This is a genomic window from Variovorax jilinensis, from assembly GCF_030316885.1.
In the GTDB taxonomy this organism is placed as follows: domain Bacteria; phylum Pseudomonadota; class Gammaproteobacteria; order Burkholderiales; family Burkholderiaceae_C; genus Variovorax; species Variovorax jilinensis.
The window spans coordinates 224,253-279,128 of sequence record NZ_JASZYQ010000002.1; the positions used below are offsets into that span (position 1 = coordinate 224,253).

Sequence of the window (54,876 nt, forward strand, 5' to 3'; positions counted from 1 at the left end):
TTTCCGACCGGCAGGCCCCCTGGCTGGATGTAGCCGAATTTCCAGGCCAGCAGCACGCAGAGGAACAAAAGGACCGAAAGGCCGATCCGAACCGTGAGCGCGCGCACCATGCCGCCGCTCTTGGAGCGGCCGTCGCGCCCATCCCTCAGCATGAAGTAGAGCGCCACCGCGAGACTGCCCAGGATGCCGATGAAGGCCAGGGCCACAAGGTATTTCATGACCCGCATTATCGGCCGCCGGCGCCGCCCCGTGCCTTGAACGCACAGCCCCCCGCCGCCACGCCCGTCCACCCGCGCGCCGGCCGCTTCTGGCTGGTCACGACCGTGGCGTTGCTGACCCTGGCCGCCACCTTCTCGCTCGGCCGCTGGCAGCTCTCGCGCGCCGCCCAGAAGGAAGCCCTGCAGGCCGAGATCGACGCCCGCAAGAGCCTGCCGCCACTCGATTCGCAGGCCTTTCTCGCCCTGGCCGACGCCACCGGCGCGATGCACCAGCCGGTGCGCCTGCGCGGGCTCTGGCTGACGCCGCACACGGTCTATCTCGACAACCGCCAGATGCATGGCGTGCCGGGCTTCTACGTGCTGACCCCGTTCGCGCTCGAGGGCAGCGAGCAGACCGTGCTGATCCAGCGCGGCTGGATCCAGCGCAACTTCACCGATCGCGCGCTGCTCGGCGCGGTCGAGACGCCGAGCGGCCTGGTCGAGGTCACGGCCCGCATCGCCCCGGCGCCTGCGCACCTGCTCGAACTCGGCAAGTCGGAGACGACCGCGGCCGCGCCTGCCGCACCGGGTTCGGCATCGGCACTGACCGCAGGTGCCGCTGCCGCACCTGCGGCATCCGCCTCACCCGCCGTGCCGCCTTCCGTGGGGTCTTCGCGCATCCGGCAGAATCTCGGCCTTGAAGCGTTCCGCGCCGAAACCGGTCTGCCCCTGCGTACCGACGTCTCCCTGCAGCAGACCGGCCCGGCGTCCGAGGGACTGCAGCGCGACTGGCCGGCTCCTGCACTGGGCGTGGAAAAGCACTACGGCTATGCGTTCCAGTGGTTCGGCCTGTCGGCCCTCGTGATATTCCTCTATGTCTGGTTCCAATTCATCGCCCCCTACCGCCGCGCACGCCTTGCCCGCCGCGGCTGACGAGCCGCTCGGCCTGACCGTGCACTCGATGCCGTCGCCGCGCCAGGCGCTGGCCGGGGCCGAGGCGCGGCGCACGCTGCAGGGCCGCTGGAAGATGCTGTTCGTGCTGCTGTGCTGCGCAGCGCCTGTCATCGCCTCCTACTTCACCTACTACGTGGTGCGCCCGGAGGGCCGCAGCGTCTATGGCGAACTGATCGATCCGCAGCGCCCGCTGCCCGGCATCGAGGCCATCGAGCCCGACGGCAAGGTGCTGCGCCTGCCCGCGCTCAAGGGCCAGTGGCTGCTGGTGGCGGTTGCCGGCGCTGCGTGCGACGCGCTGTGTGAACAGCAGCTCTACCTGCAGCGCCAGCTGCGGGAGAGCCTGGGCCGCGAGAAGGACAGGCTCGACCGTGTCTGGCTGGTGAGCGACGACCAGCCGTTGCCCGAGCGGCTGGCCCAGGGCCTGCGCGGCGCCACGGTGCTGCGCGTGCCCGCGGCCGAGCTGCAGAAGTGGCTGCCGGCCAGTGCGGGCCACGACGTCTCCGAGCACCTGTTCGTGGTCGACCCGCTCGGCAATCTCATGATGCGCTTCCCGGCCCGCATGGACGCCGCCGGCGCCAGCCGCGGCAAGCGCGACCTCGACCGCCTGCTGCGCGCCTCCTCGTCCTGGGACGAAGCCGGCCGCTGACCCGCGCCATGGACACCAACTCGCTCTACGACCTCAAGCCGATCGCCTGGCTGCTGGCGTTCGGCGTGCTGCTCGCGCTCGGCCCGCTGCTGTGGGTCTGGCGCCGCAACGCGGGCGCCGGCGCGGCGCGCCGTCTGCATGCGCTGACCGTGCTCACGCTGTTCCTGACCTTCGACCTCACGCTGTTCGGCGCCTTCACGCGCCTGAGCGATTCCGGTCTCGGGTGTCCCGACTGGCCCGGCTGCTACGGCAATGCGAGCCCGGTCGGCGCGCGCCACGACATCGCGATGGCGCAGGCTGCGCAGCCGACCGGACCGGTCACGCATTCCAAGGCCTGGGTCGAGATGGTGCATCGCTACCTGGCAAGCGCGGTCGGCTTCCTGATCCTCGTGCTGGCGATCGCGACGCTGGTCGCGCGGCGCCGCCAGCGCCGGCCCGACCACCGCGGCGAGCGCGCGCTGAGCGCCTGGTGGCCCGCAGCCACGCTGGTCTGGGTCTGCCTGCAGGGCGCCTTCGGCGCGCTGACCGTGACCTGGAAACTGTTCCCCGCGATCGTCACGCTGCACCTGCTGGGCGCCGTCGTGCTGCTCGCCCTGCTGTGCATCCAGGCGGTGCGCTACCAGCAGGCCGCACTGCAGCGCCTGCCGATCGCGCTGCCGGACGCGCTGCGCACGCTGCTGGTGGTCACCACCGTGCTGCTCGGCGTGCAGATCGCGCTCGGCGGCTGGGTCAGCACCAACTATGCGGTCCTGGCCTGCACCCAGTTCCCGACCTGCCAGGACAGCTGGTGGCCACCGATGAACTTCGCGCAGGGCTTCGAGATCTGGCGCCACCTCGGCGAGACCTCGGCGGGCACGCCGATCGACTTCTCGGCCCTCACGGCGATCCACTACGTGCACCGCCTGATGGCCTACCTGGTGTTCGCGGCGATCGGCCTCCTGGCCTGGCGGCTGCATCGCTTCACAGCTCTGCGCGCCCAATCCCGCTGGCTGGCAGGGCTGGCGCTGCTGCAGCTGGCCACCGGCCTCGGCAACGTGCTGCTCGACTGGCCGTTGCTGGCTGCCCTGCTGCACACCGGCGGCGCCGCGGCCCTGGCCGTGGTGCTCACCTGGACCCTGTGCGAGAGCCGTCGCGAGAGCGCCCGCACGGCAACCGGCGCAGTGCGCGGCGCGGAGGTCTATTCATGAGCGCACCCGCCTCCGTATCGCCGACCAGCGCGGCAAGCGTGCTGCGCCAGTTCTATGCGCTGACCAAGCCGCGCGTGGTGCAGCTGATCGTCTTCTGCGCCCTGATCGGCATGGTGCTCGCGGTGCCCGGCGTGCCGACCATCGCCGACCTGCAGCGCGGCGCGCTGGCCTGCATCGGCATCTGGCTGGTCGCCGGCGCTGCCGCCGCCTTCAACTGCCTGGTCGAGAAGGGCATCGACGCCAAGATGAAGCGCACCGCCTGGCGCCCCACGGCGCGGGGCCAGCTCAGCGACCGCCAGGCCCTGATCTTCTCGGCCGTCCTGTGTGCGGCCGGCTCGGTGCTGCTGTGGTTCACGGTGAACCCGCTCACGATGTGGCTGACCTTCGCCACCTTCGTCGGCTACGCGGTGGTCTACACCGTGATCCTCAAGCCGCTGACGCCGCAGAACATCGTGATCGGCGGCGCCTCTGGCGCGATGCCGCCGGTGCTCGGATGGGCCGCCATGACCGGCGACGTCGGGCCCGAGGCATTGATCCTGTTCCTGATCATCTTCCTCTGGACCCCGCCGCATTTCTGGGCACTGGCGCTCTACCGCGTCGAGGACTACCGCAAGGCCGGCCTGCCGATGCTGCCGGTCACGCACGGCAACGAGTTCACGCGGCTGCAGGTGCTGCTCTACACCTTCATCCTGTTCGCGGCCTGCCTGATGCCCTTCATCTACGGCATGAGCGGCTGGCTGTACCTCGTGGTCGCGGTGGCGGTCAGCATCGGCTTCACGGGCTACGCCTTCGCGCTGTGGCGCAACTATTCCGACGCGCTTGCGCGCAAGACCTTCCGTTTTTCACTGATCCACCTGAGCGTGCTGTTCGCGGCGCTGCTGGTCGACCACTACCTCCGATGACCCACCCCCTCACCAAGCGGCAGGCGCTGCGCACCCTGGCCCTGGCCGGTCTCGCGGCAGCCGTCGCCGTGCCGCTCGCGGCCTGCACCGAGTCCAAGCCCAGCTTCCAGGCGGTCGACATCACGGGCGCCGACTATGCGAAGGATTTTTCGCTGAGCGATGCCGATGGCAAGGTGCGCACGATGGCCGACTTCAAGGGCAAGGCCGTGGTTCTGTTCTTCGGCTATGCCCAATGCCCCGACGTCTGCCCGACGACGATGACCGAGATGGCGCAGGTCAAGCAGCAGCTCGGCGCCGATGGCGACAAGCTGCAGGTGCTGTTCGTGACGGTCGACCCGACGCGCGACACGCCCGAGGTCATGAAGGCCTACATGGGCGCCTTCGACCCGGCCTTCGTGGCGCTGATCCCGACGCCGGAGCAGCTGAGCGCGCTCGCCAAGGACTTCAAGGTCTATTACAAGAAGGTCGACGGCAAGACCCCGTCCAGCTATTCGATGGACCATTCGGCCGCCAGCTTCGTCTACGACCCGCAGGGCCGGCTGCGCCTCTACGCGCGCTATGGCGCTGGCGTTGCGCCGATGGTGTCGGACCTCAAGACGCTCCTCAAGACGTCCTAGAAACCAAAAAAAAGCCCGGAAGCAAACCGGGCTTTTCTTATCGAAGCGGCGCGAATCAGGCGTATTCGGCCAGTGCCTTCTTCATCTTCTTCATCGCCGCGACCTCGATCTGGCGGATGCGCTCGGCGCTCACGCCATACACCGCGGCCAGGTCGTGCAGCGTCATGCCGCCCGAACCGTCGTCGTTCACCTTGAGCCAGCGTTCCTCGACGATGCGCCGGCTGCGGTCGTCGAGCGCTTCCAGCGCGGTCGAGATGCCGTCGGTCGACAGCCGGTCGCGCTGGCGCGATTCGATCTGCGCCGTCGGCTCCTGCGTGGCGTCGGCAAGATAGGCGATCGGGCCGAAGCCTTCGTCGCCATCGTCGGACGGGCTCGGGTCGAGCAGCACGTCGCCGCCCGACAGCCGGGTTTCCATCTCGAGCACCTCCTCGGGCTTGACGTTGAGGCGGGTCGCCATCTGCGACACCTCGTCGGGGCTCAGCGTCTCGCGGTGCGTGCCGGCATCGGCCGCTGCCGCGTCGGCCTTGAAGCCCTGCTTCATCGAGCGCAGGTTGAAGAACAGCTTGCGCTGCGCCTTAGTCGTGGCGACCTTGACCATGCGCCAGTTCTTCAGGATGTACTCGTGGATCTCCGCCTTGATCCAGTGCATGGCGTAGCTCACGAGCCGCACGCCCTGGTCGGGGTCGAAGCGCTTCACGGCCTTCATGAGGCCGACATTGCCTTCCTGGATCAGGTCGCCATGCGGCAGACCGTAGCCCAGGTATTGGCGGGAGATGGATACAACTAGCCGAAGATGCGACAGGATGAGCGCACCGGCAGCTTCGAGATCGTTGTTGTCACGCAGCTTGCGCGCGAAACCCTGCTCTTCCTCGAGCGTGAGCAGCGGCAGGCGGTTGGCTGCCGAGATGTAGGCGTCCAAGTTACCCAGCGGGGGCACCATCGACCAGGGGTTGGCGACGGCGAGCTGGTTGGCAGAGGCTCCAGACAAGGTTGTCATTGGGGAAACTCCTTCTTTCAAGGCCATATTAGCACTCGGTTAGAGAGAGTGCTAAGGCAAGGGTTCCCCCTGATTTCTATGGGGCCGATAGCCTGGCCCTACCCGGGCCGGACTACCACCGTACTCCCAGCCGCCGGAACAGCAGCGACCAGACGAACAGCGGGCCGACCCAGAGGTATTGGATGTCCTCGAAGAAGGAAGGTTTCCGGCCCTCGACCTTGTGGCCGATGAACTGGAAGATCCAGGCCACCACGAAGATGGTGGCGCAGATCGGCAGCACAAGGTCTCCCATCGCATGCACCAGCGCCAGCGCGAGGACGATCGAGCCGAGCATCGACAGCAGGAAGACCGGCGAGCGCAGCGTCACGTAGTAGACCGCGCTCGCGGCAACGAAGGCGTAGGCGACCCACGGGTGCAGCGCGTACAGCAGGCCGACCAGGCTCAGCATGATCGCGGGGATCGCGAACACGTGGATCGCTTCGTTGGTCGGGTGGCGATGGCTCTCGCCGTAGTGGGCGAGCAGGCGGTCGACCTTGCGGTCGGTGCCTGCCAGCGGGGCGGCTGCGGTGTTCATGTGGCGGTCTCCGATGCCTCTTGGCGGGCGCCGACGATGATGCCAGAGGGCGGTCGCGCCGACAAACCGGGACGACCCCGAGACCGGTCGCCGTGGCGTCAGATGCCGAGCAGCGCCTGGGCGAATTCGCGCGCGTCGAAGGTCTCGAGGTCCTCGAGCTTTTCGCCGACGCCGATGAAATAGACCGGCACCGGCCGTTCGCGCGCGATCGCACACAGCACGCCGCCCTTGGCGGTGCCGTCGAGCTTGGTGACGATCAGGCCGGTCAGGCCGAGCGCCTCGTCGAAGGCCTTGACCTGCATCAGCGCGTTCTGGCCGGTGTTGCCGTCGATGACCAGCAGCACCTCGTGCGGCGCGGTCGGCTCGGCGCGCTGGACCACGCGCTTGATCTTCCTGAGCTCGTCCATCAGGTGGATCTGGGTCGGCAGCCGCCCGGCGGTGTCGACCAGCACCACGTCCTTGCCACGGGCCTTGCCCGCATTGACGGCGTCGAAGCTCACGGCAGCCGGGTCGCCGCCTTCCTGGCTCACGATCTCGACGGTGTTGCGGTCGGCCCAGACCATCAGCTGCTCGCGCGCGGCGGCGCGGAAGGTGTCGGCCGCGGCCAGCAGCACCGAAGCGCCCTCGTTGGCCAGGTGCTTGGTGAGCTTGCCGATCGACGTGGTCTTGCCGGCGCCGTTGACGCCGGCCACCATGATCACGGTCGGCGTGTACTCGCCGATCACCAGCGATTTCTCAAGCGGGCGCAGCAGGTCGGCGATGGCGTCGGCCAGCAGCGACTTGACCTGCGCGGCATCGGTCGCCATCGTGCTCTTGACGCGGCGGCGCAGGTCCTCGAGCAGGTGCTCGGTGGCCTTGACGCCGGTGTCGGCCATCAGCAGGGCCTCTTCGAGTTCGTCGTAGAGCGCGTCGTCGATCTGGGCGTTGACGAAGGTGGCGGCGATGCTGTTCCCGGTCTTGCGCAGGCCTTGGCGCAGCTTGCCGAGCCAGCCGCTGCGTTCGGGCGCGGGCGGCGGCGTGACCGGAGTCGGCGCGGGAACGCGTGCGGCCGGGGCGGGGGTGAATGCGGGGGCGGAAGCGGCGGCGGGTGCGGGTGGAAGTGCGGTTGCGGGTGCGATTGGTGCGAGGGCGGGTCCGGCGGCGACTGCAGGTGCCAGTGGCGGCACTGGCCTGGGAGCCGGAGCCGCTATCGGCGTGGCAGCCGGCGCTGCGCTGGGCGTGGTTGCAGGCACAAGCGCGGGCGGCGCGGGCGCAACGACCGGCGCCGGTGCCGCCAACGGCGCCGGTGCTGCCAACGGCGCTGCCGTCGGCGCGGGAGCCGGGGCATCCTCGGCCGGTGTGGCGGCGGGCTTGCCGCCGAACCAGGACGACGGGGAGAACACGGATTTGGCTGCAGGCGCGGGCGCAGCCGGCGGCGGGCTCTGGGGCTCCGGAGCCGGCGCCGGGCTCTCGACCGCAGGTTTTTTCTTGAAGAAACTGAACATTGAGCGCTTTTTACAATCGGACCCATTCTATGAAACACCCCTTGCCACGCCGCGCTGCGTCGGGTGCGGTGCTGGCTTCGGTGCTTTTCGCATCGTGGGCCGTGCCTGCCATCGCACAGAGCGCGCCTCCGTCCCCGGTCTCTCCGGCCGCATCCGCCACAGCGCCGGCCGCCGCCCAGCAGTTCACGCTCGCCAACGGCATGACCCTGATCGTCAAGCCCGACCGGCGCGCGCCGACCGCGGTCCAGATGCTGTGGGTGCGGGTCGGATCGATGGACGAGGTCGACGGCACCTCGGGCGTGGCCCACGTGCTCGAGCACATGATGTTCAAGGGCAGCAAGGCGCTCAAGCCCGGCGAATTCTCGCGCCGCGTCGCCGCGCTGGGCGGGCAGGAAAACGCCTTCACCACGCGCGACTACACGGGCTACTACCAGCAGATCCCGGCCGACAAGCTCGAGCAGATCATGAAGCTCGAATCCGATCGTTTTGCCAACAACCAGTGGCCGGACGACGAATTCAAGCGCGAGATCGAGGTCGTCAAGGAAGAGCGCCGCATGCGAACCGAGGACCAGCCCCGCGGCCTGCTGGGCGAGCAGCAGAACGCCGCGGTGTTCACGGCTTCGCCCTACCACCGGCCCGTGGTGGGCTGGATGAGCGACCTCGAGGCCATGACGCCCGCCGACGCACGCGAGTTCTTCCAGCGCTGGTACGTGCCCGCCAACGCCGCGATCGTGGTGGCCGGCGACGTCGACGTCGCGCAGGTACGGGCCTGGGCCGAGAAGTACTACGGCTCGATCCCGGCGCGCGCCGTGCCCACCCGCAAGCCGCGCACCGAGCCGGCCCAGCGCGGCATCCGCCGCGTCGAATTCAAGGCACCGGCCGAGCAGGCCTACGTGTCGCTGGCCTATCGCGCGCCGCAGATCGAGGCGTCCGACAAGCTCGACGGCGACAACGACCCCTATGCGCTGCTGGTGCTGGCCGCGGTGCTCGACGGCTACCCGGGCGCACGCCTCGACCGCGCACTCACGCAGGGCCCGGATCGCGTCGCCGACTCGGCCGGGGCCTATGCCGGCTTCGTCGGCCGCGGGCCGCAACTGTTCGGTCTCGATGGCGTGCCGGCCGCGGGCAAGACGCCCGAAGCGGTCGAGGCCGCCTTGCGCGCCGAGGTCGCCAAGGTGGCGCGCGAAGGCGTGGGCGCGGCCGAGCTCGCGCGCGTCAAGACGCAATGGGTGGCGAGCGAGACCTACAAGCTCGACTCGGTGATGGCGCAGGCGCGCGAGCTGGGCAGCAACTGGGTGCAGGGCCTGCCGCTGGACGCCAACGCGAAGATCATCGAACGGCTGCAGGCCGTCACGGCCGAGCAGGTGCAGGCGGTGGCCGCGAAGTATTTCGGCGACGACCAGCTCACGGTTGCCACGCTGCGGCCGCTGCCGCCCGACACCACGCGCCGTCCGCGCGCACCCGCAGCGCCGGCCGGCGACCTGCGTTGAAGGAAACCATGTCCCCCAACAAAACAACGACGCTGCGCGCCGTGCTTCTCGGCGCCGCATTCTTCCTGCTGGCCGCCGGCGCGCAGGCCGCGATCCCGATCCAGCACTGGACCCTGGCCAACGGCGCCCGGATCTACCTGGCCGCCACCGATGCATTGCCGATCGTCGACGTGCAGATCGACTTCGACGCCGGTTCGCGGCGCGATCCGCCGGCCCAGTCCGGCCTGGCCGGCGTGACCGCCGAGATGGTCGAGAAGGGCATCCGCGCCAGCGGCAGCGAGCCCGCGATGGACCAGAACGCGCTCGGCGAAGCCTGGGCCGACCTCGGCGCCGAGTTCAACGTCGGCGCCGGTGCCGACCGCACCAGCATCACGCTGCGCTCGCTGGCCGATCCGGTGCTGCTGAACAAGGCGGTGCGCCTGGCCGCGCGCGAGATCGGCGAGCCGGCCTTCCCGGACGCCATCTGGCAGCGCGAACGCGAGCGGCTCAATGCGGCGATCCGCGAGGCCAACACCAAGCCCGCCACCGCGGCCGGCCGTGCCTTCGCACAGGCGGTCTACGGCGACCATCCCTACGGCCAGGACACCACCGAAGCCACGCTCGCGCGCATCGACGTCGCCGCCATGCGCCAGCGCTGGGAGCAGCTGATCGTGCCGTGCCGGGCCAAGCTCAGCATCGTCGGCGCGGTCACGCGCGCGCAGGCCGAGAGCATCGCGAACGAGCTGCTGTCGCGGCTGCCGGCATCGCCGGCCGGCTGTCCGCCGCTGCCGGTGGTGCCCGAGGTGGCGCCGCTGGCTGCCGCCAAGGAACAGCGCATTCCCTTCGCCTCGGCGCAGTCCCACGTCGTCATCGGCGAGCCCGGCTACAAGCGCACCGACCCCGATCACTTCGCGCTCACGCTCGGCAACTACATCCTGGGTGGCGGCGGCTTCGTGTCGCGCCTGACCGAGCAGGTGCGCGAGAAGCGCGGCCTGGCCTACAGCGTCTACAGCGGCTTCTCGCCGGGGTTGCACGCGGGTGCCTTCCGGGTGGCCTTCCAGACCCGGCCCGACCAGGCCGACCAGGCCGTCAAGGTGGCGCGCGAGGTGGTGGCGCAGTTCGTCGCCGACGGCCCGACCGCGGCCGAGCTCAAGGCTGCCAAGGACAACCTGATCGGTGGCTTTCCGCTGCTGCTCGACAGCAACCGCAAGCTCGTCGGCAATGTGGCGAACATCGCCTGGAACGACCTGCCGCTCGACTACCTCGACACCTGGACGGCGCGCATGAACGCGGTCACGGCGGCCGACGTCAAGGCCGCCTTCGCGCGCAAGCTCCAGCCCGAGCGCATGGTCACGGTGATCGTGGGCGGCAAGCCTTGAGCGTTTCGCTGCGGTCCGCAGCCGTTAAGCTCCGCCTGTGAAACCGAAGTCCAGAACCCCCGCGCCGGCCAAGACCGGCGCCGATGCCAAGGCCGCCACCGCGGCCAAACTCGCGAAGGCACCGCATTTCGTCCGCATCATCGGCGGCCAGTGGAAGCGCACCCGGCTCGCAGTCGCCGACAAGCCCGGCCTGCGTCCGACGCCCGACCGCGTGCGCGAGACCCTGTTCAACTGGCTGGCCAGCCTGGCCGGTGTCGGCGGCGGCGAACTGCCGGGCTGGCATTGCGTGGATGCCTTCGCGGGCACCGGCGCGATCGGCCTCGAGGCCGCATCGCGCGGCGCCGCCTCGGTGCTGCTGTGCGAGCAGGAACCGGCGCTGGTGGCGCAGCTTCAGTCCCTCAAGACCAAGCTCGACGCCGCCGCAGTGCGCATCGAGCGCGGCAACGGCGTGACCGCGCTCGAGCGCACCCCGGCCGGCAGCCTGCACGTGGTCTTCCTCGATCCGCCGTTCGAGAACCCGGCCGTCTACGAGCCGGCACTGCGGGCGGCGCTGAAGGCGCTGCGACCCGAAGGCGTGATCTACCTCGAGGCCGCGCGTCGCTGGAGCGACGACGAACTGGCGGCGCTCGGGCTGGTGCTGTTTCGCCATCTCAAGGCCGGTGCGGTGCACGCGCATCTGCTGCAGCCGGCCGCGGCGAACGCCGCTGCATAATCCGCCGCACCCGCCACGACGGCCGCACCAGGAGGAAGCCCCATGTCCAGCAACGTGATTGCCGTCTACCCCGGCACCTTCGACCCCATCACGCTGGGCCACGAGGACGTGGTGCGGCGCGCGACGCAGCTGTTCTCGCGCGTCATCGTCGCGGTTGCCGCCGGCCATCACAAGAAGGCGCTGTTCACGCTGCCCGAGCGCATCGAGATGGCGAGCGAGGCGGTCAAGCCCTACAGCGACCAGGTCACGGTCGAGAGCTTCTCCGGACTGCTGCGCGACTTCGTGGTCGCGCGTGGCGGCAAGGCGATGGTGCGCGGCCTGCGCGCGGTGACCGACTTCGACTACGAGTTCCAGCTCGCGGGCATGAACCGCTCGCTGATGCCCGAGGTCGAGACCGTGTTCCTGACCCCGAGCGACAAGTACCAGTTCATCTCGAGCACCTTCGTGCGCGAGATCGCGATGCTCGGCGGCGAGGTCGACAAGTTCGTCTCGCCCAACGTGCAGGACCGCCTGCTCGCCAAGGTCCGCAGCCTCGGCCGCGAATGACCATTCCCGCGCTTCGCCTGCATGCGCTGGGCGAGGCCGCGCTGCTGTGCGAACTGCCGCCGCCCGCCACGCTCGCGCACCAGCAGCGCATCTGGGCGCTGGCCACCGAGGCGCTGCAGTGGCGCGGCGTGCACGAGGTGCTGCCGGGCATGAACAACCTGAGCCTGCTGTTCGATCCGACGCAGGTCGATGCGGCCGAGCTCGAGATGCAGGTGCTCGCGGCCTGGCCGCAGCTGGCCGCCAGCGGCGTCCAGGGCCGGCGCATCGAGATTCCCGTGGCCTACGGCGGCGAAGCCGGGCCCGACCTGGCCGAGGTCGCGCGGCACACCGGCCTCTCGCCGGCCGAGGTGGTGCGGCGCCACAGCGGGGGTGACTACGTGGTCTACCTGCTCGGCTTCCTGCCGGGCTTCGCCTTCATGGGCGGCCTCGCGCCCGAGCTCGCGACGCCGCGCCGCGCCGAACCGCGCGTGGCCGTGCCTGCGCGCTCGGTCGGCATCGGCGGCGAGCAGACCGGCATCTATCCGCTCGTTTCGCCGGGCGGCTGGCAGCTGATCGGCCGTACCTCGCTCGAGATGTTCGACCCCGGCGCGGCCGAGCCGACCCTGCTGCGGCCCGGCGACCACGTCCGCTTCGTGGCCGAGAGCGTGGAGCTCTGATGGCCGCAGCGCACGGACTCACGGTGCTGCGCCCCGGCATGCTGGCCTCGGTGCAGGACCTGGGCCGTCCCGGCCATCGCCAGCTCGGCATCTGCCCCGGCGGCGCGCTCGACACCCTCGCGCTGACGCTCGCCAATCGACTGGTCGGCAACGACGACGGCGCGGCCGGGCTCGAACTGACGATGGGCAACTGCGAGCTGCGCTTCGAGACCGCGACCCGGATCGCGATCACCGGCGACGACTTCGGCGCCGCGCTCGACGGCGTGCCGCTGTGGGCTTGCTGGAGCGTGCCGGTGGCGGCCGGGCAGGTCTTGCGCCTGTCGGGTGCCAATCATTCGCCGTCGAAGAAGGGGCTGCGCAGCTGGCTCGCGGTGGCGGGCGGCATCGACGTGCCACCGGTCCTCGGCTCGCGCAGCACCGACCTCAAGGCCGGCTTCGGCGGCCACCAGGGCCGGGCGCTGCGCAAGGGCGACCGGCTCCTGCTGGGCCCCTCGGCTCTCGACGCACGGCAGCTCGCCGCCCGACCCTTCGGCGTGCGAGCCCCCGAAGCGGCGCCTCGCGGCCACGCGGACCCGGTCGACGACGCCACCGTGCTGCGCGTGCTTCCCGGCCCCGAGTTTGAGCAGTTCACGGCCGCCTCGCTCGAGGCGCTTTGGCGCGACCCGTGGCGCATCACGCCGCAGAGCAACCGCATGGGCAGCCGGCTCGAGGGCTTCGAGCTCAAGCGCCGCCGTGCCTTCGACATGCTGTCCTCGGCCGTGATCCCGGGCACGATCCAGGTCCCGCCCTCGGGCCAGCCGATCATCCTCATGGGCGACGCCCAGACCACCGGCGGCTATCCGCGCATCGGGGTCGTGATCCAGGCCGACCTGTGGAAGCTCGCGCAGGCGCCGCTCGGCGGCTGGCTGCGGCTCGAGCAGGTCGATGCGGCGGCCGCGCTGTCGGCCTTGCAGCAGCGCCGGCGCTACCTCGCGCAGGTGGCGCAGGGCCTGGCCTCGGCGGGCTGGCGCGTGGCGGCGCAAAATCCGGTCGAAGGAGCAAGAAGTCATGCAGATTGACCTCAACGCCGACCTCGGCGAAGGATGCGACAACGACGAAGCCCTGCTCGGCCTCGTGAGCTCGGCCAACATCGCCTGCGGCTGGCATGCAGGCGATGCCCGCACCATGCAGCAGTGCGTGCGCTGGGCGATCGCCAACGGCGTCGCGATCGGCGCCCACCCGAGCTTTCCCGACCGCGAGAACTTCGGCCGCAGCACCATGAACCTGCCGCCCGAGGAGATCGTCGCGGGCGTGCTCTACCAGGTCGGCGCGCTGGCCGCGATCGTCAAGGCCGAAGGCGGGCGGCTCGCGCACGTGAAGCCGCACGGCGCGCTCTACAACCAGGCGGTCAAGGAGCCGGCGCTGGCCGCCGCGATCTGCGAGGCGGTGCGCCGCTTCGACCCTTCGCTGCGCTATTTCGGACTCGCGGGCAGCGGCATGATCGACGCCGCTGAGCGCGCGGGCCTGACGCCGGTCGAGGAGGTCTTCGCCGACCGTGGCTACATGCCCGACGGTAGCCTGGTGCCTCGAAGCCAGCCCGGCGCCCTGATCGAGGACGAGGAGGCTTCGCTCGCGCAGACGCTGTCGCTGGTGCGCGATCACCGGGTGCGCGCCATCGACGGCAGCCTGGTGGCGGTCAATGCGCAGACCGTCTGCCTGCACGGCGATGGCGCCCACGCGCTGGCCTTCGCGCGCCGCATCCGCGAGCGCCTGGCGGCCGAAGGCATCGCGGTCGCCGCCACGTGAACGTCCTTCTGACCGGCTTCGAGCCCTTCGACCAGGACGCGATCAATCCGTCCTGGGAAGCGGTGCAGTCGCTCGATGGCTGGCGCTGCGAAGGTGCCGTGGTGCATGCGCGCCGCATCTCCTGCGTGTTCGGTGCGTCCTTGCGCGAACTCGATGCCGCGATCGACGAGGTGCAGCCGCATCTGGTGCTGTGCGTCGGACAGGCGGGCGGCCGCAGCGAGATCACGCCCGAGCGCGTGGCCATCAACGTCGACGATGGCCGCATCTGCGACAACGCCGGCTGCCAGCCGATCGATGCGCCGGTGGTGCCCGGTGCACCCGCGGCCTATTTCGCCAGCCTGCCGATCAAGGCCATGGTGCGCGACTTGCGCGCCGCGGGCATTCCGGCCGCGGTGTCGAACACGGCCGGCACCTTCGTCTGCAACCACCTGTTCTTCGGCCTCATGCACCGCATCGCGAGCCGGCCCGTGGCGCCCGGCATGCGCGGCGGCTTCGTTCACATCCCCTACCTGCCACAGCAGGTGACGCGGAGGCCGGACCTTGCGGGCCTGCCTGTCATGGCGCTCGAGACGGTGGTCGCCGGCCTTCGCATCGCCATCGCGACCGCGCTCTCGGTGCGCGAGGACCTGCGCGAAAGCGGCGGGCAGCTGCACTGATCCTGCGCTGCCGCAAGAAAGGTTCAGCGTGCCGAAAGCAGGCGCTCGAGCCAGCGCACGAGGATCGCGTTGACCGCCTCGGGCTGCTCCATCGTGAGCATGTGGCCGCACCGTGCAATCCATTCGAGCTCGGCCTGCGGCACCAGCGCGGCGATCTCGCGCGCGCAATCGGGCGGCGTGAGCCGGTCGCCGTCGCCGCACATCACGAGCACCGGGCAGCGCAATCGCGGCAGGTGCGCGCGCGCATCGGGGCGCTGCATCACGGCGCGGTTCTGGCGCACCAGCTGGACGGCGCCGGCATCGAGCACCAGCGAGACATAGCGCGCGACCAGTTCGGCGTCACCGACGTGCGACGCGTCGAAGGCGAAGCCCGCGTTGTTGACGATCACGTCGCGTGCATCGCCGCGTTCGAACAGCTCGATGGCCGCCGACCGCAGTTCGTAGAGCTCGGGCGTCTCGGGTGCCGCGTTGGTGCCGAGCAGCGCAAGGCCCGCGATGCGCCCGGGCGCCTGGCGCGCGGCTTCCATCGCGACCATGCCGCCCATCGAGGCACCGCAGAGGATCAGCGGGCCGGGATGCTCCTCGAGCACGGCCGCCGCCATCGTCTCGATGCGGCCGTGGCGCATGTGGGCGTCGCTCACGCGAACATCGAGGCCGGCGGGCAGGGCGGGGATCTGCGCGGCCCAGAGGCGTTCGTCGCAGGCAAGGCCGGGCAGGAGCACGAGTCGTGGTGTGGGCATGCGGCGATTCTCGACGCAGGGCACGGCCGGCGCACGCAGACCCGCGATGACCCGCGGCGAGCCGGCGGCGAGCGCACGAGCCGCGCACGGTCATCACGCTGGCATGGTCCCTGCGGGACAATGGGCTCAGACATGCCCATCACCACCGACCTCATCCTGATCCGCCACGGCGAGACCGACTGGAACCGCGAACTGCGCTTCCAGGGCCACATCGACGTTCCCCTCAACGACATGGGCCACGAGCAGGCGCGCCGGCTCGGGCTGCGGCTGGCCGGCGAGCCGGTGCAGCAGATCGTGAGCAGCGACCTGCTGCGTGCGCAGCAGACCGCGACGCCCGCGGCGCGCCAGCTGGGGCTGGAGTTCCTCACCTCGGTGGGTCTGCGCGAGCAGCATTTCGGCGTCGTCGAAGGCATGCGCGCCGACGAGATCCGCGAGGCGCATCCGCGCGCCTGGGAGGACTGGCTGGAATTCCGCGAAGACCACGCGATGCCCGAGGGCGAATCGGCGCGGCAGTTCCATGCCCGCATCATCGGGGCACTCGGGCGCATCGCAACCGAGTACGAAGGCCAGCACCTGCTCGTCGTCACGCACGGCGGCGTGCTCGACATGGTGTGGCGCACCGCCCGCGGCCTCGGGCTCAACGGGCCGCGCCAGAGCGAGATCCCGAACGCGGGCTTCAACCGCATCCGCATCGCCGATGCCGCGCAGCCCGACCGGATCGAGGTCGTCGAGTGGGCCGACACGCGCCACCTCGCGGACCTGCCGCCGCAGCCGACCTACGACCAGAGCCGGCACCTGAAGAACCGATAGGGCCGCGGGCCGCCTCGCAGTAACGCCGCGCAGCGCCGCGCCGCAGCCCGACTGCCCATAATGGTGCCCTCACGAGGGGCATGCATGGCACGACTGTCGACTCCCGAAATCGCGCACTACCGGTCCGAGGGCTGGGTCATCCCGCAGTTCAGGCTGCCCGAGCCGCAGGTCGCTTCGGTGCGCGACGCACTCGACGAGCTGATCCGGAACAACCCGGGCGTGCGTCCCGAGAAGCTGGTCTCTGCCCATGTCGAGGGCGACAACGGCGAAGGCGTGCGCGGCAGCCGCCGCTTCCTCGATCTCGCGATGGACCCCGCGATCGTCGAACTGGTGTCGGGCGTCATCGGCGACGACGTCGTGCTGTGGGGCTGCCATGTGTTCTGCAAGCCGCCTGCCGAAGGCTACGAGACGCCCTGGCACCAGGACGGCCACTACTGGCCGATCCGCCCGCTGGCCAATTGCACGGTGTGGGTCGCGCTCGAGCCGTCCACGATCGAGAACGGCTGCCTGCGCGTGATCCCGCGCTCGCATCTCGACCGGCAACTGCATCCTCACCTGCACGAGGACCGCAGCGACCTGACCCTGAACCAGCGCATGGCCGATGGCGTCTTCGACGAGGCCGACGCGGTCGACCTCGAGCTGCAGCCGGGCCAGATGTCGCTGCACGACGTCTACATGATCCATGGCGCCAAGGCCAACACCTCGGCCCGGCGCCGCACCGGCGTTGCGTTGCGCTACATGCCCGCGACCTCGGTCTTCGAGCGCGACCTGCGCCCCTCCGAGGGCAAGACCGGCGTGGCGGTCGACTTCGCACGGCGCCCGCTCTGGCTGCTGCGCGGCGTCGATCGCAGTGGCCGCAACGACTTCGAGATCGGCCATCGCCGCCATTGAGATTCCGAGGGCGGTAGCGCTACCCGAGTTCTAGAATCGGCGCATGAGCATCAGCAAGGGCGCCGACGGCAGCAACGACGAACCCCCGGTACGGCGCGCCCGGCGCAGCAGTGGCGCGGTCACGCTGCACGATGTAGCCAAGCTGGCCGGCGTGGCGCCGATCACGGCCTCGCGGGCACTGAGCACGCCGCGCCAGGTCTCGGCCGAGGTGCTGCAGAAGGTGACGGCGGCGGTCGAGCGCACGGGCTACGTGCGCAACGTGCTGGCGGGCGGCCTGGCCTCCACGCGCAGCCGGCTCGTGGCCGCGGTGGTGCCGACCATCGCCGGGCCGGTGTTCCTCCAGACCGTGAATGCGCTCACGCAGGCGCTGGCCGAGCGCGGCTACCAGCTCATGCTGGGCCAGAGCGGTTACGTCGATTCGCGCGAGGACGCGCTGCTCGAAGCCATCATCGGGCGCCGACCCGACGGCATTGTGCTGACCGGCATCATGCATTCGCCCGAGGGCCGCAAGCGCCTGCTGGCCGCCGGCATTCCGGTGGTCGAGACCTGGGACCTGACGCCGACGCCACTGGACATGCTGGTCGGCTTCTCGCACCCGGCCGTCGGGCGCGCGGTGGTCGAGTTCCTGCACGCCCGTGGCCGACGCCGCCTCGCGGTGGTGGCGGGCGACGACGAGCGAGCCCGGCGCCGCCTCGAAGCCTTCCAGGAAGCGGCGCACCACCTCGGCCTGCCCGAGGTCGCGGTCGTGGTCGTGCCGGCGCCGACCACGCTCAAGAGCGGCCGCGCCGCGCTCGTCCGGCTGCTGGAGGCGGCGCCGCAGATCGACGCCGTGTTCTGCAGCTCCGACCTGCTGGCGCTCGGCGTGATGACCGAGGCGCAGGCGCGCGGCCTGGCGGTGCCCGCGCAGCTGGCCGTGGTCGGCTTCGGCGACCTCGAATTCGCGGCCGACCTGCATCCGGCGCTGACCACCGTGCGCATCGACGGCACCGCCATCGGCCGGCAGGCGGCGCAGTTCATCATCGCGCGCGCCGAGGGCGGGCAGGTCGGTCCTCGCCTGGTCGACATCGGCTTCCAGATCATCGAGCGCGACAGCGCCTGATCGGTACAAACACCTAGTCGGACGGCTTGAAGACCGCGTTCGGTAGCGCTATCATTTAACCCTGTTAGGTAGCGCTACCATTCAAGGAGACAGACATGAGAAAAGCTTTGATCGCGGTTGCCCTCGGCCTCACGGCCCTCGCCGTCCAGGCCCAGGACTGGCCGCAGAAGGCCGTCACGCTGGTGGTGCCGTTCCCGCCCGGCGGCTCGACCGACATGGTGGCGCGCGCCATGGCGCCCAAGCTCGGCGAGAAGCTGGGCCAGACCTTCCTGGTCGACAACAAGGCCGGCGCCACCGGCACCATCGGTGCCACCCAGGTCAAGCGTTCCGCCCCCGATGGCGCCACCTTCCTGGTCACCTCGCTCGGTCCGCTGGTGATCGCCCCCCACCTGATCAAGGGCATGCAGTACGACGCCCTCAACGACTTCGACCTCATCACGGTGGCGGTGCAGGCGCCCAACGTGCTCGTGGTGCCCGCGAGCTCGCCCCACAAGACCGTGGCCGACGTGATCGCCTTCGAGAAGAAGAACCCCGGCAAGATGACCTTCGCCTCCTCGGGCAACGGCTCGAGCGACCACCTGACGGCCGAGCTCTTCTGGCAGCAGACCGGCACCACCGGCCTGCACGTGCCTTACAAGGGCGGCGCCCCGGCGATCACCGACCTGCTCGGCGGCCAGGTCGATGCGTCGTTCCAGAACGTCAACGCGGTGGTGTCGCACATCAATGCCGGCAAGCTGCGCGCGCTCGCGGTGACGGGCGACAAGCGCTCGCCGGTGCTGCCGAACGTGCCGACCGCGGCCGAAGCCGGTGTGAAGAACCTCGAGGTCTATTCGTGGCAGGCAGTGGTGGCGCCCAAGGGCCTGCCACCCGCCGTGCGCAGCAAGGCGCATGATGCGATGGCCGCCGCCCTCAACGACCCGGCCGTGAAGCAGCAGTTCGGTGCCATCGGCCTCGAGGTGGTCGCCAACACGCCCGAACAGTTCGCCAGGTTCCAGCAGCAGGAGTTCGCGCGCTGGAAGAAGGTGATCGAAACCGGCAAGATCACTGCAGACTAGGCTCGCCCCCAGGTTGGCTCTCCTCGTGCAGCCGCCCACGCCCGACTGGGGGCAGCACCAGCGGCCCGGCAAGGCCGGTTCCGCGGCGTTTCCCGCCTCGGCTGCAGACGGACTACCGTCGTCATCAACTATTGGACTTTCCATGTCGAATGCCACTCCCCTCGTCACCGAACTTCGCGTGATCCCGGTCGCGGGCCGCGACAGCATGCTGCTGAATCTGAGCGGCGCCCACGGCCCCTTCTTCACGCGCAACCTGCTGATCCTCAGCGACAACGCCGGACGCACCGGCGTCGGCGAGGTGCCGGGCGGCGAGAAGATCCGCCAGACCCTCGAGGACGCACGCGGCCTCGTGGTCGGCCAGTCGATCGGAAATTGCCAGCAGGTGCTGCAGCAGGTGCAGCGCCAGTTCGCCGACCGCGACAGCGGCGGCCGCGGGCTGCAGACCTTCGACCTGCGCACCACCATCCACGCCGTGACCGCGATCGAGTCGGCACTGCTCGACCTGCTGGGCCAGCACCTGGGTGTGCCGGTGGCGGCGCTGCTCGGCGAAGGCCAGCAGCGCGAGGCGGTCGAGATGCTCGGCTACCTGTTCTATGTCGGCGACCGCGACAAGTCCGATCTGCCCTATGCGCGCGAGGCCGACGCCGACAACGACTGGTTCCGCCTGCGCCACGAGAAGGCGATGACGCCCGAGGCGATCGTGCGGCTGGCCGAGGCGGCACGCGAAAAGTACGGCTTCAACGATTTCAAGCTCAAGGGCGGCGTGCTGCGCGGCGACGAGGAAGTCGATGCCATCGTGGCGCTGCACGAGCGCTTCTCCGATGCCCGCGTCACGCTCGACCCGAACGGGGGCTGGCTGCTCAAGGACGCCATCCGGCTGGGCCAGCGCATGCGCGGCGTGGTCGCCTATGCCGAGGACCCCTGCGGTGCCGAGGAGGGCTTCTCGGGCCGCGAGGTCATGGCCGAGTTCCGCCGCGCCACCGGCCTGCCGACCGCCACCAACATGATCGCCACCGACTGGCGCCAGCTGAGCCATGCGCTGTCGCTGCAGTCGGTCGACATCCCGCTGGCCGACCCGCACTTTTGGACCATGGCCGGCTCGGTGCGCGTGGCCCAGACCTGCCGCGACTGGGGCCTGACCTGGGGCTCGCATTCGAACAACCACTTCGACGTCTCGCTCGCGATGTTCACGCAGGTCGGCGCCGCCGCCCCGGGCCGCGTCACCGCGATCGACACCCACTGGATCTGGCAGGACGGCCAGCGGCTCACGAAGGAGCCGCTGCAGATCGTCGGCGGGCTGGTGCAGGTGCCGAAGAAGCCGGGCCTCGGCGTCGAGCTCGACATGGCCGAGGTCGACAAGGCCCACCAGCTCTACAAGCAGCATGGGCTCGGTTCGCGCGATGATGCGGCTGCGATGCAGGCGCTGATCCCGGGATGGAAGTTCGATCCCAAGCGGCCGGCGTTCGATCGCTGACGCGCCACACACATACGGTCGACAACCGCGACCGATCGAAGGAGACTGAGCCATGAGAGAAAACCGCCTGCGCACGCTGTGGAAATCGGGAGGCGCCGCGGTCAACGGCTGGCTCGCGATCCCGAACGGCTTCTCGGCCGAGACCATGGCCCACCAGGGATGGGACTCGCTGACCATCGACCTGCAGCACGGCGTGGTCGACTACCAGTCGATGATCCCGATGCTGCAGGCGATCTCGACCACCGACACGGTGCCCGTGGTGCGCGTGCCCTGGCTCGACCCCAGCGCGCTCATGAAGGCGCTGGACGCCGGCGCCTACGGGGTGATCTGCCCGATGATCAGCACCCCCGACGAGGCCGCCCGGCTGGTCGCCTACACGCACTACGCCCCGCGCGGCACGCGCAGCTTCGGCCCGGTGCGGGCACTGCTCTACGGCGGTGTCGACTATCCGCAGCACGCCAACGACACGATCGTCACCTTCGCGATGATCGAGACCGCGCAGGCGCTCGACAACCTCGACGCCATCATGTCGGTCGAAGGCCTGGACGCGGTCTACATCGGCCCGTCGGACCTGTCGCTCGCGCTCGGCTGCAGGCCGGTGTTCGACGACGTCGATCCGCCGGCCCAGCAGGCCATCGACCACATCCTCGAACGCGCCAAGGCGCACGGGCTGGTTGCAGGCATCCACAACGGCACGGCCGAGGGCGCGCTCGCGCGCATCGCGAAGGGCTTCCAGTTCGTCACCGTGAGCTCGGACGCGCGGCTCATGGCCGCGGGCTCGCAGCAGCTGCTGTCGAAGATGCGCGCCACACCGGCCGCGCCCGGCTCCTCCTCTTACTGAAAGGAAACACCCCATGAAGATCGGATTCATCGGCCTCGGGATCATGGGCGCCCCGATGGCGCAGAACCTCATGAAGGCCGGCCACGAGATGATCGTGCGCACGCGCAGCAAGGTCCCCGACGCCCTCCAGGGCGCCACCGTCTGCAAGACCAACGCCGAGGTCGCGCGCGCGGCCGAGGTCGTGATCCTCATGCTGCCCGACACGCCCGACGTCGAGCAGGTGCTGTTCGGCGAGGACGGCGTCGCCTCCGGCCTCGGCAAGGGCAAGACCGTGATCGACATGAGCTCGATCGCACCGATGGAGACCAAGCGCTTCGCGAAGAAGATCAACGAGCTCGGCAGCGACTATCTCGACGCGCCGGTGTCGGGCGGCGAGGTCGGCGCCAAGGCCGCGAGCCTGACCATCATGGTCGGCGGCGACGAGGCGGTGTTCGAACGCGCGAAGCCGCTGTTCGAGGCCATGGGCAAGAACATCACGCTGGTGGGCGGCAACGGCGACGGCCAGACCACCAAGGTCGCGAACCAGATCATCGTGGCGCTCAACATCGCGGCGGTCGGCGAGGCGCTGCTGTTCGCGAGCAAGGCCGGCGCCGATCCGGCCAAGGTGCGGCAGGCGCTAATGGGCGGCTTCGCGGCCAGCCGCATCCTCGAGGTGCACGGCGAACGCATGATCAAGCGCACCTTCAACCCGGGCTTTCGCATCGCGCTGCATCAGAAGGACCTGAGCCTCGCGCTCGCGGGTGCCAGGGAGATGGACGTATCGCTGCCGCAGACCGCCTCGGCCGCGCAGCTGATGCAGTCGTGCGCCGCGCACGGCTGGGACCAGCTCGACCACTCGGCGCTGGTGAAGGCGCTCGAGGCCATGGCCGCGCACGAAGTCGCGCCGGGCTGATCAGTCGAACGCGGGCAGGCCGAGGCGATTCATCACCGCGCCCGCCTGTCGCCGCAGCCGCAGCGATTCGGGCTGGCCATTGCGCTGCTGCTGCAGGATGCCCTGCGCGCCCGTGAGCGATGCTTCCGTGCCGAGGCGCACCAGCGCATCCAGGTACACCTGCTCGAAAAGGTCGCGCTGGGCGTGACTGCCGCCGATCTCGACCAGCCTCGGCAGCGCGAGACCCAGGCCTTCGACCGCGCCCGCGTGGTCGCCGCGCGCATGGGCGTGCAGGCCGATCGCCGCGGGCACGCAGACGCGCTGCCAGGCATCGCGGGTGGATGGCGGTGCGGTCGGCGCGAAGGCCTCGATGCGCTGCAGCAGCGTGTCGGCCTCGGGCCGGCCCGCGCGCGCGAGGCCGTAGAGGTACTGCAGGTCGAGGAAGGGCAGCACGTGGTCGTCGAGCCGCGTGGCCAGCCAGGGCGCCAGCGCCTGCCAGCGATCGCCCGCATCGATGTCGGCGAGCTCGAAGCGCGCGAGCAGCGACACCGCACCGATCTGGTCCTGCGAATAGTCGGGCACCACGCCCCACACACGGCGGTCGTAGACCTCGAGCGCCTCGGCATCGCGGCCGAGGTCGATCAGGAACAGCGCCACGTGCCACCAGTTGTGCGTGACCATGAAGGAGTTGAGCCCGGTCCAGGTGTCGCTCACCGCGCGCATGAATTCCAGGCCTTCGGCCAGCCGGCCCTCGGTCAGCATCACGTGGCCCAGCGCGTGGTGGGCCCAGGGTTCCTTGCGTCGCATCGCGATCGCCTGCCGTGCGCTGGCCTCGGCCTCGCGCATCAGGTGACACTGCTCGTAGCCGAAGGCTGCCATCCCGTGCAGGTAGGGCACGTCGGCTGCGGCCGGCAGCGCGGCCAGCGCGAGCCGCAGCATGCCGGGGCAGTCGCCGGTGTTGAAGCAGTGGTACTGGCCGAGCTTGAGCGAGGCCAGGTCGCGCGGATGCTCGCGCGCCAGCTCCTGGTGCAGCGCGATCGCGCGGGCGATGTCTCCCCGGGCCCACGCCGCGACGGCTTCGATGTAGCGGCGCTCGCGCGGCGTGGCGCGTGCCGCGCCTGCCTGCGCCTGCGCGAGGAAGGGCCGTGCATTGGCGGCTGCATGCTTCGACTCGGCGAACAGGTGCAGCGTGGCGCAGTAGGCCTGCACGAGCGGGCTGGTGTCGTCCGCCGCCGCCAGCGCGTCGACCGCGCGCGCCTCGCAGGAGATGAAGCCCTCGACGAAAGCGTCGATCGCGCGCAGGCTCGCGGCGCCGTCGTCGGCCGTGACCGGATTGCCGAGGCTGTCGGTGAAGCTCATGGGGCTTCGCGCTCCGGCAACTGGATTCAGCCGCGCGGCGGCTCGGGCCAGGGCCGCTGCGGCTCGCGGATCAGCTCGAAGGCGCGCGACACCTGCAGCACGCCGAGGTCGTCGAAGCGCCGTCCCGCGATCTGCAGGCCGATCGGCAATCCGCCGCTGGAATAGCCGCAGTTGATCGAGGCCGCGGGCTGCTCCGACATGTTGAACGGCACCGTGAAGCCGATGTGCTCGAGCGGCCGCAGCGGGTCGTTGGTGGGCGAGGGCGCCTCGGCCGCGGCGGGCAGGTTCGGCGCCACCGGCGAGATCACGTAGTCGTAGCCGGCGCAGGCCGCCACGGTCGCGACCCGCGTGGCGTGGAACTGGCTGAAGGCGCGAAACACGTGCTCGCCGTCGAAGCCCTCGGCGCTGTCGGCCCAGGCCCGGATGTAGGGCAGCACGCGGGCGCGCTGTTCGGGCCGCAGCGCCTGCATGTCGACCCGCGAGCGCATGCGCCACAGGTGGTCCATGCCGTCGAGCATGGCCTGGGTCATGAAGGGCCGCATCGGCTCGACGACGGCGCCGGCCTGCTCGAAGAGGCGGGCCGCATGCTGCACGGCGGCCAGCACCTCGGGGTCGACCGGCAGGCCGCAGCCGGCATCGAGCAAGAGGCCGATGCGCAGGCCGCGCAGATGTGCGGCGTCGACCTCGAAGTCGTTCCATGCGATGTCCTGCGCGGGCAGGCTCATGCTGTCGCGCGCGTCGGGCAGCGAGAGCGTCTGCATCATCAGCGCGGCGTCGCCGACGCTGCGCGTCATCGGGCCGGCCGCGCGTCCCATGTACGGCGGGTCGATCGGAATCCGGCCCAGGCTGGGCTTGAGCGTGAAGATGCCGCACCAGCTCGCGGGCAGGCGCAGAGAGCCGCCGATGTCGGTGCCGATGTGCAGCGGGCCGTAGCCTGCGGCGGCGGCCGCGCCGGCGCCGGCGCTCGAGCCGCCCGGCGTGCGCGACAGGTCCCAGGGATTGCGCGCCAGCTGGTGGAAGCTCGACAGGCCCGAGGACAGCATGCCGTAGTCGGGCATGGTGGTCTTGCTCACGATGACCGCGCCGGCTTCCTTGAGCCGTGCCGCGGGTGGCGCGTCGGCTGCCGCGGGCTGCAGGTCGACCGCCGCGGTGCCGGCCGGCATCGGATCGCCGCGCGTCGCGATGTTCTCCTTGACCGTGGTCGGCACGCCGTCGAGCGCGCCGAGCGGCTCGCCGCGCTGCCAGCGGGCCTCGGAGGCGCGCGCCTGCGCGAGCGCTTCCTCGGGGCGCAGCAGCCAGGTGGCCTGCAGGTGGGGCTCCCAGCGCTCGATGTGGGCCAGCACCGATCGCGTGACCTCGACCGGCGACAGGCGCCCGGCGCGATAGGCCGCCAGCAGCTCCCGCGCCGACAGCGCGTGCAGCGCGTCGCTCACGACCAGGACAGCGACGACAGGTCGTTGACGAAGATCGGCATTTCCTTCCAGAGGCCCTTGACGTTCTTCTTCGCGATGACCGGGAACTGCGGCTGGAACAGGAAGCCGTTGGCGGCGTCGTTGGCCAGCATGCGCTGGGCCTCGCCGAGCAGCTTGTTGCGCTCGGCCACGCTGCCGGTGGCCTTGATCTTGTCGAACAGGGTGCTGAAGTCCTTCGACTGGTAGCCCCAGTAGTAGTCGGGCTTGGCGTAGTTGCCGAGATCGAAGGGCTCGACGTGCGAGACGATGCTCAGGTCGTAGTCGTGGCCGCCGCCATAGGTGGCGCTGAGCCACTGGGCCCATTCGACGTTCTGGATCTTCACGTTGATGCCGATCTTGGCCAGCTGCGCTGCGATCACCTCGCCGCCCTGGCGCGCGTAGGGCGGCGGCGGCAGCGTCATCGTGAGCTCGAGCGGCGTCTTCACGCCGGCCTCGGCCAGCAGTTGCTTGGCCTTCTCGATGTTGAACGGGTTGATCGCCGTGGTGTCGACGTAGCCCGCGGCGCCCGGCACGTAGTGGCTGCCGATCGGCACGCCGAAGCCGTCGGCCGCGCCCTCGATCACGGCCTTGCGGTCGATCGCCATCGAGATCGCGCGGCGCACGCGCGGATCGTCCAGCGGCTTGCGCTTGTTGTTCATCGCGAGGATGGTCTTGGCGCGCGAGCCGCCGAGGATCACCTGGTATTGCGGGTTGTTCCTGAACTGCGGCACCACGCGCGTCGCGATGCGCGGGAAGGCGTCGACGTCGCCGGCCAGCAGCGAGGCGGCCTGCGCAGCCGGGTCGGAGATGAAGCGGAAGGTCACCTTGTTGAGCTTGGCGGCACCCGGGTTGCGGAAGCCGTCCCACTTGCTCAGCGTGAGCGAGCTGCCCTTGTTCCAGCTGTCGAGCTTGTAGGGGCCGGTGCCGACCGGCTTGGTGACGTTGGTGTCGGCGCTCTTGGGCTCGACGATCACGGCCGTGGCCTGGCCCAGCACGAAGGGCAGGTCGGGATCGATTTCCTTGTTGATCAGCACCACCGTGTGGTCGTCGACCACCTGGGTGCTGATGTTCGCGAAGGTGCGCTTGTCCTTGTTGGTGCTCTTCTCGGCGCCCGCGCGGTCGAACGAGAACTTGACCGCCTGCGCGTTGAACGGCTCGCCGTTCTGGAACTTGACGCCGCGCCGCAGCTTGAAGGTATAGGTGCGCAGGTCGGGCGAGACCTCCCAGCTCTCGGCCAGCAGCGGCGAAACCGTGCCGTCGGCGTTGATCTTGGTCAGCGTCTCGAGGATGTTGTATTGCACGATCTCGGCGATCGCGGAGGCCGCACCTGCCGTCGGATCCAGGCCCGGCGGTTCGAGCGTCATGCCGAGCACCATCGCGTCCTTTCCGCGGCCCTGGGCCAGCGCGGACTGCGGCAGGGCGAGCGGTACGGAGGCGAGTGCGACGGTGGTCAGAAGAGTGCGGCGATTCAACATGGTTGGAAGCTCCAGGGAAAGGCGGATCGGAAATCGAACGTTACATCATCGCGAACGCCCGTCGCGACGGCAAGCATCCGGCTCATGCAGAGGCCAGCGGCTCGGCCCGCGGCACCGCGGCCAGCAATGCCTGCGTGTAGGGATGCTGCGCATGCGCGAACAGCTGCTGCGGCGCACCGCGCTCGACCACCAGGCCGCGGTGCAGCACGCAGACCTCGTCGCACAGGTGGTTCACGACCGCGAGGTCGTGGCTGATCAGCAGGTAGCTGATGCCGAACTGCTGCTGCAGGTCCTGCATCAGGTTGAGCACCTGGGCCTGCACCGAGACGTCGAGCGCGCTCACCGGCTCGTCGGCCACGATCAGCTTCGGCCGCGTGATCAGCGCCCGCGCGATCGCGATGCGCTGGCGCTGGCCGCCCGAGAACTCGTGCGGGTACTTGTGCAGGTCGCTCGTGCGCAGGCCGACGGCCGCCAGCGACTCGCCGGCGCGTTCGCGCTGCTCGGCACGGCTGGTCTCGGCCAGCGCCTCGAGCGGCTCGGCGACGATGCGTGCCACGGTCTGGCGCGGATCGAGCGAGCCGTAGGGGTCCTGGAACACCATCTGCAGGTCGCGACGGGCGGCGCGCAACTCGGCCCGGGGCAGTGCATGCAGGTCGCGGCCCAGCAGCTTCACGCTGCCCGAGGTGGGCCGGTCGAGTGCCATCACGAGCCGCGCGATGGTCGACTTGCCCGAGCCCGATTCGCCCACGATGCCCAGGCTCTGGCCGGGCCGCACGCTGAAGCTCACGCCGTTGAGTGCCTTCACGCTGGGCGGCGCGCCGAACAGGCGCTCGCGCGGCAGCGTGTAGTGGCGCACCAGGTCGCTCACCTCGAGCAGCGGCACGGACTCCGGATCGGGATCGAAGGGGCGCGCCGTCATGCCGTGGCCTCCGCGGCGGCCGCGATCTCGTCGAGCCGGATGCAGCGCACCCGGTGGTCGTGCGGCAGCGCCACCGGCGGCGGCCGCGCCACGCTGCAGGCGTCGACCGTGTAGCTGCAGCGGCCCGCGAAGGGGCAGCCCGGCGGCAGGTCGATCAGCTCGGGCACGCTGCCGCGGATGGTCGCGAGCCGGGTGCCGCGCGGCGCCCCGAGCGCGGGCCGGGCCGCGAACAGCCCCTGCGTGTAGGGATGCGCGCGCTCGGCGAAGACCGCCGCGGTCGGGCCGCTCTCGACCACGCTGCCGCCGTACATCACGAGCATCTTCGAGACGCTCTCGGCGATCACGCCGAGGTCGTGCGAGATCAGGATCAGCGCCATGCCGCGCTCGGCGACCAGGCTGCGGATCAGTTCGAGGATCTGCTTCTGGATCGTGACGTCGAGCGCGGTGGTCGGTTCGTCCGCGATCAGCAGGTCGGGCCCGCAGGCCAGCGCCATCGCGATGCCGATGCGCTGCCGCTGCCCGCCCGAGAACTGGTGCGGATAGGCATCGAGGCGCGAGGCCGCATCGGGAATGCCCACGCGCTCTAGCAGCGCCAGCGCCTCCTTGCGCGCCTCGGCGGCCGACAGCCCGCGATGCAGCCGCAGCGGTTCGCCGACCTGGCGCGCGATGGTGTGGACCGGGTTCAGCGCGGTCATCGGCTCCTGGAAGATCATGCCGATGCGGTCGCCGCGCAAGGCGCACATCGCGCGCTCGGGCAGGCCGACCAGTTCCTGGCCGTCGAAGCGGATGCTGCCGCTGACCTTGGCGGTGGCCGGCAGCAGGCCCATCAGAGACTGCACCGTGATCGACTTGCCGCAACCCGATTCGCCGACGATGCCGAGCGTCTCGCCGCGTTCGAGCGTGAAGCCGATGCCGCGCACGGCCTCGGCCGGGCCGCGCTGGGTCTGCAGCAGCACGTGGAGGTCGTCGACTTCGAGCAGGGCCATGTCGTGTCCGGGTCAGCGCGCGCGCGCGAGGCGCGGGTCGAGCAGGTCGCGCAGCCCGTCGCCCAGCAGGTTGAGGCCCAGCACCGCGAACGCGATCGCAAGGCCCGGGAACACCGCGAGCAGCGGCGCCTGGAACATCATGGTCTGGGCCTCGCTCAGCATGCGGCCCCACGATGGTTGTGGCGGCTGGGTGCCGAGCCCGAGGTAGGACAGCGCGGCCTCGGCCAGGATCGCCACCGCGAAGCGGATCGTGATCTGCACGATCAGCACCGCCGAGATGTTGGGCAGCACGTGCTGCATCGTGATCGCGAACGAGCCCTTGCCGCAGGCGCGCGCGGCCGCCACGTATTCGCGCGACCAGATGGCGTTGGCCGAGGCGCGCGTGATGCGGGCGAAGGTCGGGATGTTGTAGATGCCGATCGCGATGATCGCGTTGACGATGCCGGCACCGAACACCGCGGTCAGCATGATGGCCGAGAGGATCGCCGGGAAGGCCATCGTGAAGTCGGTCAGGCGCATGATGGTTTCCTCGACCCAGCCGCGGCGCGCGGCCGCGAGCAGGCCCAGCGCGGTGCCGACCGTGAGGCCGATGCCGACCGCGATCATGCCGACCAGGATCGAGGCGCGCGCGCCCACCAGAAGCAGCGATGCGACGTCCCGACCGTAGGTGTCGGTGCCGAGCCAGTGGTGCCAGCTCGGCTTCTGCAGCTTGCTCGCGAGGTCCATCTCGTAGGGCGACCAGGGCGTCCAGACCAGCGACACCGCGGCGGCCAGCACCAGCAGCAGGGTCAGCACCGCGCCGATCACGAAGCTGCGGTGGTGCAGCGCGCGGCGCCAGAAGCCCGGCACCTTGAATGCGGCGGCACTCGGCACCGTCTGTGGAACGGCGCTCACCGGAGCGCCTTCGGTGCGGCGGTGCGGCTCATATGTCGCTTGCCTTAATGCGCGGATCGATCACCGCATACAGCACGTCGACCACGAAGTTGACGATCACGACCATCGCCGCCAGCAGCATGACGCAGTTGCGCACCACGATCAGGTCGCGGTTGCTGATGGCCTGGAAGATCAGCCGGCCCAGGCCCGGCAGGTAGAACACGTTCTCGACCACGATGGTGCCGGCCAGCAGTTCGGAGAACTGCATGCCCATCACCGTGACCACCGGGATCATCGCGTTGCGCAGCACATGGCGCCAGAGCACCGCGCGCTGGGACACGCCCTTGGCGCGTGCGGTGCGCACGAAGTCCTCGCGCATCACCTCGAGCACCGCCGAGCGCGTGATGCGCGCGAGGATGGCGGCCTGCACCACCGCCAGCGACAGCGCCGGCAGCAGCAGCGCCTTGAGGCCCGGCAGGATGCCTTCGCCCCAGCCCTCGAAGCCGCCGGCCGAGAACCACTGCAATTGCACCGAGAACACCAGGATCAGCAGGATCGCGAACCAGAAGTTCGGGATCGCGATGCCCACCTGGGTGAGGCCCATGAGGCCGACGTCGCCGAGCTTGTTGTGGCGCGCCGCCGCGGTCACGCCCACGAGCAGCGCCAGCACGGTGGTGAAGAACATCGCGAGCAGTGCCAGCGGCACGGTCAGCGCGAGGCGTTCGAGGATCAGGTCGAGCACCGGAGAGCTGTAGGTGTAGCTGTCGCCGAGCTCGCCGCTCAGCAGGCCGCCGATCCAGTGCCAGTAGCGCGTCCAGGCCGGCTGGTCGAGGCCCAGCTTGACCGCAAGCGCCGCCACCGCCTCGGGTGCGGCGTCCGGACCCATGAGCATCTGCGCGGCATTGCCGGGCAGGATCTCGAGGACCAGGAAGACGATGACCGATGCGCCGATCAGGGTGGCGATCAAGGTCAGGAAACGCTTGAAAAGGAACAGACTCATGGGGCGGGGCAGCATAACCCGACACGCAACGTCCGTGCCCGACAGCGCCGATAATCGGAACCATGGCCTTGATGATCACCGACGAATGCATCAACTGCGACGTCTGCGAGCCCGAGTGCCCCAACGACGCGATCTACATGGGCGAAGCGATCTACGAGATCGATCCGCACAAGTGCACCGAATGCGTGGGCCACTTCGACGAGCCGCAGTGCGTGCAGATCTGCCCGGTCGCGTGCATCCCGACGCATCCCGGGCATGTGGAGACGCGCGAGACGCTGTGGCTGAAGTTCGAGCGGCTGACGGCCGGGCAGCCCGAGAAGGCCGAGCCAGCGGAAAGGGCCGCGCAGGCCGCGACCCCGTCGAACTAGCCTCTTCCTTCGGTGCGCTCGCCGCCTGCGAGCCTGCCCCTCTTGCGCCGCGACGCCGGCGTCTCGCCGGGATTGACGTACAGCGGATCCTTGCGTACGCCGGTCTTGCGAAGCATGGGTGCCGGTGCCGCGGCAGTGCGCGGCTTCGGCGCGTTATCGATCAGCACCGCGGGGCGCTGCGTCGCCTCGAGGCGCTGCCGGTCGCGCTCCATGCGCTGCGCCTCGGCGCGGGCCGCGCGCGTGGCCTGGTCGGCTTCGCGCTGCTGCGCGGGGCTGCGCGCGTCGTCGGCTTCCAGCGACTGGCCGGCCTGGCAGGGAACGTCGGTGTAGGTGTTGCCGCAGCGCCAGATCGAGGGACTGGCCTCGGCGGCGATGGCGCCCCATTGAAGGCAGGCGCCGGCCAGCCAGAGGCCGTGCGACGCGATGCGGGTCGGTGACAGGTTCATTTTTTTATCTCTCCCTTTCTCTCTCTCGCTCTCCTTGGTTTCCGCTAGCCCGCGGCGGGTTCACCCCCTTCGCCGGGCTCGCGCCGCGGTGGCTTGGGGCGAGGCGGCTTGCTCGTATGGATGAGCAATGTCGCCTTGTCCATCTCGCCGGCGACCAGGGCCGGAAAGGCGTGCAGCGTGCGCACGATGGCGTCGTCGATGGCTTCGCGTTGTTCCTTCTGCGGCTTCTTGAGCACCCAGCCCACCACCTCGGACTTGACGCCCGGATGGCCGATGCCGATCCGCAGGCGCCAGTAGTCGGCGCTGCCGAGCTGCGCATGGATGTCGCGCAGGCCGTTGTGGCCCGCATGGCTGCCGCCGCGCTTGAGCTTGGCCTGGCCCGGCACGACATCGAGTTCGTCGTGCGCGATGAGGATCTCGTGCGGCTCGATCTTGAAGAAGCGCGCGAGCGCGGCCACCGACTTGCCGGAAAGGTTCATGAAGGTCTGCGGCTCGAGCAGCCAGACCGGCTGGCCGCCGATCTGCGTGCGCGCCACCAGGCCGTGATAGCTGCGCTCGGGCGCGAGCGTGAGCTTGAGGTCGCGCGCGAGCGCATCGATCCACCAGAAGCCGGCGTTGTGCCGGGTGGATTCGTAGTCGGGGCCCGGGTTTCCGAGGCCTGCAAACAGCTTGATCATGAGCAGGGATTGTGAGGGCTGCACCAATGAAAACGGCCCGCACGAGGCGGGCCGTCTTCGGCGAAACGAGAAGCGGAAATTACTTCTTCTTCGCGGGGGCCTTGGCATCGGCCTTGGCCGGTGCGGCAGCGCCTTCAGCGGCTGCGCCTTCGGCAGGGGCTTCCTCGGCCACCAGCGGCGCCACGGCCGACACCAGCACCGGGTTGACCTTGCCGTGGCTCACGAACTTCACGCCGCGGGGCAGCTTGATGTCGTTGACGTGCACGGTGGCTTGCTTGGTCAGGCCCGACAGGTCGACCTCGATGAACTCGGGCAGGTCGGCCGGCAGGCAGCTGACTTCGAGTTCGGTCATCACGTGGTTCACGAGGTTGTGGTCGGTCTTGACGGCCGGCGACTCTTCCTCACCCTTGTAGTGCAGCGGCACCTTGACCGTCATGCGGGTGCGGGCATCGACGCGCTGGAAGTCGATGTGCTGCACGAGCTGGCGGAACGGGTGGTACTGAACGTCGCGCAGCAGCACCTTGGTGCTGGCGCCCGCGAGTTCCATCTCGAGGATCGACGAGTGGAAGGCTTCCTTCTTGAGGGCGTGCCACAGCGCGTTGTGATCGATCTCGATCAGTTGCGGCTTGCCTTCACCACCGTAGACGATGCCGGGCGTCTTGCCCGTGATGCGGAGACGGCGGCTCGCACCCGTGCCCTGCTTGGCGCGCTCAAAAGCGACGAATTTCATGTTTAGCTCCTGTGGAAGTCGACCGCGACCAGTGCGACTCCGATTTCAAAATGGGCTTCCCGCAGGAAGCCCGGCTCTTTGCCCGGAACCGGGAAGACCTCAGAAGAGGTTTTCCTGGTCCGAGAACAAACTCATCACCGACTCGCCCTTGGCGATGCGCTGGATCGTCTCGGCGATCAGCGGCGCCACGGACAGCTGGCGGATCTTGGTGCAGCCCAATGCCGCATCGCTCAGCGGGATCGTGTTGGTCACGACCACTTCGTCGAGCGCGCTGCCCTGGGCGATGCGCTCGATCGCGGGACCCGAGAAGATCGGGTGCGTGCAATAGGCGTAGACCTGCTTGGCGCCGCGCTCCTTGAGCACCTCGGCCGCCTTCACGAGCGTGCCGGCGGTGTCGATCATGTCGTCCATGATCACGCAGTTGCGGCCGTCGATCTCGCCGATGACGTGCATCACTTCGCTCACGTTGGCGCGCGGGCGGCGCTTGTCGATGATCGCCAGATCGCAGTTCAGCTGCTTGGCCAGCGCCCGGGCGCGGACCACGCCGCCGACGTCCGGCGAGACCACGATCAGGTCTTCGTAGTTCTTCTGCCGCAGATCGCCCAGAAGCACCGGCGAGGCATAGATGTTGTCGACCGGAATGTCGAAGAAACCCTGGATCTGGTCGGCGTGCAGGTCCATGGTGAGCACGCGGGCCACGCCCACGGTCTCGAGCAGGTTGGCGACCACTTTGGCCGAGATCGGCACCCGGCTCGAGCGCGGGCGGCGGTCCTGGCGCGCATAGCCGAAGTACGGGATCACGGCACTGATGCGCTCGGCCGAGGCGCGCTTGAGCGCGTCGACCATGATGAGCAGTTCCATCAGGTTCTCGTTGGTCGGCGCACAGGTCGACTGGACCACGAAGACGTCGCGGGCGCGCACGTTCTGGTTGATCTCGACCGTGACTTCGCCGTCGGAGAAGCGACCGACCCGTGCGGCACCCAGCGAGGTGCCCAGGTGGTGCGAGATCTCGGCGGCAAGGCCCGGATTGGCATTGCCGGTGAAAACCATGAAGTCAGGGTGTTGAGCCTGCATGTGTACGTCCCGGCAATGCGAAATGGCTCTTTCGAGAGAGCCGCCAAAATTCTCGTGAGTGAATTTGGCAGGGGAGAAAGGATTCGAACCTTTGCATGCTGGAATCAAAATCCAGTGCCTTAACCAGCTTGGCGACTCCCCTACACGGGTCGACGACCGAGGTCGCCAACCGATATATGTCGCATCGAACCGCCTGGGCGATCCGATCTATCCGTCTTCAGTCCGCCCAGCCCGCGAGGGGATGAACGGCTAGATTGCTGCATTTGCGAACCTGCCAGCCCTGGGGGGCCTCGGCGAGTTCCGCTTCCTGCGGCATTGCTGCAAACACCGAACTTCCCGAACCGGTCATCCGGGCTTCGAGTCCTTGGCGGCCGAGCCATTCGATGGCGTCGGTCACCGCGGGGCAAAGCCGCTGGGCAACTGGCTGCAGGTCGTTTCGACCAAAGCCGAACGCGTGTGTTTGGCCCCGATGCGATTCGCTGTGTGCAGCAAAGCCCGTGATTATAGCAGCCGTCGTGGCGCGTTGCAGATCTTCTGCTGCAAAAATCTCGCGCGTGTCGATTCCCTCGGCCGGTTTCACCACCGCGAAGCGGCCCGGCGGCAGCGAAATCGGCGTGATCTGCTCGCCGATCCCCTCGACCCAGGCGTTGTGCCCGCGAAGGAAGAAAGGGACATCCGCGCCCAGGGCGAGGCCGATGCGCTCCAGCGCCGGCAGCGGCAGCTGCAGCCCCCAGAGCCGGTTGAGCGCCAGCAGGCAGGTGGCGGCGTCGGAGGAGCCTCCGCCCATGCCGGCCTGCGCAGGCACCTGCTTGGCGATGCCGATGTGAGCGCCCAGCGAAGTGCCCGTGGCCGCCTGCAGGGCGCGTGCTGCGCGCAGGATCAGGTCGTCGGCCGGCAGTGCGGTGGTGAGGTCCTCGCGCGTGAGGAGTCCGTCGGCGCGCCGCTCGACATGCAGGGTGTCGCACCAGTCGATCAGCATGAACACCGACTGCAGCAGGTGGTAGCCGTCGGCGCGCCGGCCCGTGATGTGCAGGAAGAGGTTGAGCTTGGCCGGCGCCGGGAGATCGTAGAGGGCCTTCATGCGCGCTCGAAGACGATCCGCAGGTCGGCGCGCGGCGCCGGCGATTCGCGCGTGGCCTGCAGCCGGCCGGCATCGACCTGGCTCAGGTCGGGCCGCCAGCCGGGCACCGCCTCGTCGCGGCCTGCCAGCCAGGCGAAGAGGGCGCCGACCGGTATCGCGGCGCCGGTGGCGGCGACGATCAGCGCATCGACGGACTCGTAGCGCCGCGTCTCGCTGCCGTTGCGCAGCAGCGCTTCGCCGGGCGCCCAGTGCAGTTGTGCGAGCGTGCTGCCGATCGGGCTGGTGAGCACCAGTTCGCCGGCCTCGGGCGCGCCGCGCAGTTCGAACAGGGCTGCGAAGCTCTGGTTCTGGTCGCCCTCGACGCGCAGGGACAGCCGCCCGCTCCAGGCGCCGCCTTCGGCGCTGCGTGGCGTGCCTGCCGGCGTGGCGCAGCCCGCGAGCAGCGACAGCAGCCCGGCGCCGCCGAGCATCAGTGCGCCGCGGCGCTTCAAAGCTTCACGTGCAGGCGCTTGAGCGTTTCCTGCAGCGTCTCGTTGTCGGCATCCGCGAGCGATGCTTCCTTCCAGATGCTGACGGCGCGGTCGCGCTGGCCCGCGGCCCAGAGCACTTCGCCGAGATGGGCGCCGATCTCCGGATCGGGCCGGCGCTTGTAGGCGGCTTCGAGGATGCGGGTGGCCTCGGACAGGTTGCCGAGCCGGTATTCGACCCAGCCCAGGCTGTCGGCGATGAACGGGTCGTCGGGCGCCAGCTGCACCGCCTTCTGGATCAGCGTGCGGGCTTCCTCGAGCCGCACCTTGCGATCGGCCAGGGAGTAGCCAAGCGCGTTGTAGGCGTTCTGGTTGTCGGGCTTGAGCTCGATCACGCGACGCAGCAGGCGTTCCATCTCGTCGAGTCGATTGAGCTTCTCGGCCACCATGGCCTGGTCGTAGAGCAGGTCGGTGTCGTTCGGGGCGGCCACGCTGGCCTGGGCCAGCATGTCGAAGGCGGCCTGGTACTGCTTGGCGTCGCGCAGCAGCTGGACCTCGGTCAGGAACTTCTGCTTCTTCTCGTCGGCCGTGCGCTCGGGCAGGCTGCGTACCAGCTCGCGCGCCTGCGGCAGCTTGCCCTGGCGCGCCAGCAGCGCTGCCCGCCGCGCCTGGGCGCCGACCAGGTCGTCGGTGCTGTCGATGCGCCCGAGCCAGCTTTCGGCGCCGGCGAAATCCTTGCGCCGCTCGGCGAGTTGCGCCATCAGCAGATAGGCCTGGGTCAGGCCGCGCTCGCGGCCCTCGGGATCGCGCACCGTGGGGGCAAGGGCGATGAAGCGCTTGAGCGAGGCCTCGGCGGCGGCGTCCTGGCGTGCCTGGGTCTGCAGGCTGCCCAGGAGCAGCCAGGGTTCGGGCAGTTCGGGGCGCGCCGCGGTGAGCGTCGAGAGCTCGGCCTGGGCCTCGGCGTAGCGGCGGCCTTCGACCAGCACGCGCGCGTAGCCGACGCGGATCTCGGGCAGGGCCTTGGGGTCGGCGAGGTAGCGCTTGACGATCGGCTCGGCCAGCGGCTGGCTCGGGTCGATGAGCTCGAGCGCGAGCACCGCCGGGCCTTCGGCCGCGGGGTCGAGGCTCTGGCCCTTGATCGCGGCGTCGAGCGCACCCGAGGTGTCGCCGGCGGCCAGCCGCAGCCGGCCGATGGTGGACCAGGCGGCCGGGCCGGTGCCCGCATTGGTGAGCTCGTCGGCCAGAGCCTGCTCCACCACAGAAGCCGCGAGCTTCTTGTCGGTGGCGCGGCTGTAGTTGCGCGCGATCAGCGCCATCAGGAAGGGGCGCTCGATCTGCGGCGTGGCCGCGACCTCGGCGCGCAGCGGCGCCACCGTGTCGGCGATGCGATTGAGGGCGATCAGGATCTGCAGCTCGAAGCGGCGCGCATCGCGCGATTCGGGCATGGTCTCCTTCCAGGCGCGCGCGGCCTCGAGGGCCGAATCGCCCTGGCGCGCCTGCAGCGCGATCTCGATGGCGCGCTGGAACAGCTTGCCGTCCCGGGCGCGACGCGCGGCGTCGAGCACCAGGCCGTAGGCCGAACCGGGGTCGGTGCGGGCGTTGAGTTCGCCCAGCAGCACTTCGTAGAACAGCTCGGCCGTCATGGCCGAGACTTCGGGCGGGAGGTCCTTGGGAGCCGCCGCGGCGGCTGCGGCCGCTGCCGGCTGGCCGGCAGGCTCGACGATCGGGGCGGGGCTGGTGGGTGCGGCGGGAGCCGGCGTGGCTGGCTGGCCTTGCGCCGCGAGCGCGATCAGGGCCAGGCAAGCGGCCGCCGCAAGGCGGGATCGGCGGAGCGTGAGGGTCATCGAAGTCATAATAATCCAAGGCTTTTGCATCATGTCGCGTGGGGCTTCAGGGCCGGCGCCAATATTTCTCGCAAGGCCGCCTCCCATGCCCGAACTTCCCGAAGTCGAAGTCACTCGCCGCGGTTTCGCGGATCGCATCGCGGGCGCCCGCATCGAGGCCGTGCGCACCGGCAAGCCGCTGCGCTGGGCGCTGGCGGTCGATCCGGCGGCACTCGTCGGGCGCACCGTGCGCGGCGTGCGCCGGCGCGGCAAGTACCTGCTGGTGGATCTCGACGCGGGCCTGCTGCTGATGCACCTGGGCATGTCGGGCAGCCTGCGCTTCGACGCCTCGCTGCCTGCGCCCGGCGCCCACGATCACTTCGACCTCGTCACGAGCCGCGGCACGCTGCGGCTCAACGATCCGCGCCGCTTCGGTGCCGTGGTCTACGTCGAGGACGAGGCATCGCCGCTGGCGCGCAAGCTGCTGGGCGGACTCGGCATGGAGCCGCTCGGCGACGGCTTCGATTTCGAGGCCTTCCATGCCGGGCTTCGCCGGCGCCGGGCGCCGATCAAGCAGGTGCTGCTGGCAGGGGACGTGGTGGTCGGAGTCGGCAACATCTATGCGTCGGAGGCGCTGTTCCTGGCCGGCATCCGCCCGACGCTGTCAGCGGCCCGTATCAGCCGGCCGCGCGCGCTCAGGCTGCATGCCGCGGTGCGCGAGATCCTGGCGCGCGCGGTCGAGCGTGGCGGCAGCACGCTGCGGGATTTCTCCAACATCGACGGCCAGAGCGGCTATTTCCAGCTCGAGGCGACGGTCTATGGCCGCCGCAACGAGCCTTGCAGGGTCTGCGCGACCCCGATTCGCACCATACGGCAAGGACAGCGCGCAACGTATTTCTGCCCTTTGTGCCAAAAGCATTGAATCACTCGGACAAATGCATTACCCAAGCGCGTGCCGATGCTATATTTTGTAAGTCGCCCTTACAAATCCTGCTTTGACCGATTCCTTCAATCAGCAATTCGACAAGCATGGCGCTTGGCGGCGCAATTTCGCGCATCGCCTCAAGTGGCTGTCGCGGTGGCTGAATGAAAACGAATTGCTGAACCAGAGCGTGGCCGAACGGCTGCGCGAGCTCGAATCGCAGCTGCGCACGAGCAAGGTCATGGTGGCCTTCGTGGCCGAGTTCTCGCGCGGCAAGTCGGAGCTCATCAACGCGATCTTCTTTGCGTCCTACGGCCGCCGGATCATGCCGGCCAGCGCCGGTCGCACCACCATGTGCCCGACCGAGCTGGGCTACGACGCCACGCTGCCGCCGGGCCTGCGCCTGCTGCCGATCGAGACGCGGCTCGAACCCCATTCGCTGGCCCACTGGCGCGACGAGCCCGACCGCTGGACCGAGGTCGAGGTCGACGTCGAGAACGCCGAGCAGCTGTCGCAGGCCATGGGCAAGGTGGCCGAGGTGCGCTGGGTGCCGCTGGCCGAGGCCCGCGCGCTCGGTTTCTGGAGCGACGACGTCCCCGACGACAACCCGGTGCCCGATTCGGACGGCCGGGTCGAGATTCCGCGCTGGCGCCATGCGCTGCTCAACATGCCGCATCCGCTGCTCGAGCAGGGCCTGGTGATCCTCGACACGCCTGGCCTCAACGCCATCGGCGCCGAACCTGAACTCACTGTGAGCCTGATCCCGCAGGCGCACGCGGTGGTCTTCATCCTCGGCGCCGACACCGGCGTGACCCGATCCGACCTCGCGATCTGGCGCGAACACCTGGTGACCGAAGGCGATCTCAGCGAGACCCGCATCGTGGTGCTCAACAAGATCGACACCATGTGGGACATCCTGAGCACGCCGGCCCAGATCGATGCCCAGATCCAGCGCCAGCGCAAGGGTGCGGCCGAACTGCTCGGCGTGCCGCTGCCGCAGGTGTTGCCGGTCTCGGCCCAGAAGGGGCTGCAGGCCAAGATCCGCCGCGACCAGCCGCTGCTGCAGGCGAGCCGGCTGCCCGCGCTCGAGGCGGTGCTCGGCGAAGGCCTGCTCGGCAAGCGCGAGGTCATGCTGCGTCTGGCCGTGGACGCGGGCATCGTCGCCCTGCGGGCCGAGGCTGCGCGCATCCTCAACGTGCGCCAGCGCGATCTCTCGGAGCAGGCGCTGGAGCTGCAGGGCCTGCGCGGCAAGAACGGCTCGGTGATCCGCCACATGCGCCAGCGCATCGAGCAGGAGCAGTCCGAGTTCGAGGGCAGCAACACGCGCATCCTGGCGCTGCGTTCGGTGCAGGGCAAGCTGCTGCGCGAGGTCTACGCGGTGCTCGGCAGCACGGCACTGAAGGCCGACATGGCGCGACTGGCCTCGGCGCTCAAGCGGCGCGGCCTGAAGTTCAACGTGCGCAAGGTGTATGCCGAGACCTTCGATTCGCTGCGCAACAACCTGAGCGAAGTGCAGGCCACGAGCGCCGAGATCCAGTCGATGCTCAACGCCACCTTCCGCCAGCTCAATGCCGAACACGGCTTCACGCTGCAGGCGCCGCCCGAGCCGGACCTGTCGAGCTTCGAGCACCAGCTGGGCCAGATCGAGCGCAGCCACCTCCACTATCTGGGCGTGGGCAACCTGCTGAAGCTGTCGCAGCCCGATTTCTGCGACAAGCTGGTGCGCGCCCTGGCGAGCCGGCTGCGCGTGGTCAACGAGGCCGCCATGACCGAGGTCGAGCGCTGGAGCAAGGGCGCGGGCGCACAGCTCGATGCGCAGCTCAAGGAGCGCCGGCGCAACTTCACCAAGCGCATCGAGGCCGTCGAGCGCATCCAGGGCGCGGCCGGCAACCTCGACGAGCGCCTGGCCGAGCTCTCGGCGCAGGAAAGCCATCTGGGCGATCTGCACAAGCGTCTGGCGGAGCTGACCTCGCTGCTCGCGAGCAACGAGGCGCCGAATGCCCCGTCGGCGCGCACCGAACTCAGTGCCGCCTGAAGTCCTCGAGCGCGCCGCGCCGGGTCCCGCGCCGAGCGAATTCGCGACACGCATCGTCGACTGGCAGCGCAGCCACGGGCGCAGCGAACTGCCGTGGCAGAACACCCGTGACCCTTACCGCGTCTGGCTGTCCGAGGTGATGCTGCAGCAGACCCAGGTCAGCACCGTGCTGGGCTACTTCGCGCGCTTCCTGGCGCGCTTTCCCACCGTGGCAGCGCTCGCGGCGGGCAGCGAGGACGAGGTCTTCGGCCTGTGGAGCGGCCTCGGCTACTACAGCCGCGCACGCAACATGCACCGCTGCGCGCAGGAGGTGGTGGCGCGCTTCGGCGGCGGGTTTCCGCGCAGCGCGGCCGAGCTGCAGAGCCTGCCGGGCATCGGCCGCTCGACCGCCGCCGCAATCGCGGCCTTCTGCTTCGGCGAGCGCGTGGCCATCCTCGACGGCAACGTGAAGCGCGTGCTGACGCGGCTCTTGGCCTTCGACGGCGACATGTCCTCGGCGGCCCAGGAGCGGCTGCTTTGGAATCGCGCGACCGGGCTGCTGCCGCCGGCCGACGATCCCGAGGCCATATCCCGCTACACGCAGGGCGTGATGGACCTGGGCGCCACCGTCTGCGTGCCGCGCAAGCCCAGCTGCATGATCTGCCCGGTGAGCGATCTGTGCCTCGCGCGGCGGCTCGGCGCCCCCGAGCGATTTCCGGTCAAGACCCGCAAGCTGCGGCGCTCGTCCGCATCCCTTTGGCTGCTGCTGGCGCGCGACGCCGAAGACCGCGTGTGGCTGCAGAAGCGGCCCGCACGCGGCATCTGGGCCGGGCTTCATTGCCTGCCGGTCTACGACAGCCGCGAAGCCCTGGTGGGGGCATTGCCCGAAGGCGCGGGCGATGCGCTGACCGACGCTCCGGCCTTCCTGCATGTGCTCACGCACAAGGACCTGCACCTGCATCCGGTGCTGCTGTCTCGCGCAGGCACTGCGCCGATGGGTGCGGTCGAGGGCGCCTGGTTCGAAGCCGATGCCTGGCGCGTGCTGGGCCTGCCGGCGCCGGTGCGCAAGCTGCTCGGCAGTTGAGCTTCGGTCGCTGCCGCCAGGGCTAGACCAGCGTGCCGTCGAGCTCGCGGTGCCGCTTGAGCGCGGCCCAGCGGTCGCCGAAGCCGCGCGCGAGCTGCTCAACCAGGAACACCGAGCGATGCTGGCCGCCGGTGCAGCCGATGGCCACCGTCACGTAGCTTCGATGGTCGCGTGCCAGCGCATCGAGCCAGCGGGACAGGAACTGCTCGATGTCGCCGTACATGCGTGCCACGTCGTCGTGCTCGCGCAGCCAGTCCGCCACCGGCTGGTCGCGTCCGGTCAGCGGGCGCAGGCCGGCTACGTAGTGCGGATTGGGCAGCATGCGGACGTCGAACACGAAGTCGGCATCGAGCGGCACGCCGCGCTTGAAGGCGAAGGATTCGAAGACCAGCGTGAGTGCGCTGTCGGGCGCCGAGATCAGTGCCTTGACGTAGCTCTGCAGCTGCGGCGGCCGGATGATGCTGGTGTCGATCACGTCGGCGCCGTCGCGCAGGTCGGCCAGCAGCTCGCGTTCGAGCTCGATCGCCTGCACCAGCACGCGCTGCTGCTCGGGCGCATCGCCGCTGCGCGGCTCCTGGCGCGACAGCGGATGGCGGCGCCGGGTCTCCGAATAGCGCCGGACCAGTGCATCGGTGGTGGCGTCGAGGAACAGCGAGCGCAGCGCGATGCCCTGCTTGCGCAGCGAATCGAGCTGCTGCGGCACCAGCGGCAGCGAGACGCCGCTTCGCACGTCCATCGCGATCGCGACCTTGGAGGCCTGCTGCTGCTGTTGCAGCACGACGAAGGGCGCAAGCAGCTCGGGCGGCAGGTTGTCGACGCAGTAGTAGCCGGCGTCCTCCAGTGCATGCAGGGCGACGGACTTGCCGGAGCCCGACATGCCGGTGATGAGGACCAGGTCGAGGCTCATGGCGTGGTGGCCGGTGAGGGATGACCCAGCATCTCGCGCGCATGCGCGAGCGAGGTCCCGGTGACGCGCTCGCCGCCCAGCATGCGGGCGATTTCCTGGGCGCGCCCCTCGCGGTCGAGCGTGGCGACGCCGCTCTCCGTGCGAGCGGCCTGCGTGCCCTTCGAGGGTGTCTGGCGCTTCTCGACGCGCAGGTGATGGTCGGCGCTGGCGGCGACCTGCGGCAGATGGGTCACGGCCAGCACCTGGCGATCGCGGCCGAGCTGCTTCATGAGGCGGCCGACGGTCTCGGCGACGGCGCCGCCCACGCCCGCGTCGACCTCGTCGAAGATCAGCGTCTGCGCCGCACCGAGTTCGCTGGTGGTCACCGCGATCGCCAGCGCGATGCGCGACAGCTCGCCGCCCGAGGCCACCTTGCCGATCGAGCGCGGCGTGCTGCCCGCATGGCCCGCGACCAGGAAGCCGATCTCCTCGAGGCCGGCGCGGCCGGGCTGCGCCAGGGGCTGCAGCGAGACCTCGAAGCGCCCCCCCTTCATGCCGAGTTCCTGCATGGCCTGCGTGACCGACTGCGAGAGCCTGGGCGCCGCCTGCTTGCGTGCCTTGGCGAGCGCCTTGGCTTCCTTCATGTAGGCCTGCTGGGCCGCCTGCTCGGCGCGTTCCAGCGCCTCGAGGTCGCTTTGCGCGTCGAGGGCGGCCAGCTCGGCCTGCCAGCCGGACAGCAATGCCGGCAGTTCGGACGGCGGGCGCCGGTAGCGGCGCGCGAGCGACATCCAGAGGCCCATGCGCTCGTCCAGTTCGGCCAGTTTCTCGGGGTCGGTGTCGGCCTCGCGCAGGTAGCCGTGCAGCGAATGGGCGGCGTCGGACGCCTGTGCGACGCTCGAGGCCAGGACTTCGCCGAGCGCCTTGAACTCGGGCTCGATGTGCTCGCAATTCTGCAGCAGCGCGACCGCGCGGCTCAGTGCGGCGAGGGCGCCGTTGTCGTCGTCCTCGAGCGCGTTGCTGGCGCCCTGGGCGGCGTCGATCAGGGCCTGGGCATTGGAAATGCGGCTGTGGCTGGCCGAGAGCTCGGCCCATTCGTCCTCGCCGGGTCCAAGCTTGGCGACCTCGGCCAGCTGCCATTGCAGGCGCTCGCGCTCGCGCTGCAGCGAATCCTGGGCCGAACGCGCGGTGTCGAGCGCGGCGATGGCCTGGCGCCAGGCCCCCCAGCTGGTGTCGAGCGTGCCGCTCGCGATGCCGGCATAGGCATCGAGCAGGCCGCGCACCGCATCGGGCCGGGTCAGGCTCTGCCACGCATGCTGGCCGTGGATGTCGAGCAGCCGATCGCCGAGCTCGCGCAACTGGGTGGCGGTGGCCGGGCTGCCGTTGATCCAGCCGCGGCTGCGGCCCTGCAGGTCGACCGTGCGGCGCAGCAGCAGGGCATCGCCGCCGGCCTCGAAGCCGCCGTCGTCGAGCCAGCCGGCCAGCGCCGGGTCGGCATCGAATTCGGCGCTCACGTCGAGCCGTTCGGCCCCTTCGCGCACCGCACCGGCATCGGCCCGATTGCCGAGCGCCAGCTGCAGGGCGTCGATCAGGATCGACTTGCCAGCGCCGGTTTCGCCGGTGAGCACCGTGAAGCCGGCGGACAGATCGATTTCCAGCGAGCGCACGATCACGAAATCGCGCAGCGCTATGCGCCTCAGGGCCATGTTCAGGAGCCTCCTTCGTTCCAGTGCAGCTTCTTGCGCAGGGTGTCGAAGTAGCTCCAGCCCCGCGGGTGCAGGAAGCGCACGCGGTAGTCCGAGCGCCGCACCATCACGCGGTCGCCGATCGCCAGCGAGGCCAGCGACTGCATGTCGAAATTGGCGCTGGCATCGCGGCCGCCGACCAGCTCGATCGTGACCTCGTCGGCATCGGGCAGCAGCAACGGCCGGTTCGACAGCGTGTGCGGCGCGATCGGCACCAGCACCCAGCCACGCACCGCCGGATGAAGCAGCGGGCCGCCGGCCGACAGCGCGTAGGCGGTCGAGCCGGTGGGCGTGGCGAGGATCATGCCGTCGGCGCGCTGGTTGGCCACGAAGTGGCGCCCGACCGTGACCCGCAGCTCGACCATGCCCGAGGTGGCACCGCGATTGACCACGACGTCGTTCATGGCGAGCGTGTCGAACACCGAAACGCCGTCGCGCATCACCGTGGCCTGCATCAGCGTTCGCAGGTCTTCCTCGTATTCGCCGGCCAGCATCGGCACCAGCGTCGCCTGGTAGTTGTCGAGCGCGATGTCGGTCACGAAGCCGAGCCGGCCGCGGTTGATGCCGATCAGCGGCAGGTCGTGCGGCGCCAGCTGGCGGCCGATGCCGAGCATCGTGCCGTCGCCGCCGACCACCAGGCCGAGGTCGCACCGCTGGCCGATCTCCTCGACCGTGAGCGCCGGGTAGGGGCCCTGTTCGACCTCGGTCTGCGACTTCTCGACGTAGACCCGGCAGCCCTGCGATTCGAGGAAGTTGCCGATGCCTTCCATGACGTTGTCCTGCGCCCCGCACTGCGCCCGGGCGCCGGAGGCCTGGTATTTACCGATCAGTGCGACGTGCCGAAAGCGAGAGCTCATTCACAAATTACAACATTAAAATCACTCGATGCTGGACGACCGTGCCAAGTTGCTGCTGAAGACTCTCGTCGAGCGCTACATCGCCGACGGCCAGCCCGTGGGCTCGCGCACCTTGTCGCGCGCGCCGGGGCTCGATCTGTCGCCGGCAACCATCCGCAACGTCATGTCCGATCTCGAGGTCCTGGGGCTCATTGCCAGCCCCCACACCTCGGCCGGTCGCATTCCCACCGCGCGCGGCTACCGGCTCTTCGTCGACACCATGCTGACCGCGGAGCGCGAGCAGTTCGCCTCCGCGCCCAGCCTGGCGCCCGACCAGCCGCAGAAGGTGATCGCCAATGCGGCCAACCTGCTGTCGAACCTGTCGCAGTTCGTCGGTGTGGTGATGGCGCCGCGGCGCACCTCGGTGTTCCGGCAGATCGAGTTCCTGCGCCTGTCCGACCGCCGGCTGCTGGTGATCATCGTCGCGCCGGACGGCGACGTGCAGAACCGCGTGATCTTTCCCGAGGCCGACTACACGCAGTCGCAGCTGGTCGAGGCCGCGAACTACATCAACGCCCATTTCGCGGGCCTCAGCATCGAGCAGGTGCGCGACCGGCTGCAGTCCGAGGTCGAGCAGCTGCGCGGCGAGATCGCGGCGCTGATGCAGGCCGCGGTGCAGGTCAGCTCCGAGGTCATGACCGAGGCCCAGGACGAGGTCGTGATCGCGGGCGAGCGCAACCTGCTCGCCGTGACCGACTTCTCGAGCGACATGAGCCACCTGCGGCGCGCCTTCGAGCTGTTCGAGCAGAAGACCCAGATCATGCGTCTGCTGGATGTCTCGAGCCAGGCCGAGGGCGTGCGCATCTTCATCGGTGGCGAGAGCCAGGTGGTGCCTTTCGACGACCTGTCGATCGTGAGCGCGAACTACGAGGTCGACGGCCGGGTGGTCGGCACGCTGGGCGTCATCGGCCCCACGCGCATGCCCTACGAACGCATGATCCAGATCGTCGACATCACGTCGAGGCTGGTGACCAACGCGCTGAGCCATCGCAAGTAGCGGGGAGGGCGAGGCGCTCCCCTAGAATCCCGGGCGAGTGGGCCGTTAGCTCAGTTGGTCAGAGCAGCGGACTCATAATCCGTTGGTCCCTGGTTCAAGCCCAGGACGGCCTACCACTCTCACCGCCTGCACGCTCGATCCGGGCGGTCGTCTTCCCTGCCATCACGGCACGAACACGCTCTTCCAATCCCGCTTCATGCTGACCACGTCGATGCCGTAATCGGCCGCATGGTCGAGCGCATCGACCAGCGGGCTCAGCCTGAACTCGCGGTCGTAGGCGAACTCGCGCTCGGCGTCGTCATGGTGCAGCAGCAGCGCCAGGCTCGCGCCCTTGCCCGACTTGGCGTAGCGCAGCATCGCCAGGTCGCCGTCGGAGTTGCCGAAGGCGAGGATGGGCCGTCGCCCGATGTGCAGCGCGATGTTCTGCGTCTTGACCTCGCGGTCGTCGAAGCTGCCGAGTTCCGACAGCTTGAGCATCTCGACGCGGCCGTCGCGGACCTCGAAGCGGGTCTTGAGGCTGCTGCCGATCACCTGCTCGTTCGGAATGCCATAGACCTCCTCGGCGAAGGCGCGCATGAGGTCGATGCCGCCGCCGCTCACGATGAAGGTCTTGAAGCCATGGGCGCGCAGGTACGCCAATAGCTCGATCTGCGGCTGGTAGGCGCAGCGCGTGAAGGGCCGCCCGAGCTTCGGATGCACGGCGGTGGCGAGCCATTCGCGCGCGATGGCGTCGAACTCGTCGACGGTCATGCCGGCGTGGGTTGCGAAGGCGGCCTCGAAGGCACCCTGCTTACCCAGGCTCGCGATGGTCTTCAGGTCGTGCTCGAGGAAGGCCTTGAAGGGCTGGCGCTCCTTCATGCCCGGATCCTTCTCGGCCAATGCCTTCAGGCGCGCATCGGCGAAGAAGAACTGGGCCTGCAGGGGCTGTTCGCACCACAGCGTGCCGTCGTTGTCGAAGGTCGCGATGCGTTCGGCAGGACGCACGAAATCGGCACCGCCTTCGCGCGTGACGCGGGCGACGAAGTCGATGATGGCGTCCCGGGCGGGTCCGCTGTTCCACGAAGGGAGAAGGTCGCTGGCCATGGGCGAGATTCCTGTTCGGATGGGTGTCCGCAAGCTTAACCCCGGGCACACTCGACCTTGGGACAATCATGGCCAAGGCCGCCTCGAACATGGCACTCACCGGAAAGCTCAGCAGCTGGAACGACGACCGGGGCTTCGGCTTCATTGCGCCGCGGGACGGCGGTCGCGAACTGTTCGTTCACATCAGTGCCTTTCCGAGGGACGGCTCCCGCCCCACGGTGGGCGAGACGGTCAGCTTCGAATTGGGCCGCGGCAAGGACGGCAAGCCCCAGGCGGTCAAGGTCTTGCGGCAGGCTCTCGGGGACCCGTCCACCTATCCACGTGCCGCTTCGCAGCCCGCGCGTCCAGGGCGCTCGCCGGTCAATGCACTCGTGGGCTTCGTGCTCGTGGTCGCCATCGCGGCCTTCGGTTATTTCCAGTACCAGCGCCATGCACGGCAGCAAGACGCGTCGGCTCTCCTTGCGCCACAGGCGGTCGACCCACCCCAACCCGCGGCCAGCGTCTACCGATGCGACGGCCGGACCCATTGCTCGCAGATGAGCTCGTGCGCCGAGGCCAGGTTCTTCCTCAGGAACTGCCCGGGCGTCGAGATGGATGGCGATGGCGACGGCGTGCCCTGCGAGCAGCAGTGGTGCACCAGCCCTTTTGCCAAGTAGCCGCCAACCATTTCGAAGGCGATCCTCCCGATCAGGTAGATGCCGGTCTTGACGCCGCGCCCCGCACTCGTCACGATCCGCGAGGGCGCGAAGAAGCAAGAGCAAAAGCCTAAGCGATCGGAGGGGCGATTGGTCCAAGGTGCGGGATCCAGGGCGCGCAGCCGGGCGGGGCAGGCCGACGACGCAGGAAAGGTCGTGCGGGTCGCGATCGTGGGCGGTGGCTGCGCGGGCGTCGCCGCCGCCTGGCAGCTCGGCAATCTCAACATCGAGCGGGCCAGGCTGTCTCCGGCCGAGCAGCGCAGCCTGCCGGAATACCGGATCACGCTGTACGAGGCCAGCTGGCGGCTGGGCGGCAAGGGAGCCTCGGTGCGCGATGCGCACGGGCGCATCCTCGAGCACGGTCTGCACGTCTGGCTGGGCTTCTACGAGAACGCCTTCCGGCTGATGCGCGAATGCTATGCAGAGGTCGAGGCCGCGGGCTGGGGTCCCGACAAGGCTCTGGGCAAGCGCCTGCCGCACGGCCGCTTCGACGATGCCTTTGCGCCCGAGCCGCACATCGGCGTCGCCAGCCGGCGCAACGGCGCGTGGGAGACCTGGTCCGGCTTCTTCCCGCCGATGAAGGGCCAGCCCGGCGAGCCGCTCGATGCCGCCACCAATCCTTTCAGCGCCTGGGGCTACCTGGCGCGCGCGCTAGCCCTGGCCAAGGCCCTGATCCAGAGCGTGCTGGCGCCGCCGAACGCGGGCCGCGAGACCGGTCCGCGCGCGCCGCGAGGCCGCTCGGCGCTCGACGAGGCGGTCGAACTCGACTTCTCCTTCGACCCCGGCGCCTCGCCCGACGTGCTGGTCGAACGCTTCACGGTGCTCGCACGCGGCGTGCTGCTGACCTCCGCCGCCGGGCTGCTGCAGGCGGCGACCTTCGTGGAGAGCCTGCTGCGCGAGCAGAATCCGGCGCCGCAGATCGCGAACTCGCTGCTCAAGGTGATCGAGGCCCTGGCCACCAACACGCGCAGGCAACTGCAGGACCTGGTGCTGATCGACGAGGAGGTGCGGCGCAAGACCGAGATCCTCGACCTGATCATGACGATCGTGATCGGCCTCTACCGCGACCGCGTCTTCTTCGACGAGCGCGGGCTCGATGCGATCGACGGCATCGACTACCGCGACTGGCTGCAGAAGCACGGCGCGACCACGGGCGCCATCGATTCGCCGCTGGTGCTGGGCATCTACGACCTCGTCTTCGCCTACCGCGACGGCGACCATCGCAAGCCTTCGCTCTCGGCCGCGCAGGCGCTGCGCGGTGCGATGCGCATGTTCTTCACCTACCGCGGCTCGATGTTCTGGCGCCTGTGCTCCGGGATGGGCGATGCCGTGTTCGCGCCGATGTACCGGGCGCTCGAGCGGCGCGGTGTCAGGTTTCGCTTCCTGCATCAGCTGGCGGGTCTGGATTTCGATTTCGGCCCCCGGCAGCCGCGGCTGCGGGCGCTGCGCTTCACGACCGGCGGCGACGCGGCGCTGCTCGCAAGCTCCGGCGCGTCGGCGCTCGATGCGCAGGGATGCTGGCCCGACGATCCGCTGGCCGCTTTCGATCAGGCGGTGCGCGCCAAGGTCGCGGACCCCCCGCCGCTTCGTGCCGGCACCGATTTCGACGTCGCGGTAATCGCTGTCGGCAAGGACGATTTCGTCGCCGCCTGCCAGGGCTCGGCACCCGACGCCTCCAAGGTGTCGCCCTTCGTCGATCTGCCGGCCTGGGAGCTCATGCGGCAGCGCGTGCAGACCGTGGCCACCCGCTCGGCGCAGGTCTGGCTGTCGCAGGACCTCGAGGCGCTGGGCTGGGACCGCGGCCCCGTGATCGTCGCGGGGCTCGATGCGCCGCAGCGGGACGAGCCGCGCCAGAAGATCAGCCGGCGCTACGAGACCTGGGCCGACATGACGCACGTGCTTGCCGCCGAGCGCGCCTGGCGCGCCAATGTCGCGCGCGACGCGGGGCATGCAGCCGTGCCCGACGGCGTGCGCTCGGTCGCGTATTTCTGCGGCGTCGCCCTCGAGCCCAGGAAAGGGCCGTTGGCGCCGCCGCCTGATCCCATCGACGAGCTCGGCGCCTTTCTCGAATCGGAGATGAGGCCGCTGTGGCCGCGCGCCTTCCTCGGTCAGCGGTCGCCAATCGACCTGCTGATGGCCGCCGATGGTCTCGGCGCGGGCAGCAGGGCCCACCTGCAGCAGCAATACGTGGTCGAGCACCGGATCGGCAGCGATCGCTACACGCAGTCGCTGCCGGGCAGCGGTACCGCGCGCATCTCGCCGCTCGACCCCACCTTCGCCAACATGACGATCGCGGGCGACTGGACCGATTGCGGCTTCAACGGCGGCTGCGTCGAGGCGGCCGTGATGTCGGGAATGCTCGCGGCGCACGCGGTCAGCGGCCGCGTCGACCTCGACGCCATCGTGGGGTTCCACCACCCATGACCCGCCCCTGGACCAGGCCGGCGCTGCCGGTCACCCAACCCCGACGCGGCTTTGGCGGCATCTACCGGAGCGCCGATGTCGAGCGCGACGGCGTGACGCTCGCGGGCGTGCCGATGCAGACCGCGTCGGACGCCGTGGTGGCCGCGGTCGAGCTCGGCTACAAGGTCGCCGACGCGCAACTCAAGCGCGGCCATCGGCTCGCGAAGCAGCTGGGCGGCGCGGCCAGGCGCGCGGGCATCGACAGCGCGGCGCAGCCGGTCGACGCTGCCGAACGCATGCTGTCGCGTTCGATGCTGCTGCTGCTCGAATGGGTCGAGGGCGCGGCCGTCGATCCCAAGGGGCCGTTGCGGCGACTGGCACGGGCCGAGTACGAGGCGCTCGGTGCCGCCTTCGGACTCACCAGGCACAAGGAACATCATGACGCCGGCCACAAGACTGCCGAGCCGCCGGTGCCTGCCGCGGCCGCCGCAGCGGCGCAGTCCCTGCCGGAAGCTGCTGCAGGCAGGGTGGCGCGGCTGGTCGTGCGGCACGAGGCCGGCAGTGCGCTGCGCGTGGTTCGCCTGACCGAGGCCAGCTGGTCGTCGGCGCCGGGGCCCGAGGGCTGGCCCTTGCCGCTGGTCTTCCATCATGCGGCGACGCCGCAGACCCCGCCGCTGGCGGCCACGCTGGTGCCGCTGGCCCACGGCGGCATGGAGCTGCGCGTGCGCACCGAGGCCGAGCATCCCTCCGGTCTGTGGGCGGCGGCGATCTGCGATGCCGATGGCATGCAGATCGGCCTGGTCGAGCTGAGGCTCTGAGATGCAGGCCACCGAACGCCGACGCATGGCCTTCGAGCAGGTCGAGGACAGCCTCGTGCAGGAGGTGCTCGACGAATACGGCGAGCGCGTGCGGCGCCAGCTCAAGCGCTGGCTGCCCACGGTGGCGCCGCGCAGCTACCTCGACGAGCTGCTGGCCGATTACCCGCGGCGCGGCGGCAAGATGCTGCGGCCCTGCATCTGCCTGGCAGCGGCGCGGCTGCTCGGGGCCGACCTCGACGATGCGGTGGCGTCGGCGGTGTCGATCGAGCTGCTGCACAACGCTCTCCTGATCCACGACGACATCGAGGACGAGAGCGACCAGCGTCGTGGTGCCCCGACCCTGCATGCGCTGCACGGCGTGCCGCTGGCGCTCAATGCCGGCGATGCGCTCGGGCTCCTGAGCCTGGCGCCGCTCAAGGCCAACTTCGGGCGCCTCGGCAGCTCGCTCGCGCTGCGCATCTTCGAGGAGACCGAGCGCACCGCCTGGGCCAGTGCCGAGGGCCAGGCCCTCGAGCTCGGCTGGCAGCGCGAATCGCGGCTCGACATCGACGAGGAGGACTACCTCACGATGGTGCTGCTCAAGACCTGCTGGCTGGCCTTCATCCATCCGTTGCGCGTCGGCTGCCTGATCGGTTCGCGCGGGCGCTACGACGTCGACCGGCTGGTGCGCCTGGGCAACTTCATCGGCGCCGCCTTCCAGATCCAGGACGACCTGCTGAACCTCGACAGCGGCGCGAGCTATGGCAAGGAAGCCGACGGCGACCTGCGCGAGGGCAAGCGCACGCTGATGATCATCCATGCGCTGGCCCATGCCGCGCCGGCGGCGCGTGCGCGGCTGCAGCGCTTCCTGACGCTGCCGCGCGAACGGCGCAGCGCGGCAGAGATTCGCTGGGTCCACGGGCTGATCGTTCGCTCGGGGTCGATGGACCATGCGCGCGGTGTGGCGGCCGGCCTGGCTGGCGCTGCGCTGTGCGAGTTCGAGCGCTGCTTCGGCAGCCTGGCGCCGAGCCGCGACCTGAGCTTCCTGCGCGCCATGCCGACATGGGTGCTGCAGCGCGCGCATTGAGCCGCGGGCACCAACCGATCCAGGAAGGCCAGACCATGTATCGACAGATCCTGCTCTACGGCGCCACCGGCTTCTCGGGCCGCATCGTGGCACGCGCGGCCGCGCGCCGCTGGGCCGGCGATGCAAAGAGCGGCTTCGAGCCCGTGCTGGCCGGCCGCGACGCGTCGAAGCTGAACGCGCTCGGGCGCGAGCTCGGCCTGCAGACGCGGGTGGTGGCGCTCGACGATCCGCAGCGTCTCGACCAGATCCTCGGTGCCCAGGGCATGTTCGCCGTGATCAACGCCGCCGGCCCCTTCGCGGCAACCGCGGTACCGCTGGCGAAGGCGGCACTGCGCAACGAGCGGCACTACGTCGACATCAACGGCGAGGCCGACGTCTACAAGCAGCTCGACGACTACGGCTACCTGGCGGAGCGGCGCGGCATCACGATGGTGTGCGGAGCTGGCCACTCGGCCACCACCTCCGACCTGATGCTCGCGGTCGCGCTGGCCCGGCTGGCCCGGCAGGGCATCACCGAAGTAGGCACGGTTCGCATTGCGTTCTCGCACGTCAAGTTTACTTCGCAGGGCAGCGCGCAGACGGCGTGGCGCTCGATCCGCGAGCAGACCATGGTCGTGCGCGCACGAACAGCCGAGGCCGGCGAGCGCCCGATGCTCGAGCTCGACTACGAGCCTTCGGGTCGCATCGAACGCATGTTCGATTTCAGCGCGAGGAACGGGGCGCACGGGCCCGGCCAATCCGCGCCGCCGCGCCGCATCGCGATGCTGGTCAACCTGCTGGACCTGCTGACCGCGCGCATCACGGCGATGCGCAGCCACGTGAGCGTGCGCCGCATCGAGAGCTTCATCGAGATGCCCGAGGGCGCGCGCATCTTCGTGCAGCTCGGCACGCTGTCGGCACCCCTGCATGCGCTGCCCGCCTGGCGCCGGCTGGTGCGCTCGCAGGTCGCGCTGCTGCCCGAGGGGCCGAATGCCGAGGAGCGCAGGCAGGACCGGCACACGGTGCTGCTCGAGATCGACGATGGCGCCGGCCGGACGCTGATCGACTGCCGCATGGAGACGCCCGACCCCTACGACTTCACGGCCGACTGCGTGCTCGGCGTCACCGAGGGCCTGGCCCGCAGGAAGCTGCCGGGCTGGCGCACGCCGGCCGAGCTGTTCGACGTCATGGCGGAGGACGACCCGGCGATGAAGCGCCTGTTCGCGGACTGCCGCTTCGAGTTGCGTAAGGATGTCACCGATGCCAGCCAACATGCCGCCGTCGCTTGAGCGCTTCTGGCTCGGCCTCGTGGAGGTGCCGGGAGGCTTCGGGCCGGAGTTGTCGGGGGACGCCGTCGGCCCGCCGCTGCCTGCCGCCAGCCGCAGCCTGGCGGTCGACGTGTTGCGCTCGTCCGATTCTTTGGCGTCGATCGCGGTGCTGGTGTCGACCATCGAACACGGCGCATCGGGCGCGCTCAGCTGCTGGGTCGGGTTCAGCAATCGGGTCGCCTGGGGCGATGCGCTGCGCCAGCGCGGCATCGTGACGATCGAGACGCCGATCCATATCACCGAACCCGGCAAGCACGGCAGCTTTACCCTGGCGATCCGCGCGCCGCTGAAGGCTGCCACCACCGAGGTCGAGGCCGTGAGCCAGGCGCCGGTGCTGTTCACGATCAGGGGCGTGCGCTTCGGGCCACGCACCCGCGACAAAGCCGTGCAGCCGCCGTTCCCCTTGGTTTACGCGCAAATGGGCTTCGCGCCCTCGGCGGGTGCCGCGAACAGCGAGTTCGTGATCAGCGCGGACCGGGTCGACCTTCGGCGCGACGATGCCAGCCTGCTCACCTCGCGCGCCACGCTCGAGGTGGCGGACGACGCCCGCTTTCCGTTCGTTGGCTACCGCGGCCAGCACGTGGTTTTCGACCGGAGCTTCTGCGGCGGCCTCTACCGTTCGCTGGATGCCGATCTCCAGGTTTCGAGAGCCGCCATGCCTGCAGGGCGCCTGTCGCGTTCCCCGCGCCCCAAGCCGTTCCAGAACACCGGCTACCGGTTCAGCGATCTCGACCTGGTCGGCATGCGGGTCGACCTCCGGCCCTTCGGCGCCGACGCCGACGAACTGCTGAACGAGATGATCCGTCCGCTCAACTTCCATCTCGAATCGCAGCGGCTGTCCGACCGCATCGCGGCGCTCGGCTTCAGCTACCGCCCGGCCGCGCGCACGCTGTCGATCGAGCTGGTGCGCTACGGCCGCATGCACTGGGGCGAGCAGGTGCCCGAGGACGGCATCGATCCCTTCGAATCGCAATACGAACTGCTGATGCGCGTGCTGGTCGGCCGGGTCGACGACGACGGCGCACAGGCGCACGATCCGGCCGCCTACGTGCCCGCGATCTTTGTCGACAACGGCTGGTCGAAGGTGATCGGGCGTGAGCTTCAGGGTTTCGAGAAGCGGCTCGCACGCTTCGTGGACTGCGACGGGCAGCCGCTTGCGCCGCCCGGCGCCTCGCCGCGCAGCGGCTCGCCGCTGTTCGACATCGCGCACATCGACCAGCTGGATTCGCTCGCGCCCGGTGCCGAGGCGGTCCGCATCGCCGACATCGCGCTGCCGCCGATTCCGTCCGACTGGCTCGCGCATGCGCAGCGCGTCGACACCTTCGGCGTCGAACTCGCGGCCGGGCCGCGCTGGCAGCAGCGGGACTTCGCCGGCAGGGAATTTCGTCGCTCGTTCGCGCGCGACGTGCTCGAAGACGGCCTGACCCGGTTCCGCTCGATCCAGGTGACGCCGGTCGACGGCCGCCCGCTGCCCAAGGCCTGGATCACGGGCTCGTTCAGGCTGCGCGACCTGCGCTCGACCTTTCCGACCGGCATCGCGACGATCAAGCTGCATTCCGACCCGAGGCTTCCGCGCGCGTTCACGCGCCTCAGGGAACTGCTGGGCGATCAGCCTTTCACGGTGCCGACCGGCGACTGGTATGTCGGCCGTTCCTCACTCGACCTGAGCGTGGACGACGGGCTGGTCTGAGG

General features: G+C 69.8%; 55 protein-coding genes and 2 tRNA genes (2 of these 57 running past the window's edge). 32 read left to right on the forward strand and 25 right to left on the reverse strand.

Annotation, left to right across the window (positions count from 1 at the left end):
* A protein-coding gene (locus QTH87_RS08150; protein ID WP_286608403.1) for a twin transmembrane helix small protein crosses the window boundary here: on the reverse strand, positions 1-218 show its 5' portion. Its footprint begins 4 nt before the window's first position; 218 of the gene's 222 nt are visible here — the first part of the coding sequence; the start codon lies at positions 216-218; its stop codon lies off the left edge, out of view.
* A gap of 36 nt (positions 219-254) precedes the next feature.
* Between QTH87_RS08150 and QTH87_RS08155 the strand changes: the two genes are divergently transcribed.
* Genes QTH87_RS08155 through QTH87_RS08175 form a run of 5 tightly spaced genes read left to right on the forward strand, consistent with a single transcriptional unit; the run spans position 255 to position 4,503 of the window.
* The gene (locus QTH87_RS08155; RefSeq protein WP_286608405.1) at positions 255-1,130 is read left to right on the forward strand and encodes an SURF1 family protein; all 876 of its coding nucleotides are present in this window, start codon (positions 255-257) and stop codon (positions 1,128-1,130) included.
* On the forward strand, positions 1,072-1,797 hold the full coding sequence (locus tag QTH87_RS08160) for an SCO family protein (RefSeq protein ID WP_286608407.1): 726 nt from the start codon (positions 1,072-1,074) through the stop codon (positions 1,795-1,797). Before QTH87_RS08155 ends, QTH87_RS08160 begins: the two co-directional genes overlap by 59 nt.
* 8 nt (positions 1,798-1,805) lie before the next feature.
* The gene (locus tag QTH87_RS08165) at positions 1,806-2,984 is read left to right on the forward strand and encodes a COX15/CtaA family protein (RefSeq protein ID WP_286608409.1); all 1,179 of its coding nucleotides are present in this window, start codon (positions 1,806-1,808) and stop codon (positions 2,982-2,984) included.
* Positions 2,981-3,886, forward strand: coding sequence for a heme o synthase (gene cyoE, locus QTH87_RS08170; RefSeq protein ID WP_286608411.1), 906 nt, complete (start codon positions 2,981-2,983; stop codon positions 3,884-3,886). The genes QTH87_RS08165 and cyoE overlap by 4 nt, the downstream gene beginning before the upstream one ends.
* Positions 3,883-4,503, forward strand: a complete 621-nt coding sequence (locus QTH87_RS08175; protein ID WP_286608413.1) for an SCO family protein — start codon at positions 3,883-3,885, stop codon at positions 4,501-4,503. The genes cyoE and QTH87_RS08175 overlap by 4 nt, the downstream gene beginning before the upstream one ends.
* A gap of 55 nt (positions 4,504-4,558) precedes the next feature.
* Here the strand turns inward: QTH87_RS08175 and rpoH are convergent, their stop codons facing one another.
* The 3 genes from rpoH to ftsY all read right to left on the reverse strand — a co-directional run bounded on the left by rpoH (position 4,559) and on the right by ftsY (position 7,558).
* Positions 4,559-5,500 carry an RNA polymerase sigma factor RpoH gene (gene rpoH / locus QTH87_RS08180; RefSeq protein ID WP_286608415.1) on the reverse strand — a complete coding sequence of 314 codons (942 nt, stop codon included), beginning with the start codon at positions 5,498-5,500 and terminating at the stop codon, positions 4,559-4,561.
* 112 nt (positions 5,501-5,612) lie between these two features.
* Complete coding sequence (locus QTH87_RS08185) at positions 5,613-6,074, reverse strand: Mpo1 family 2-hydroxy fatty acid dioxygenase (RefSeq protein ID WP_286608416.1); 462 nt, start codon at positions 6,072-6,074, stop codon at positions 5,613-5,615.
* A gap of 98 nt (positions 6,075-6,172) precedes the next feature.
* Positions 6,173-7,558, reverse strand: a complete 1,386-nt coding sequence (gene ftsY / locus QTH87_RS08190) for a signal recognition particle-docking protein FtsY (RefSeq protein WP_286608417.1) — start codon at positions 7,556-7,558, stop codon at positions 6,173-6,175.
* 29 nt (positions 7,559-7,587) lie between these two features.
* Between ftsY and QTH87_RS08195 the strand changes: the two genes are divergently transcribed.
* Genes QTH87_RS08195 through pcp form a run of 8 tightly spaced genes read left to right on the forward strand, consistent with a single transcriptional unit; the run spans position 7,588 to position 14,761 of the window.
* Positions 7,588-9,048 carry a M16 family metallopeptidase gene (locus tag QTH87_RS08195; protein WP_286608418.1) on the forward strand — a complete coding sequence of 487 codons (1,461 nt, stop codon included), beginning with the start codon at positions 7,588-7,590 and terminating at the stop codon, positions 9,046-9,048.
* A gap of 8 nt (positions 9,049-9,056) precedes the next feature.
* Positions 9,057-10,406, forward strand: a complete 1,350-nt coding sequence (locus QTH87_RS08200) for a M16 family metallopeptidase (protein WP_286608419.1) — start codon at positions 9,057-9,059, stop codon at positions 10,404-10,406.
* 37 nt (positions 10,407-10,443) lie between these two features.
* Positions 10,444-11,118, forward strand: a complete 675-nt coding sequence (locus QTH87_RS08205; protein ID WP_286608420.1) for an RsmD family RNA methyltransferase — start codon at positions 10,444-10,446, stop codon at positions 11,116-11,118.
* Between the two features lie 42 nt (positions 11,119-11,160).
* Complete coding sequence (gene coaD / locus QTH87_RS08210; RefSeq protein ID WP_286608421.1) at positions 11,161-11,664, forward strand: pantetheine-phosphate adenylyltransferase; 504 nt, start codon at positions 11,161-11,163, stop codon at positions 11,662-11,664.
* Positions 11,661-12,320 (forward strand): 5-oxoprolinase subunit PxpB, encoded by a 660-nt coding sequence (gene pxpB / locus QTH87_RS08215; protein WP_286608423.1) that lies wholly within the window; start codon positions 11,661-11,663, stop codon positions 12,318-12,320. The genes coaD and pxpB overlap by 4 nt, the downstream gene beginning before the upstream one ends.
* The gene (locus QTH87_RS08220; RefSeq protein WP_286608424.1) at positions 12,320-13,378 is read left to right on the forward strand and encodes a 5-oxoprolinase subunit C family protein; all 1,059 of its coding nucleotides are present in this window, start codon (positions 12,320-12,322) and stop codon (positions 13,376-13,378) included. Before pxpB ends, QTH87_RS08220 begins: the two co-directional genes overlap by 1 nt.
* Entirely contained in the window at positions 13,368-14,105 is a 738-nt protein-coding gene (gene pxpA, locus QTH87_RS08225) for a 5-oxoprolinase subunit PxpA (RefSeq protein WP_286608425.1), read from the forward strand. The genes QTH87_RS08220 and pxpA overlap by 11 nt, the downstream gene beginning before the upstream one ends.
* Positions 14,102-14,761 (forward strand): pyroglutamyl-peptidase I, encoded by a 660-nt coding sequence (pcp, locus tag QTH87_RS08230; RefSeq protein WP_286608426.1) that lies wholly within the window; start codon positions 14,102-14,104, stop codon positions 14,759-14,761. Before pxpA ends, pcp begins: the two co-directional genes overlap by 4 nt.
* Positions 14,762-14,784: 23 nt before the next feature.
* Here pcp and QTH87_RS08235 read toward each other — a convergent pair whose 3' ends face one another.
* Entirely contained in the window at positions 14,785-15,501 is a 717-nt protein-coding gene (locus QTH87_RS08235; RefSeq protein ID WP_286608428.1) for an alpha/beta fold hydrolase, read from the reverse strand.
* 132 nt (positions 15,502-15,633) lie between these two features.
* Between QTH87_RS08235 and QTH87_RS08240 the strand changes: the two genes are divergently transcribed.
* From QTH87_RS08240 to glxR, 7 genes are all read left to right on the forward strand, one after another.
* Positions 15,634-16,311, forward strand: a complete 678-nt coding sequence (locus tag QTH87_RS08240; RefSeq protein ID WP_286608429.1) for a histidine phosphatase family protein — start codon at positions 15,634-15,636, stop codon at positions 16,309-16,311.
* A gap of 84 nt (positions 16,312-16,395) precedes the next feature.
* On the forward strand, positions 16,396-17,202 hold the full coding sequence (locus tag QTH87_RS08245; protein ID WP_286608431.1) for a phytanoyl-CoA dioxygenase family protein: 807 nt from the start codon (positions 16,396-16,398) through the stop codon (positions 17,200-17,202).
* A 43-nt stretch (positions 17,203-17,245) separates the two neighbouring features.
* Entirely contained in the window at positions 17,246-18,301 is a 1,056-nt protein-coding gene (locus QTH87_RS08250; protein ID WP_286608432.1) for a LacI family DNA-binding transcriptional regulator, read from the forward strand.
* Between the two features lie 95 nt (positions 18,302-18,396).
* Entirely contained in the window at positions 18,397-19,356 is a 960-nt protein-coding gene (locus QTH87_RS08255) for a Bug family tripartite tricarboxylate transporter substrate binding protein (RefSeq protein ID WP_286608434.1), read from the forward strand.
* Positions 19,357-19,498: 142 nt separating this feature from the next.
* Positions 19,499-20,830, forward strand: coding sequence for a glucarate dehydratase (gene gudD / locus QTH87_RS08260; RefSeq protein WP_286608436.1), 1,332 nt, complete (start codon positions 19,499-19,501; stop codon positions 20,828-20,830).
* A 52-nt stretch (positions 20,831-20,882) separates the two neighbouring features.
* The gene (locus QTH87_RS08265; RefSeq protein WP_286608438.1) at positions 20,883-21,671 is read left to right on the forward strand and encodes an HpcH/HpaI aldolase family protein; all 789 of its coding nucleotides are present in this window, start codon (positions 20,883-20,885) and stop codon (positions 21,669-21,671) included.
* Between the two features lie 13 nt (positions 21,672-21,684).
* Entirely contained in the window at positions 21,685-22,563 is an 879-nt protein-coding gene (glxR, locus tag QTH87_RS08270) for a 2-hydroxy-3-oxopropionate reductase (protein ID WP_286608440.1), read from the forward strand.
* On the opposite strand, the gene QTH87_RS08275 is transcribed toward glxR, so the two are convergent.
* The 7 genes from QTH87_RS08275 to QTH87_RS08305 form a co-directional block, all read right to left on the reverse strand.
* Positions 22,564-23,901, reverse strand: a complete 1,338-nt coding sequence (locus QTH87_RS08275) for a tetratricopeptide repeat protein (RefSeq protein WP_286608441.1) — start codon at positions 23,899-23,901, stop codon at positions 22,564-22,566. It abuts the gene before it with no gap.
* 26 nt (positions 23,902-23,927) lie between these two features.
* A complete protein-coding gene (locus QTH87_RS08280) occupies positions 23,928-25,334 on the reverse strand; it encodes an amidase (protein WP_286608442.1) in 1,407 nt (468 codons plus the stop codon).
* Positions 25,331-26,827 carry an ABC transporter substrate-binding protein gene (locus tag QTH87_RS08285; protein WP_286608443.1) on the reverse strand — a complete coding sequence of 499 codons (1,497 nt, stop codon included), beginning with the start codon at positions 26,825-26,827 and terminating at the stop codon, positions 25,331-25,333. The genes QTH87_RS08280 and QTH87_RS08285 overlap by 4 nt, the downstream gene beginning before the upstream one ends.
* A gap of 82 nt (positions 26,828-26,909) precedes the next feature.
* A complete protein-coding gene (locus tag QTH87_RS08290) occupies positions 26,910-27,746 on the reverse strand; it encodes an ATP-binding cassette domain-containing protein (RefSeq protein ID WP_286608444.1) in 837 nt (278 codons plus the stop codon).
* Entirely contained in the window at positions 27,743-28,732 is a 990-nt protein-coding gene (locus tag QTH87_RS08295) for an ABC transporter ATP-binding protein (protein ID WP_286608445.1), read from the reverse strand. The genes QTH87_RS08290 and QTH87_RS08295 overlap by 4 nt, the downstream gene beginning before the upstream one ends.
* Positions 28,733-28,744: 12 nt before the next feature.
* Positions 28,745-29,626, reverse strand: a complete 882-nt coding sequence (locus QTH87_RS08300) for an ABC transporter permease (protein WP_286608446.1) — start codon at positions 29,624-29,626, stop codon at positions 28,745-28,747.
* A gap of 28 nt (positions 29,627-29,654) precedes the next feature.
* Positions 29,655-30,605, reverse strand: coding sequence for an ABC transporter permease (locus tag QTH87_RS08305; protein ID WP_286608447.1), 951 nt, complete (start codon positions 30,603-30,605; stop codon positions 29,655-29,657).
* A 62-nt stretch (positions 30,606-30,667) separates the two neighbouring features.
* Between QTH87_RS08305 and QTH87_RS08310 the strand changes: the two genes are divergently transcribed.
* Entirely contained in the window at positions 30,668-30,973 is a 306-nt protein-coding gene (locus tag QTH87_RS08310; protein WP_286608448.1) for a YfhL family 4Fe-4S dicluster ferredoxin, read from the forward strand.
* Here the strand turns inward: QTH87_RS08310 and QTH87_RS08315 are convergent.
* The 8 genes from QTH87_RS08315 to QTH87_RS08350 all read right to left on the reverse strand — a co-directional run bounded on the left by QTH87_RS08315 (position 30,970) and on the right by QTH87_RS08350 (position 37,292).
* Positions 30,970-31,419 (reverse strand): hypothetical protein, encoded by a 450-nt coding sequence (locus QTH87_RS08315; RefSeq protein ID WP_286608449.1) that lies wholly within the window; start codon positions 31,417-31,419, stop codon positions 30,970-30,972. The genes QTH87_RS08310 and QTH87_RS08315 overlap by 4 nt on opposite strands.
* 44 nt (positions 31,420-31,463) lie before the next feature.
* Positions 31,464-32,096: an aminoacyl-tRNA hydrolase gene (gene pth / locus QTH87_RS08320; protein WP_286608450.1), complete on the reverse strand. Its 633-nt coding sequence runs from the start codon at positions 32,094-32,096 to the stop codon at positions 31,464-31,466.
* A 79-nt stretch (positions 32,097-32,175) separates the two neighbouring features.
* Entirely contained in the window at positions 32,176-32,826 is a 651-nt protein-coding gene (locus QTH87_RS08325; protein WP_286608451.1) for a 50S ribosomal protein L25/general stress protein Ctc, read from the reverse strand.
* 99 nt (positions 32,827-32,925) lie between these two features.
* A complete protein-coding gene (locus tag QTH87_RS08330; RefSeq protein ID WP_286608452.1) occupies positions 32,926-33,900 on the reverse strand; it encodes a ribose-phosphate pyrophosphokinase in 975 nt (324 codons plus the stop codon).
* A gap of 65 nt (positions 33,901-33,965) precedes the next feature.
* Positions 33,966-34,042: transfer RNA gene (locus tag QTH87_RS08335), tRNA-Gln, on the reverse strand.
* A 75-nt stretch (positions 34,043-34,117) separates the two neighbouring features.
* A complete protein-coding gene (gene ispE / locus QTH87_RS08340) occupies positions 34,118-34,981 on the reverse strand; it encodes a 4-(cytidine 5'-diphospho)-2-C-methyl-D-erythritol kinase (protein ID WP_286608453.1) in 864 nt (287 codons plus the stop codon).
* A complete protein-coding gene (locus tag QTH87_RS08345; RefSeq protein ID WP_286608454.1) occupies positions 34,978-35,472 on the reverse strand; it encodes a lipoprotein insertase outer membrane protein LolB in 495 nt (164 codons plus the stop codon). Before QTH87_RS08345 ends, ispE begins: the two co-directional genes overlap by 4 nt.
* Positions 35,469-37,292 (reverse strand): tetratricopeptide repeat protein, encoded by a 1,824-nt coding sequence (locus QTH87_RS08350; RefSeq protein WP_286608456.1) that lies wholly within the window; start codon positions 37,290-37,292, stop codon positions 35,469-35,471. Before QTH87_RS08350 ends, QTH87_RS08345 begins: the two co-directional genes overlap by 4 nt.
* Positions 37,293-37,377: 85 nt before the next feature.
* Between QTH87_RS08350 and mutM the strand changes: the two genes are divergently transcribed.
* The 3 genes from mutM to mutY all read left to right on the forward strand — a co-directional run bounded on the left by mutM (position 37,378) and on the right by mutY (position 41,291).
* Positions 37,378-38,193 carry a bifunctional DNA-formamidopyrimidine glycosylase/DNA-(apurinic or apyrimidinic site) lyase gene (mutM, locus tag QTH87_RS08355; protein WP_286608457.1) on the forward strand — a complete coding sequence of 272 codons (816 nt, stop codon included), beginning with the start codon at positions 37,378-37,380 and terminating at the stop codon, positions 38,191-38,193.
* Between the two features lie 73 nt (positions 38,194-38,266).
* Entirely contained in the window at positions 38,267-40,228 is a 1,962-nt protein-coding gene (locus QTH87_RS08360; RefSeq protein WP_286608460.1) for a dynamin family protein, read from the forward strand.
* On the forward strand, positions 40,191-41,291 hold the full coding sequence (gene mutY / locus QTH87_RS08365) for an A/G-specific adenine glycosylase (RefSeq protein WP_286608461.1): 1,101 nt from the start codon (positions 40,191-40,193) through the stop codon (positions 41,289-41,291). Before QTH87_RS08360 ends, mutY begins: the two co-directional genes overlap by 38 nt.
* Before the next feature lie 22 nt (positions 41,292-41,313).
* On the opposite strand, the gene rapZ is transcribed toward mutY, so the two are convergent.
* The 3 genes from rapZ to QTH87_RS08380 are packed head-to-tail and all read right to left on the reverse strand — an operon-like array spanning position 41,314 to position 44,776.
* Complete coding sequence (gene rapZ / locus QTH87_RS08370; RefSeq protein ID WP_286608462.1) at positions 41,314-42,198, reverse strand: RNase adapter RapZ; 885 nt, start codon at positions 42,196-42,198, stop codon at positions 41,314-41,316.
* The gene (gene recN / locus QTH87_RS08375; RefSeq protein ID WP_286608463.1) at positions 42,195-43,880 is read right to left on the reverse strand and encodes a DNA repair protein RecN; all 1,686 of its coding nucleotides are present in this window, start codon (positions 43,878-43,880) and stop codon (positions 42,195-42,197) included. Before recN ends, rapZ begins: the two co-directional genes overlap by 4 nt.
* Positions 43,881-43,882: 2 nt before the next feature.
* Positions 43,883-44,776 carry an NAD kinase gene (locus tag QTH87_RS08380; protein ID WP_286608464.1) on the reverse strand — a complete coding sequence of 298 codons (894 nt, stop codon included), beginning with the start codon at positions 44,774-44,776 and terminating at the stop codon, positions 43,883-43,885.
* A 28-nt stretch (positions 44,777-44,804) separates the two neighbouring features.
* Between QTH87_RS08380 and hrcA the strand changes: the two genes are divergently transcribed.
* Positions 44,805-45,812: a heat-inducible transcriptional repressor HrcA gene (gene hrcA, locus QTH87_RS08385; RefSeq protein WP_286608465.1), complete on the forward strand. Its 1,008-nt coding sequence runs from the start codon at positions 44,805-44,807 to the stop codon at positions 45,810-45,812.
* A gap of 39 nt (positions 45,813-45,851) precedes the next feature.
* Positions 45,852-45,928 (forward strand) — tRNA-Ile (locus QTH87_RS08390).
* 46 nt (positions 45,929-45,974) lie between these two features.
* Here QTH87_RS08390 and QTH87_RS08395 read toward each other — a convergent pair.
* A complete protein-coding gene (locus tag QTH87_RS08395) occupies positions 45,975-46,895 on the reverse strand; it encodes an HAD family hydrolase (RefSeq protein ID WP_286608466.1) in 921 nt (306 codons plus the stop codon).
* A 68-nt stretch (positions 46,896-46,963) separates the two neighbouring features.
* On the opposite strand from QTH87_RS08395, the gene QTH87_RS08400 reads away from it, so the two are divergent.
* From QTH87_RS08400 to QTH87_RS08425, 6 genes are all read left to right on the forward strand, one after another.
* On the forward strand, positions 46,964-47,551 hold the full coding sequence (locus QTH87_RS08400) for a cold shock domain-containing protein (protein ID WP_286608467.1): 588 nt from the start codon (positions 46,964-46,966) through the stop codon (positions 47,549-47,551).
* A 195-nt stretch (positions 47,552-47,746) separates the two neighbouring features.
* Complete coding sequence (locus QTH87_RS08405; RefSeq protein WP_286608468.1) at positions 47,747-50,014, forward strand: FAD-dependent oxidoreductase; 2,268 nt, start codon at positions 47,747-47,749, stop codon at positions 50,012-50,014.
* Complete coding sequence (locus QTH87_RS08410; protein ID WP_286608469.1) at positions 50,011-50,811, forward strand: hypothetical protein; 801 nt, start codon at positions 50,011-50,013, stop codon at positions 50,809-50,811. Before QTH87_RS08405 ends, QTH87_RS08410 begins: the two co-directional genes overlap by 4 nt.
* 1 nt (position 50,812) lies before the next feature.
* Positions 50,813-51,877 (forward strand): polyprenyl synthetase family protein, encoded by a 1,065-nt coding sequence (locus QTH87_RS08415; protein WP_286608470.1) that lies wholly within the window; start codon positions 50,813-50,815, stop codon positions 51,875-51,877.
* A gap of 35 nt (positions 51,878-51,912) precedes the next feature.
* Positions 51,913-53,145 (forward strand): saccharopine dehydrogenase NADP-binding domain-containing protein, encoded by a 1,233-nt coding sequence (locus tag QTH87_RS08420; protein WP_286608471.1) that lies wholly within the window; start codon positions 51,913-51,915, stop codon positions 53,143-53,145.
* A complete protein-coding gene (locus QTH87_RS08425; protein ID WP_286608472.1) occupies positions 53,117-54,874 on the forward strand; it encodes a hypothetical protein in 1,758 nt (585 codons plus the stop codon). Before QTH87_RS08420 ends, QTH87_RS08425 begins: the two co-directional genes overlap by 29 nt.
* Here the strand turns inward: QTH87_RS08425 and QTH87_RS08430 are convergent.
* Positions 54,839-54,876: the final stretch of an ATP-binding protein gene (locus tag QTH87_RS08430; protein ID WP_286608473.1), read on the reverse strand. It continues 3,190 nt past the right edge of the window; only the last 38 of its 3,228 coding nucleotides appear in the window; its start codon lies off the right edge, out of view; the stop codon is at positions 54,839-54,841. The genes QTH87_RS08425 and QTH87_RS08430 overlap by 36 nt on opposite strands.

Coding starts and splice junctions, on each gene's coding strand:
- QTH87_RS08160 (WP_286608407.1), top strand. CDS start 1,072: ATGTCTGGTTCCAATTCATCGCCCCCTACCGCCGCGCACGCCTTGCCC.
- QTH87_RS08165 (WP_286608409.1), top strand. CDS start 1,806: ATGGACACCAACTCGCTCTACGACCTCAAGCCGATCGCCTGGCTGCTG.
- cyoE (WP_286608411.1), top strand. CDS start 2,981: ATGAGCGCACCCGCCTCCGTATCGCCGACCAGCGCGGCAAGCGTGCTG.
- QTH87_RS08175 (WP_286608413.1), top strand. CDS start 3,883: ATGACCCACCCCCTCACCAAGCGGCAGGCGCTGCGCACCCTGGCCCTG.
- rpoH (WP_286608415.1), bottom strand. CDS start 5,500: ATGACAACCTTGTCTGGAGCCTCTGCCAACCAGCTCGCCGTCGCCAAC.
- QTH87_RS08185 (WP_286608416.1), bottom strand. CDS start 6,074: ATGAACACCGCAGCCGCCCCGCTGGCAGGCACCGACCGCAAGGTCGAC.
- ftsY (WP_286608417.1), bottom strand. CDS start 7,558: ATGTTCAGTTTCTTCAAGAAAAAACCTGCGGTCGAGAGCCCGGCGCCG.
- QTH87_RS08195 (WP_286608418.1), top strand. CDS start 7,588: ATGAAACACCCCTTGCCACGCCGCGCTGCGTCGGGTGCGGTGCTGGCT.
- QTH87_RS08200 (WP_286608419.1), top strand. CDS start 9,057: ATGTCCCCCAACAAAACAACGACGCTGCGCGCCGTGCTTCTCGGCGCC.
- coaD (WP_286608421.1), top strand. CDS start 11,161: ATGTCCAGCAACGTGATTGCCGTCTACCCCGGCACCTTCGACCCCATC.
- pxpB (WP_286608423.1), top strand. CDS start 11,661: ATGACCATTCCCGCGCTTCGCCTGCATGCGCTGGGCGAGGCCGCGCTG.
- QTH87_RS08220 (WP_286608424.1), top strand. CDS start 12,320: ATGGCCGCAGCGCACGGACTCACGGTGCTGCGCCCCGGCATGCTGGCC.
- pxpA (WP_286608425.1), top strand. CDS start 13,368: ATGCAGATTGACCTCAACGCCGACCTCGGCGAAGGATGCGACAACGAC.
- QTH87_RS08235 (WP_286608428.1), bottom strand. CDS start 15,501: ATGCCCACACCACGACTCGTGCTCCTGCCCGGCCTTGCCTGCGACGAA.
- QTH87_RS08240 (WP_286608429.1), top strand. CDS start 15,634: ATGCCCATCACCACCGACCTCATCCTGATCCGCCACGGCGAGACCGAC.
- QTH87_RS08245 (WP_286608431.1), top strand. CDS start 16,396: ATGGCACGACTGTCGACTCCCGAAATCGCGCACTACCGGTCCGAGGGC.
- QTH87_RS08250 (WP_286608432.1), top strand. CDS start 17,246: ATGAGCATCAGCAAGGGCGCCGACGGCAGCAACGACGAACCCCCGGTA.
- QTH87_RS08255 (WP_286608434.1), top strand. CDS start 18,397: ATGAGAAAAGCTTTGATCGCGGTTGCCCTCGGCCTCACGGCCCTCGCC.
- gudD (WP_286608436.1), top strand. CDS start 19,499: ATGTCGAATGCCACTCCCCTCGTCACCGAACTTCGCGTGATCCCGGTC.
- QTH87_RS08265 (WP_286608438.1), top strand. CDS start 20,883: ATGAGAGAAAACCGCCTGCGCACGCTGTGGAAATCGGGAGGCGCCGCG.
- glxR (WP_286608440.1), top strand. CDS start 21,685: ATGAAGATCGGATTCATCGGCCTCGGGATCATGGGCGCCCCGATGGCG.
- QTH87_RS08275 (WP_286608441.1), bottom strand. CDS start 23,901: ATGAGCTTCACCGACAGCCTCGGCAATCCGGTCACGGCCGACGACGGC.
- QTH87_RS08285 (WP_286608443.1), bottom strand. CDS start 26,827: ATGTTGAATCGCCGCACTCTTCTGACCACCGTCGCACTCGCCTCCGTA.
- QTH87_RS08290 (WP_286608444.1), bottom strand. CDS start 27,746: ATGACGGCGCGCCCCTTCGATCCCGATCCGGAGTCCGTGCCGCTGCTC.
- QTH87_RS08295 (WP_286608445.1), bottom strand. CDS start 28,732: ATGGCCCTGCTCGAAGTCGACGACCTCCACGTGCTGCTGCAGACCCAG.
- QTH87_RS08305 (WP_286608447.1), bottom strand. CDS start 30,605: ATGAGTCTGTTCCTTTTCAAGCGTTTCCTGACCTTGATCGCCACCCTG.
- QTH87_RS08310 (WP_286608448.1), top strand. CDS start 30,668: ATGGCCTTGATGATCACCGACGAATGCATCAACTGCGACGTCTGCGAG.
- QTH87_RS08315 (WP_286608449.1), bottom strand. CDS start 31,419: ATGAACCTGTCACCGACCCGCATCGCGTCGCACGGCCTCTGGCTGGCC.
- pth (WP_286608450.1), bottom strand. CDS start 32,096: ATGATCAAGCTGTTTGCAGGCCTCGGAAACCCGGGCCCCGACTACGAA.
- QTH87_RS08325 (WP_286608451.1), bottom strand. CDS start 32,826: ATGAAATTCGTCGCTTTTGAGCGCGCCAAGCAGGGCACGGGTGCGAGC.
- QTH87_RS08330 (WP_286608452.1), bottom strand. CDS start 33,900: ATGCAGGCTCAACACCCTGACTTCATGGTTTTCACCGGCAATGCCAAT.
- ispE (WP_286608453.1), bottom strand. CDS start 34,981: ATGAAGGCCCTCTACGATCTCCCGGCGCCGGCCAAGCTCAACCTCTTC.
- QTH87_RS08350 (WP_286608456.1), bottom strand. CDS start 37,292: ATGACCCTCACGCTCCGCCGATCCCGCCTTGCGGCGGCCGCTTGCCTG.
- mutM (WP_286608457.1), top strand. CDS start 37,378: ATGCCCGAACTTCCCGAAGTCGAAGTCACTCGCCGCGGTTTCGCGGAT.
- mutY (WP_286608461.1), top strand. CDS start 40,191: ATGCCCCGTCGGCGCGCACCGAACTCAGTGCCGCCTGAAGTCCTCGAG.
- rapZ (WP_286608462.1), bottom strand. CDS start 42,198: ATGAGCCTCGACCTGGTCCTCATCACCGGCATGTCGGGCTCCGGCAAG.
- recN (WP_286608463.1), bottom strand. CDS start 43,880: ATGGCCCTGAGGCGCATAGCGCTGCGCGATTTCGTGATCGTGCGCTCG.
- QTH87_RS08380 (WP_286608464.1), bottom strand. CDS start 44,776: ATGAGCTCTCGCTTTCGGCACGTCGCACTGATCGGTAAATACCAGGCC.
- hrcA (WP_286608465.1), top strand. CDS start 44,805: ATGCTGGACGACCGTGCCAAGTTGCTGCTGAAGACTCTCGTCGAGCGC.
- QTH87_RS08395 (WP_286608466.1), bottom strand. CDS start 46,895: ATGGCCAGCGACCTTCTCCCTTCGTGGAACAGCGGACCCGCCCGGGAC.
- QTH87_RS08400 (WP_286608467.1), top strand. CDS start 46,964: ATGGCCAAGGCCGCCTCGAACATGGCACTCACCGGAAAGCTCAGCAGC.
- QTH87_RS08410 (WP_286608469.1), top strand. CDS start 50,011: ATGACCCGCCCCTGGACCAGGCCGGCGCTGCCGGTCACCCAACCCCGA.
- QTH87_RS08415 (WP_286608470.1), top strand. CDS start 50,813: ATGCAGGCCACCGAACGCCGACGCATGGCCTTCGAGCAGGTCGAGGAC.
- QTH87_RS08420 (WP_286608471.1), top strand. CDS start 51,913: ATGTATCGACAGATCCTGCTCTACGGCGCCACCGGCTTCTCGGGCCGC.
- QTH87_RS08425 (WP_286608472.1), top strand. CDS start 53,117: ATGCCAGCCAACATGCCGCCGTCGCTTGAGCGCTTCTGGCTCGGCCTC.